General features: G+C 71.5%; 52 protein-coding genes (2 of these 52 cut by a window edge). 16 read left to right on the forward strand and 36 right to left on the reverse strand.

The genetic code is table 11. The features are described 5' to 3' along the window. From AB0K12_RS18260 to AB0K12_RS18290, 7 genes are all read right to left on the reverse strand, one after another. Nucleotides 1-254, reverse strand: partial view of a carbohydrate ABC transporter permease gene (locus AB0K12_RS18260; RefSeq protein ID WP_364369820.1) — the start only. 607 nt of this gene lie to the left of the window's left edge; 254 of the gene's 861 nt are visible here — the first part of the coding sequence; its start codon is at nt 252-254; its stop codon lies off the left edge, out of view. Further along, nucleotides 251-1132: a sugar ABC transporter permease gene (locus AB0K12_RS18265; protein ID WP_364561985.1), complete on the reverse strand. Its 882-nt coding sequence runs from the start codon at nt 1130-1132 to the stop codon at nt 251-253. The genes AB0K12_RS18260 and AB0K12_RS18265 overlap by 4 nt, the downstream gene beginning before the upstream one ends. Nucleotides 1133-1204: 72 nt before the next feature. Further along, on the reverse strand, nt 1205-2500 hold the full coding sequence (locus tag AB0K12_RS18270) for an ABC transporter substrate-binding protein (protein WP_364369814.1): 1296 nt from the start codon (nt 2498-2500) through the stop codon (nt 1205-1207). A gap of 129 nt (nt 2501-2629) precedes the next feature. Beyond that, the gene (locus AB0K12_RS18275) at nt 2630-3406 is read right to left on the reverse strand and encodes an AMP-binding protein (protein ID WP_364561989.1); all 777 of its coding nucleotides are present in this window, start codon (nt 3404-3406) and stop codon (nt 2630-2632) included. 349 nt (nt 3407-3755) lie between these two features. Continuing rightward, the gene (locus AB0K12_RS18280) at nt 3756-6131 is read right to left on the reverse strand and encodes a LuxR C-terminal-related transcriptional regulator (RefSeq protein WP_364561991.1); all 2376 of its coding nucleotides are present in this window, start codon (nt 6129-6131) and stop codon (nt 3756-3758) included. A 68-nt stretch (nt 6132-6199) separates the two neighbouring features. Further along, nucleotides 6200-7627, reverse strand: a complete 1428-nt coding sequence (locus AB0K12_RS18285) for a penicillin-binding transpeptidase domain-containing protein (protein WP_364561994.1) — start codon at nt 7625-7627, stop codon at nt 6200-6202. Nucleotides 7628-7663: 36 nt separating this feature from the next. Then, nucleotides 7664-8023, reverse strand: a complete 360-nt coding sequence (locus AB0K12_RS18290; RefSeq protein ID WP_364369802.1) for a MerR family transcriptional regulator — start codon at nt 8021-8023, stop codon at nt 7664-7666. A 93-nt stretch (nt 8024-8116) separates the two neighbouring features. On the opposite strand from AB0K12_RS18290, the gene AB0K12_RS18295 reads away from it, so the two are divergent. Beyond that, on the forward strand, nt 8117-9040 hold the full coding sequence (locus AB0K12_RS18295; RefSeq protein WP_364561997.1) for an aldo/keto reductase: 924 nt from the start codon (nt 8117-8119) through the stop codon (nt 9038-9040). A 1-nt stretch (nt 9041) separates the two neighbouring features. Here AB0K12_RS18295 and AB0K12_RS18300 read toward each other — a convergent pair whose 3' ends face one another. Next, nucleotides 9042-9683 (reverse strand): TetR/AcrR family transcriptional regulator, encoded by a 642-nt coding sequence (locus tag AB0K12_RS18300; RefSeq protein ID WP_364562000.1) that lies wholly within the window; start codon nt 9681-9683, stop codon nt 9042-9044. 92 nt (nt 9684-9775) lie between these two features. Here AB0K12_RS18300 and AB0K12_RS18305 point away from each other — a divergent pair, with 92 nt between their 5' ends. Then, nucleotides 9776-11089, forward strand: a complete 1314-nt coding sequence (locus tag AB0K12_RS18305) for a GH1 family beta-glucosidase (protein WP_364562002.1) — start codon at nt 9776-9778, stop codon at nt 11087-11089. On the opposite strand, the gene AB0K12_RS18310 is transcribed toward AB0K12_RS18305, so the two are convergent. Then, nucleotides 11071-11967 (reverse strand): hypothetical protein, encoded by an 897-nt coding sequence (locus tag AB0K12_RS18310; RefSeq protein WP_364562005.1) that lies wholly within the window; start codon nt 11965-11967, stop codon nt 11071-11073. The two genes, AB0K12_RS18305 and AB0K12_RS18310, sit on opposite strands and share 19 nt — an antisense overlap. 203 nt (nt 11968-12170) lie before the next feature. On the opposite strand from AB0K12_RS18310, the gene AB0K12_RS18315 reads away from it, so the two are divergent. Both AB0K12_RS18315 and AB0K12_RS18320 read left to right on the forward strand, forming a co-directional pair. Next, nucleotides 12171-15200, forward strand: coding sequence for a M14 family zinc carboxypeptidase (locus AB0K12_RS18315; RefSeq protein ID WP_364562008.1), 3030 nt, complete (start codon nt 12171-12173; stop codon nt 15198-15200). A 122-nt stretch (nt 15201-15322) separates the two neighbouring features. After that, nucleotides 15323-16756 carry an aldehyde dehydrogenase gene (locus AB0K12_RS18320; RefSeq protein WP_364562010.1) on the forward strand — a complete coding sequence of 478 codons (1434 nt, stop codon included), beginning with the start codon at nt 15323-15325 and terminating at the stop codon, nt 16754-16756. 292 nt (nt 16757-17048) lie between these two features. Here AB0K12_RS18320 and AB0K12_RS18325 read toward each other — a convergent pair whose 3' ends face one another. The 4 genes from AB0K12_RS18325 to AB0K12_RS18340 all read right to left on the reverse strand — a co-directional run bounded on the left by AB0K12_RS18325 (nt 17049) and on the right by AB0K12_RS18340 (nt 21517). After that, nucleotides 17049-17813, reverse strand: coding sequence for an alpha/beta fold hydrolase (locus AB0K12_RS18325; protein WP_364562012.1), 765 nt, complete (start codon nt 17811-17813; stop codon nt 17049-17051). Between the two features lie 49 nt (nt 17814-17862). After that, entirely contained in the window at nt 17863-18228 is a 366-nt protein-coding gene (locus tag AB0K12_RS18330; RefSeq protein ID WP_345389116.1) for an AMP-binding protein, read from the reverse strand. 78 nt (nt 18229-18306) lie between these two features. Next, nucleotides 18307-20721, reverse strand: a complete 2415-nt coding sequence (locus tag AB0K12_RS18335; RefSeq protein WP_364562016.1) for a LuxR C-terminal-related transcriptional regulator — start codon at nt 20719-20721, stop codon at nt 18307-18309. Nucleotides 20722-20773: 52 nt separating this feature from the next. Continuing rightward, complete coding sequence (locus AB0K12_RS18340; RefSeq protein ID WP_364562018.1) at nt 20774-21517, reverse strand: AMP-binding protein; 744 nt, start codon at nt 21515-21517, stop codon at nt 20774-20776. A 177-nt stretch (nt 21518-21694) separates the two neighbouring features. On the opposite strand from AB0K12_RS18340, the gene typA reads away from it, so the two are divergent. Together typA and AB0K12_RS18350 are read left to right on the forward strand one after the other, a co-directional pair. Next, nucleotides 21695-23545 carry a translational GTPase TypA gene (gene typA, locus AB0K12_RS18345; protein ID WP_345389122.1) on the forward strand — a complete coding sequence of 617 codons (1851 nt, stop codon included), beginning with the start codon at nt 21695-21697 and terminating at the stop codon, nt 23543-23545. A gap of 193 nt (nt 23546-23738) precedes the next feature. After that, entirely contained in the window at nt 23739-23876 is a 138-nt protein-coding gene (locus AB0K12_RS18350; RefSeq protein ID WP_364562023.1) for a hypothetical protein, read from the forward strand. A 63-nt stretch (nt 23877-23939) separates the two neighbouring features. Here AB0K12_RS18350 and AB0K12_RS18355 read toward each other — a convergent pair whose 3' ends face one another. The 4 genes from AB0K12_RS18355 to AB0K12_RS18370 form a co-directional block, all read right to left on the reverse strand. Next, complete coding sequence (locus AB0K12_RS18355; protein ID WP_364562026.1) at nt 23940-24590, reverse strand: DUF2461 domain-containing protein; 651 nt, start codon at nt 24588-24590, stop codon at nt 23940-23942. Nucleotides 24591-24621: 31 nt separating this feature from the next. Continuing rightward, nucleotides 24622-25413, reverse strand: coding sequence for a polysaccharide deacetylase family protein (locus tag AB0K12_RS18360; RefSeq protein WP_364369770.1), 792 nt, complete (start codon nt 25411-25413; stop codon nt 24622-24624). Between the two features lie 30 nt (nt 25414-25443). Further along, nucleotides 25444-25749, reverse strand: coding sequence for a hypothetical protein (locus AB0K12_RS18365; protein WP_355426970.1), 306 nt, complete (start codon nt 25747-25749; stop codon nt 25444-25446). A 160-nt stretch (nt 25750-25909) separates the two neighbouring features. Next, complete coding sequence (locus AB0K12_RS18370) at nt 25910-26485, reverse strand: XRE family transcriptional regulator (RefSeq protein ID WP_364562031.1); 576 nt, start codon at nt 26483-26485, stop codon at nt 25910-25912. Between the two features lie 84 nt (nt 26486-26569). Between AB0K12_RS18370 and AB0K12_RS18375 the strand changes: the two genes are divergently transcribed. Together AB0K12_RS18375 and AB0K12_RS18380 are read left to right on the forward strand one after the other, a co-directional pair. Next, nucleotides 26570-27409, forward strand: a complete 840-nt coding sequence (locus AB0K12_RS18375; protein ID WP_364562034.1) for a DMT family transporter — start codon at nt 26570-26572, stop codon at nt 27407-27409. 69 nt (nt 27410-27478) lie between these two features. Then, complete coding sequence (locus AB0K12_RS18380; protein ID WP_364562696.1) at nt 27479-28372, forward strand: anti-sigma factor RsbA family regulatory protein; 894 nt, start codon at nt 27479-27481, stop codon at nt 28370-28372. Nucleotide 28373: 1 nt separating this feature from the next. Here the strand turns inward: AB0K12_RS18380 and AB0K12_RS18385 are convergent, their stop codons facing one another. After that, a complete protein-coding gene (locus tag AB0K12_RS18385) occupies nt 28374-28958 on the reverse strand; it encodes a sigma-70 family RNA polymerase sigma factor (protein WP_345389138.1) in 585 nt (194 codons plus the stop codon). A 247-nt stretch (nt 28959-29205) separates the two neighbouring features. Between AB0K12_RS18385 and AB0K12_RS18390 the strand changes: the two genes are divergently transcribed. Next, nucleotides 29206-30279, forward strand: coding sequence for a PLP-dependent cysteine synthase family protein (locus tag AB0K12_RS18390; protein WP_364562038.1), 1074 nt, complete (start codon nt 29206-29208; stop codon nt 30277-30279). Here AB0K12_RS18390 and AB0K12_RS18395 read toward each other — a convergent pair. Next, nucleotides 30269-31234, reverse strand: a complete 966-nt coding sequence (locus AB0K12_RS18395) for an iron-siderophore ABC transporter substrate-binding protein (protein WP_364562040.1) — start codon at nt 31232-31234, stop codon at nt 30269-30271. The genes AB0K12_RS18390 and AB0K12_RS18395 overlap by 11 nt on opposite strands. A 99-nt stretch (nt 31235-31333) precedes the next feature. Between AB0K12_RS18395 and AB0K12_RS18400 the strand changes: the two genes are divergently transcribed. The 3 genes from AB0K12_RS18400 to AB0K12_RS18410 are packed head-to-tail and all read left to right on the forward strand — an operon-like array spanning nt 31334 to nt 34187. Continuing rightward, nucleotides 31334-32368, forward strand: coding sequence for an iron ABC transporter permease (locus AB0K12_RS18400; RefSeq protein WP_364562042.1), 1035 nt, complete (start codon nt 31334-31336; stop codon nt 32366-32368). Then, on the forward strand, nt 32368-33411 hold the full coding sequence (locus tag AB0K12_RS18405; protein WP_364562045.1) for an iron chelate uptake ABC transporter family permease subunit: 1044 nt from the start codon (nt 32368-32370) through the stop codon (nt 33409-33411). Before AB0K12_RS18400 ends, AB0K12_RS18405 begins: the two co-directional genes overlap by 1 nt. Continuing rightward, nucleotides 33408-34187 (forward strand): ABC transporter ATP-binding protein, encoded by a 780-nt coding sequence (locus AB0K12_RS18410; RefSeq protein WP_364562048.1) that lies wholly within the window; start codon nt 33408-33410, stop codon nt 34185-34187. Before AB0K12_RS18405 ends, AB0K12_RS18410 begins: the two co-directional genes overlap by 4 nt. 34 nt (nt 34188-34221) lie before the next feature. Here the strand turns inward: AB0K12_RS18410 and AB0K12_RS18415 are convergent, their stop codons facing one another. From AB0K12_RS18415 to AB0K12_RS18440, 6 genes are all read right to left on the reverse strand, one after another. Beyond that, entirely contained in the window at nt 34222-35907 is a 1686-nt protein-coding gene (locus tag AB0K12_RS18415; protein ID WP_364562050.1) for a tetratricopeptide repeat protein, read from the reverse strand. Between the two features lie 259 nt (nt 35908-36166). Then, on the reverse strand, nt 36167-37348 hold the full coding sequence (gene ftsY, locus AB0K12_RS18420) for a signal recognition particle-docking protein FtsY (protein WP_364562053.1): 1182 nt from the start codon (nt 37346-37348) through the stop codon (nt 36167-36169). Between the two features lie 53 nt (nt 37349-37401). After that, a complete protein-coding gene (gene smc, locus AB0K12_RS18425) occupies nt 37402-41082 on the reverse strand; it encodes a chromosome segregation protein SMC (protein WP_364562056.1) in 3681 nt (1226 codons plus the stop codon). 170 nt (nt 41083-41252) lie between these two features. Next, on the reverse strand, nt 41253-41447 hold the full coding sequence (locus AB0K12_RS18430; RefSeq protein WP_090938435.1) for a hypothetical protein: 195 nt from the start codon (nt 41445-41447) through the stop codon (nt 41253-41255). 190 nt (nt 41448-41637) lie between these two features. Beyond that, nucleotides 41638-41925 (reverse strand): acylphosphatase, encoded by a 288-nt coding sequence (locus tag AB0K12_RS18435; RefSeq protein ID WP_355428421.1) that lies wholly within the window; start codon nt 41923-41925, stop codon nt 41638-41640. Between the two features lie 27 nt (nt 41926-41952). After that, on the reverse strand, nt 41953-42855 hold the full coding sequence (locus AB0K12_RS18440) for a LysR family transcriptional regulator (protein ID WP_364562060.1): 903 nt from the start codon (nt 42853-42855) through the stop codon (nt 41953-41955). A gap of 94 nt (nt 42856-42949) precedes the next feature. On the opposite strand from AB0K12_RS18440, the gene AB0K12_RS18445 reads away from it, so the two are divergent. Next, nucleotides 42950-44125 carry an MFS transporter gene (locus AB0K12_RS18445; RefSeq protein WP_364562063.1) on the forward strand — a complete coding sequence of 392 codons (1176 nt, stop codon included), beginning with the start codon at nt 42950-42952 and terminating at the stop codon, nt 44123-44125. Here the strand turns inward: AB0K12_RS18445 and mutM are convergent. From mutM to AB0K12_RS18485, 8 genes are all read right to left on the reverse strand, one after another. Continuing rightward, complete coding sequence (mutM, locus tag AB0K12_RS18450; RefSeq protein WP_364562066.1) at nt 44073-44918, reverse strand: bifunctional DNA-formamidopyrimidine glycosylase/DNA-(apurinic or apyrimidinic site) lyase; 846 nt, start codon at nt 44916-44918, stop codon at nt 44073-44075. The genes AB0K12_RS18445 and mutM overlap by 53 nt on opposite strands. Before the next feature lie 255 nt (nt 44919-45173). After that, the gene (rnc, locus tag AB0K12_RS18455; RefSeq protein WP_364562699.1) at nt 45174-45887 is read right to left on the reverse strand and encodes a ribonuclease III; all 714 of its coding nucleotides are present in this window, start codon (nt 45885-45887) and stop codon (nt 45174-45176) included. A gap of 222 nt (nt 45888-46109) precedes the next feature. Next, nucleotides 46110-46289 (reverse strand): 50S ribosomal protein L32, encoded by a 180-nt coding sequence (rpmF, locus tag AB0K12_RS18460; protein WP_082535183.1) that lies wholly within the window; start codon nt 46287-46289, stop codon nt 46110-46112. A 1-nt stretch (nt 46290) separates the two neighbouring features. Next, on the reverse strand, nt 46291-46842 hold the full coding sequence (locus tag AB0K12_RS18465; protein WP_345389161.1) for a YceD family protein: 552 nt from the start codon (nt 46840-46842) through the stop codon (nt 46291-46293). Between the two features lie 72 nt (nt 46843-46914). Then, the gene (gene coaD / locus AB0K12_RS18470) at nt 46915-47391 is read right to left on the reverse strand and encodes a pantetheine-phosphate adenylyltransferase (RefSeq protein ID WP_345389163.1); all 477 of its coding nucleotides are present in this window, start codon (nt 47389-47391) and stop codon (nt 46915-46917) included. 14 nt (nt 47392-47405) lie between these two features. Then, nucleotides 47406-47972 (reverse strand): 16S rRNA (guanine(966)-N(2))-methyltransferase RsmD, encoded by a 567-nt coding sequence (gene rsmD, locus AB0K12_RS18475; RefSeq protein WP_364562070.1) that lies wholly within the window; start codon nt 47970-47972, stop codon nt 47406-47408. Nucleotides 47973-48482: 510 nt separating this feature from the next. After that, nucleotides 48483-50654: an ATP-dependent DNA helicase RecG gene (recG, locus tag AB0K12_RS18480; RefSeq protein ID WP_364562072.1), complete on the reverse strand. Its 2172-nt coding sequence runs from the start codon at nt 50652-50654 to the stop codon at nt 48483-48485. 53 nt (nt 50655-50707) lie between these two features. Next, nucleotides 50708-52249 carry a DAK2 domain-containing protein gene (locus AB0K12_RS18485; RefSeq protein ID WP_364562074.1) on the reverse strand — a complete coding sequence of 514 codons (1542 nt, stop codon included), beginning with the start codon at nt 52247-52249 and terminating at the stop codon, nt 50708-50710. Nucleotides 52250-52524: 275 nt separating this feature from the next. Here AB0K12_RS18485 and rpmB point away from each other — a divergent pair, with 275 nt between their 5' ends. Further along, nucleotides 52525-52710, forward strand: a complete 186-nt coding sequence (rpmB, locus tag AB0K12_RS18490) for a 50S ribosomal protein L28 (protein ID WP_043618345.1) — start codon at nt 52525-52527, stop codon at nt 52708-52710. A 307-nt stretch (nt 52711-53017) separates the two neighbouring features. Here the strand turns inward: rpmB and AB0K12_RS18495 are convergent, their stop codons facing one another. Next, entirely contained in the window at nt 53018-54709 is a 1692-nt protein-coding gene (locus AB0K12_RS18495; RefSeq protein WP_364562076.1) for a hypothetical protein, read from the reverse strand. 267 nt (nt 54710-54976) lie between these two features. Further along, nucleotides 54977-55954 (reverse strand): thiamine-phosphate kinase, encoded by a 978-nt coding sequence (locus tag AB0K12_RS18500; protein WP_364562078.1) that lies wholly within the window; start codon nt 55952-55954, stop codon nt 54977-54979. 47 nt (nt 55955-56001) lie between these two features. On the opposite strand from AB0K12_RS18500, the gene AB0K12_RS18505 reads away from it, so the two are divergent. Together AB0K12_RS18505 and AB0K12_RS18510 are read left to right on the forward strand one after the other, a co-directional pair. After that, the gene (locus tag AB0K12_RS18505; RefSeq protein ID WP_345389169.1) at nt 56002-56235 is read left to right on the forward strand and encodes an Lrp/AsnC ligand binding domain-containing protein; all 234 of its coding nucleotides are present in this window, start codon (nt 56002-56004) and stop codon (nt 56233-56235) included. Nucleotides 56236-56244: 9 nt separating this feature from the next. Then, the gene (locus AB0K12_RS18510; RefSeq protein WP_364562081.1) at nt 56245-56676 is read left to right on the forward strand and encodes a DUF3515 family protein; all 432 of its coding nucleotides are present in this window, start codon (nt 56245-56247) and stop codon (nt 56674-56676) included. Between the two features lie 5 nt (nt 56677-56681). Here AB0K12_RS18510 and AB0K12_RS18515 read toward each other — a convergent pair whose 3' ends face one another. After that, nucleotides 56682-57046, reverse strand: the end of a protein-coding gene (locus AB0K12_RS18515) for a D-alanine--D-alanine ligase family protein (RefSeq protein ID WP_364562084.1). The gene runs 730 nt beyond the window's last position; only the last 365 of its 1095 coding nucleotides appear in the window; the start codon falls outside the window, past its right edge — the gene reads right to left on this strand; the stop codon is at nt 56682-56684.

Consider the following 57046-nt stretch of genomic DNA (forward strand, 5'->3'; position numbering starts at 1 on the left):
AGCGACCCGGGCACCGCGAGCAGCACGCTGTTCCACAGGCCGGGGGCCAGCTTCTCCCAGGCCACCCGCCATGCCTCGGTCGTCCACGTCTGCGGCAGGTTCCACGCCTGCCCGGGGTCGGCCTCGGTGAGCGGCTTGAAGCTGGTGACCAGCAGCACGTAGATCGGGATGAGGAAGATCAGGACGAACAGGATCAGCACGACGAGCCGCGCGTACTGGAAGCCCGTCGCCCTGCGCCCGGCCACCGCCGTCATGAACGCCTCTCCTTACGCACCGACCAGATCAGGTACGGGATCACGAAGATCGCCACGCTGAGCACGATGTAGGACGCGATCGTGGCCCCCTTGGCCGGGTCGTGCGAGTCGAACACCGCGACCCACATGAACACCGCGGGCACGTCCGTGATGATCTGCTTGCCGGACACCGCCACGATCAGGTCGAAGACCTTGAGCGAGATGTGCCCGAGGATGATCAGCGCCGAGAGCGTGACCGGCCTGAGCATGGGGAGCACCACATGCCGGTAGACGCCCCACTCGTTGCAGCCGTCCACGCGGGCGGCCTCGCGCAGCTCCTCGGGGACGCCGCGGAACCCGGCCAGGAAAAGCGCCATGATATATCCGGACATCTGCCAGATTGCTGGCAGCGCCATCGCGGCCATCCCCCAGTCGGGGTCACGGAACCACTGCCACTGCGGCAGCCCGATCCAGTCGAACAGCCGGTTCAGACCGACCGCCCGCTCCCCCGTCCCGGAGTTCATCAGCCACCGCCACACGATGCCGGTCGCGACGAACGAGATCGCCATCGGGAACAGGTAGATCGCGCGGAACGTGCCCTCGCCCCTGATCCCCTTCTCTATCAGGAACGCCAGGAGCCAGCCGAGCAGCAGCGCCCCCAGCACGAAGACGATCGTGAAGACGATCGCGTGGTTCACGGAAAGGTGCCAGCGGGGCTGGTCCCAGATGTCCACGAAGTTCTGCAGCCCCACGAACTTCCCCTCGGACACCTCATCGTGCTTGTCGGTCATCGCCAGGCGGAAGTTCCAGCCCAGCATGCCGTACACGAAGACGCCGATCAGGATGATCGACGGTGTCACGAGGAGGAGCCCGGGCAGCCACGAGCGTGCCCGCCTCACAAGAATGACCTCCCACGGGTGCGGCGGGCCCGCGATCCGGGCCCGCCGCGCCGCGCCGTTGTCGAGCGGTTGTTACTGCGCGTTGGCCGTGGCCGCGTCGGCCAGCGCCTGCTGCAGCGCCTTGACGTCCTTGGTGCCGATGAACAGGCCGACCGCCTCGTTGATCGCGGCCAGCCAGGGCTGGTTCACCGCCACGCCGTGCTGGATGGAGCCGGCGAGCTTGTTGCTCGACCAGTCCTTCAGCGCGTCCGCCAGGTAGTCGGTGTAGAGCGACTGGTCGGCGTCCTTGCGGGCGGGGATGGAGCCCTTCTTCGGGTTGAAGGCGTCCTGGCCCTCCTTGCTGGCGGCCACCTTCAGCCACGCCGTGGCGCCCTCGCGGTTCTTCGCGCCCTTGGGGAGGGTGAAGCTGTCGGACAGCCACAGGTACGTGCCCTCGGTGCCGGGCGACGGCGCCCAGTCGAAGTCCGTCTTCGACGTCTTGCCGAGGCCGCCCTCCGGCGGGTTGTGGAAGTAGCCGTAGGCCCAGTCGCCCATGATGTTGAACGCCGCCTCGCCGTCGGCCACCTGCTTGGCGGCCGGCTGCCAGTCGTCCTGCGGGTCGCCCGCGTACTCCATGATCTTGGCGAAGCTCTGCAGGGCGGTCGTCACCTGCGGGCTGTTCCAGTCGGCGCCCGGCTTGAACAGCGCGTTGTAGGCGTCGGCGCCGAGCGTGCCGAGCAGCACGCTCTCCAGCAGGTGGGTGACCGTCCACTCCGACCCGATGGACAGCGGGATCTTGCCCTTGGCCTTGACCTTCTCCAGCGCCGCGACGAACTCCTCGATCGTCTTGGGCGCGCCCGCGACGCCGGCCTCCTTCAGCACGGCCGGGTTGAACCACAGGACGTTCGAGCGGTGGATGTTCACCGGCACGGAGTAGATCTTGCCGTCGACGCTGATCTGCTCCACGAGCTGCTCGGGGAAGACGTCCTTCAGCTTCAGCTCGTCGTAGAGCGGCGTCAGGTCCTCCAGGTTGCCGGCCTTGATGTAGCCCTGCAGCTCGGCGCCCGCGTGACCCTGGAACGTGTCGGGCGGGGTGCTGGCCTGGAGTTTCGACTGCAGCAGCGCCTTGGCCTTGTCGCCGGAGCCGCCCGCCACCGCGGCGTCGAAGAAGGTGTAGTTCGGGTTCTTCTCCTCGAAGATCTTCTTCATCGCCTGCAGGCCGTCGGCCTCACCCGGCCCTGTCCACCAGGAGAAGACCTCAACCTGCTGTTTCCCGCCGCCTTCCGCCGCGGGTGTCTGCGCCGTCTGTCCGCCGCCGTCGCCTCCGCAGGCCGCCAGACCCAGCACGCTGACCATCGTGATCGATACGGCTGCTAACCACCGTCGCATGCCCACACCATCCCTTCGATCCCCCCGAAGGTTTGACACTTGACAACGTTGTCAACGTGTGGCTATCAACCCACTTCGTACCGCGTCGCGTCAAGGGATGGGCGGTAACAGCTCCGCATATTCGGGCCGTCAGGCGACGCGCTCCAGCGTGCCGCCGGGGCCCGCGAGCACGGTGACGCCGAAGTCGTGCCGGGTGCCCGCCAGGTCACCGCCGCCCGCCGCCACCACCACCAGAGCGCCCTTCGACACGCCCAGCGACACCAGGGCGAGCAGGTCGCAGCCGCCGTCGGGCCGCCACGTGGTCAGCACCACGTCCGACTCGTCCAGGCGGATGCGGGCATCGAGCTCCGCCATCCGGGCCAGCAGCTCCGCGTGGGACAGGCGGCGGCCGTCGGCCAGCAGCAGCGCGGGCTGGCTCGCCGCGTCGAGCGCGGGCAGCGCGGTCGGCTCCAGCGTGAGCAGGCAGCGGAAGTCGATCGTGTCGAGCGCGCGGCCCAGTGAGTAGATTTGGCGCACCCGCGACTGCTCGGCCGCCTGGATCGCCGACTCGGCCAGGTCGGGCGTGGTGATCAGGGCGCGGGCGTCACACTCGCGCAACCGCTCGGCCAGCTCGTACGCCCCCGCCTCCGCCTCGACGGGCGCCGCCACCCCGCCCGCGGCCACCACGGTGTGCACCGCCAGCGTCTGCGCCCCCGCCGTGGAGACATGTACGCCCACCACCTGATCACGCCGGGCGCCCCTGCGCACGAGCCCCGAGGCGGCCCTGGTCACCTCGGTCACCAGCCGCCGGTAGCCGTAGACGTGACCGCCCCGCAGATCGACCAGCGCGGGCCGGTCGCCACGCTCGTAGGCCCGGCGGAACACTTCGTGGATCACGCTGCCGGTGACCGGGGCGGTGGGTCTCATGCCCGCCAACGTACGGCGGCCTCAGGCGGGCGAGCATCCACCGATCTATGTAGGCGGATGTGCATTCGGCGATGGGGAGAAACGTGGGGGCGGGCCCGAGCCCTGCGCGACCCGGGCCCGCTGTCACGCGCCCGGGGCCCGGCCCCCACCCCTCCGAGAAGGCCGCTCCCCGTGCGGGCGCGTGACGTCATCGACCGAACGGCTGCGCGGCTCCCCGCTGGGATGAGACGGGGATCGCGCGGCACGGCCGATCACACGAAGAACGGTAGGCGTGCACAATGCCCCCGCACATGCGCTGACATGGCCATTCGACGATGTAAGCCGACGGGCGCCGGGATGTGTAGAGACGTCACCGGCTGCCGATCACCCATGCGGCGATCTGTGTACGTGTGGAGAAGCCCAGCTTCGCGAGCATGTTGGCGACGTGCCTGGCGACGGTCGCCGGGCTGATCACCAGCTCCTCCGCGATCGCCCTGTTGCTCAGCCCGCGCGCGACCAGCTCGGCGATCTCCCGCTCCCTGGCCGTGAGCCTGCTGTCGCGGCTCACCGGCATGACGGGACGGGCCGTCGGCTCGGGCAGCTCGCCGTCGAGCGCGCAGGCCACCGCCTGCTCGGCCGTCATGGCGGCGCCCTCGGCCCACAGCACGCCGACCACGGCCTCGCCCAGCCGGTCTCGGGCCGGTCGCAGCACGTCCTCGGTACGCGCGTCCGGCTGCCGCCCGCCCAGCGTCACCGCGGCCGCCGCCAGCAGCACCGCCCGCCGGTGGTCGCCCTCCGCCGCCACCAGCACCGCCCACGCCTCCAGCCGCCGCGCGACGCCCGCGCGCAGGCCGGCGTCGCGGCTGAGCGTCAGCGCCTCCGTCAGCCTGGCCCGCGCCTCGGTCAGGTCGCCCTCGTCCAGCGCCACCCTGCCGAGGCCGGCCAGGCAGCTCACGATGTGCTGGCGGGCGTCGATGTGGCGCAGCAGGCGCAGCCCCGCGTCGTAGTGCCGCCTGGCCGCCGCGAGGTCGCCGGAGCGCCGCGCCACCTGGGCCAGGCCGATGTGCGCCAGGCTCTGCCCGTAGTGGTTGTCCAGCTCCTCGTGGACGCTCAGCACGTCGTGGAAGTCCCGCCTGGCCTCCTTCAGGCGCCCGTGGTGCAGCCCTGACCGCGCTCTGACGGCCTTGGCCAGCGACTCCAGCACCAGGTCGCCCGAGCGCCCGGTCAGCTCCAGGGCGCGATCCAGCAGGGCCTGGTCGCCGGTGAGCTGGGACAGCACGATCGCCCCTATCGTCTCGCCGTACTCGTCGCCGGCCGCCATGCACTGCTCGTGACCCGCCTGTACGTACCGCAGCGCCGGCCCGACGTCGCCCGCCGCCAGCGCCAGCTCGCCGCGCAGGATCGTGGCCTGGCCGCGCAGCGCCTCCGGCACCTGTACGTCGCCGAGGGCGAGCAGCCGGTCGAGCCGCTCGGCCATGTCGAGCTTCCTGCCGCTGCCGATGAGCAGGTAGCGGGTGTCGGCCAGCAGGGAGAGCGCCGTCCGCGCCGCGCCGGTGGCGATCGACCAGTCGCAGGCCGCGCCCACCTCCGCCTTGAGACCGTCGAACAGGTTGATGAAGCGCTCGACCACCGGCCACGACGTGCGTACGCCCGGGGCCAGCGCGCGCTTGAACCGCTCCCCCAGCCTCGCCAGCGCCGCCAGGTGCCGCCCGCGCAGCTCGGCCTCCTCGCCCGACTCGGCCAGCTGCTCCAGCGCGTACTCGCGGACGGTCTCCAGCAGGCGGTAGCGGGCCTGCCCGGCGATCTCACCGTCGAGGACGACCAGCGACTTGTCCACCAGGTCGCACAGCCGGGGCAGCACCTCCTCCTCTGTCAGCCCCGGGCCCGCGCAGACCCACTCGGCCAGGTCGAGGGTCCAGGACGAGCGGAAGACGGCGGTCCTGCGCAGCAGCAGGCGCTCCTGGGGGCTGAGCAGCCGGTAGCTCCAGTCGACCGCCGCCCTGAGCGTGCGGTGGCGGGCAGGGGCCGTACGCGCGCCGCCCGCCAGCAGTTTGAACCGGTCGTCGAGGCGCTCGACGAGCTGGCGTACGGACAGGACCCTGACCATGGCGGCGGCCAGCTCGATCGCCAGCGGCAGCCCGTCGAGCGCCCGGCACAGCTCCTCGGCCAGCGGCCTGGTCTCGCCGGTCAGCTCGAACTCCGGCCGCGCCGCCGTCGCCCTCGTCACGAACAGCCGCACCGCCTCGCTCTCACCGTCGTCCGGCCTGCCGACGGACAGCGGCGGCACCCGCCACACGGTCTCGCCAGGGACGCGCAGCGGCTCACGGCTGGTGGCCAGCACGGTCAGCCCCTTGCAGGCGCTCAGCAGGTCCCTGCACAGCTCCGCGCACTCCCCGATCACCGGCTCGCAGTTGTCGAGCAGCAGGAGGAGCCGGCGGTCGCCGATCGTCTCCGCGAGGTCACCGGCGATCCCGAGCGCCGCCGCCACCTGCCCGCGCAGCTCCCCCTTGTCGAGATCGGCCAGCTCGACCAGGCAGACGCCCCCGGATCGCGTCGCCGGATGAGCGGTGCCCAGGCGGGAGGCCAGCCGCAACGCCAGCCGCGTCTTCCCGATCCCTCCCGCCCCGCACAGGGTCACGCACCGGGAGACACCGAGCAGATGGACGAGCTCGTCGAGATCGGACTCCCGGCCCACGAAAGGATTGGGCTCGGCCGGCAGGTTGCTGGGGTCGGCGGTTCGCAGCATCACTGTGAGTGTGACACCAACTACGTTTCGCGCCCAGAGCCCCGCCCACCCCAGAGCGGACGCCGCGGTCAGGAGAGGGCGGCCTGGATGATCGAGCGCGCGATCGTGGTGACGGCGGCGGCCCGGGCACCGGGGCGTTCCAGGACGACGCCCACTGCGACCTCCGGGGCGCCGGCCGGGGCGAAGGCTGTGACCAGCGCGTGGTCCTCCGTCAGGGGGACGCTCGTCATCGCCACGCGGACGCCGGGGGCCGCCGAGCGGGTGCCGCCGCGGCGGGGGGTGGTCGCCATCATGGCCGCGAGGTAGCGGGCCAGCGCCGGGGACATCACCGTCCGGTACGGCGCGGGCGCCGCCCGGCTCACCACCGACCGGTCGGGGAGCCGGACGTCCTCCACCAGGTACGGCCGCATCAGCACCCCGTCGTTGGCCACCGCCGCCGACAGCATGGCCACCATGAGCGGCGTGACCAGGTTCTCGTGCCGCCCGATGGCCGCGAGCGCGGTCTGCGACCGGTCGGTGGTGACCGGGTAGCGGCTGCCGGTCGCGGCGAGCGGGATCCGCAGCACGCCCGCGTTGAAGCCGAACGCCTCCGCCTGGTCCCGCAGCAGGTCGTGCCCCAGCCGCAGCCCGATGCCCGCGAAGGCGGTGTCGCAGGGTGCCTGGAAGGCGTACACGAGCGTCGGGTGGGCGGAGCCGCAGCCGGTGTCGCGGACGTACGCGGACGAGCCGGGCAGCCGCAGCCGCGGCGGCGCGTCCACCAGGGCCGTCGGCGTGTACTCGCCGGAGGCCAGCGCCGCCGCCGCGGTCACCAGCTTGAACGTGGCCCCGGGCGGATAGAGCCGGTTGAGCGCCCGGTTGAGCAGCGGCCGATCGGGCGACTCGCGCAGCCGCCGCGAGGTCAGCGCGAGCCTGAGCCGGTCGAAGGTGGCCAGCGCGTTGGGGTCGTACGTCGGGTGGCTGGCCAGCGCCAGCACCGCGCCGGTCGCCGGATGGATGGCGACCGCCGCGCCGGGCACCCCTGCGGCGGCGAGTCCGTCGTGGGCGGCTCGCTGCACGCGGTCCCTGATCGTCAGCCGGACGTGGGCGCCCGCCTCGCTGCCCGCGCTGACCAGCGAGCGCACCTTGACCCTGGGGTCGTCGCCGGTCAGCACGGCCTCCTGGGCCTGCTCGATGCCGGTCGCCCGGCGCAGCGACACGTGCCCCGTGACGGCCGCGTACCGCTCGCCGAAGGGGTAGACCCGCTGGTAGCGGTAGGGGCCGCCGGTGGTGGGGCGGCTGGTGGCGATGGCGGTGCCGTCGTAGGTGCGGATGTCGCCGCGCGGGTGGGCGTACCTGAGGATCAGCGTGCGCTCGTTCCTGGGGTCGGCGTCGAGCGCGCGCGAGCCGAACGCCTGCACCAGCGTGATGTGCGCGAGCAGCACGAACAGCATCACCGCGCACAGCATGGCCACGCGGGCCAGGGGCACGTTGATCCACCTCGCCCTCGAACCGGCCATGGTTCGAGGTGTACCAACCGCCCCGCAAAGCGGGAGCTAGAGGACGCTGCGGTAGTAGGAAATCTTGTGGTGGATGTAGCGCTGGCGCTCGACGAGGTTGCCGATCTGCGCCTGCACCGTGCGGTCGTGCTCCTCCAGCAGCTCGATGCGCTCGGGGATGGTGTGGTCGCCGGCGCGGACGAGCTCGGCGAAGCGCAGCATCGTGGCGATGGGCATGCCGGTGTCGCGCAGGCACCGGAGCATGCCGAGCCAGCCGATGTCCTCTTCGCTGAACCTGCGCTGGCCCGCCGCGTTGCGATCGACGCGTTCGAGCAGGCCGATCTTCTCGTAGTAGCGGAGGGTGTCGATGCTGAAGCCGGTCTCTTCGACGACCTCCGCGGGGGTGTACACGCTCACGGGTATCAGGATCCCACCTGGAGTGCACTCCAGGTCAACCGGATAAGGGCGTTGTTGACATGGAGTGCGCTCCAGCTTCCACAGTCATGGGCCATGGACATCGCATTGGGCACCATTCCGTTCGGCACGTCCGTCGGCATGGACGAGACCTTCGCCATCCTCGACCGTTACCACGAGGCCGGCGGCACCAGGATCGACACGGCCAACAACTACCCGTTCTGGGTGGAGGGCTGCTCGGGCGACGAGAGCGAGCTGGCCGTCGGCGCGTGGCTGGCCGCGCGCGGCACCCGCGACGAGATGGTGATCAGCACGAAGGTGGGGGCGCGGCCGACCGTGCCGGGCGACGTGACGCTCGACTCGGCCGAGGGCCTGACGGCCGAGGTGATCGCCAAGGGGGTGGAGGGCAGCCTGCAGCGCCTCGGGACGGACCGGATCGACGTGTACTGGGCGCACGTGGACGACAGGGACACGCCGCTGGAGGAGACGCTGGGGGCGTTCGACGCGGTCGTACGGGCCGGGAAGGCGCGGGCGATCGGGGCCAGCAACATGGCCGCCTGGCGGCTAGAGCGGGCCAGGAACGTCTCGGCGGGGCACGGCTGGACGCCGTACTCGTATCTGCAGCTCCGCCACACCTACCTGCGGCCGCGGCCGGGCTCCAGGCCGGCCGAGTCCGGTCACCGGCTGGTGAACGACGACACGCTCGACTACCTGGCCGCCGAGCCCGGGATCACGTTGTGGGCGTACAACACGCTGATGTTCGGGGCGTACACGCGGGAGGACCGGCCGATCCCCGACATTTACCACCACCCCGGCACGACGCGGCGGCTGGCCGCGCTGCGCGAGGTGGCGGGTGAGCTGGGCGCCACCCCGAACCAGGTGGTGCTGGCCTGGCTGATCGGCGGCGGCGTGGTGCCCATCGTCGGGGTCTCCACGATGGAGCAGCTGGAGGAGGCGATCGGCGGGGCGCGCCTGACGCTGGACGCGGAGCTGCGCGCCCGCCTGGACGCCATCTGCTAGCTCATGAGGGCAGGTGGTCGGTGAGGTAGCGGCGGACGAGCTGCTTGCACTCGGCGATCAGGCCGGGGTCGCCGGCCGGGTCGGCTCTGAAGGCCAGCTTGAGCACCGCGTCGGTGGCCTCGACGGCGACGAGCAGGGCCCGGTCGAGCCCCGGGCCCGCGGGGGCGTGGAGGAGGCCGAGCATCAGGTCGCGCAGGCGCTCGGCCACCACGACGCCGTTCTCCTGAGTCTCGTCGAGCGCCCGCTTGCTGCCCCCGACGGCAGGCCCGCCCGGGGTGAGCAGCACCTCGCCGAAGTCGACGACCCCGAACCCGGGCGTGGTGCGTTTCATGTCCACGAACACGTCGATGGCGAGGTCGACGAGGTCGGTCCAGTGGCCTGGGCCGGTCTCCTGGATGCGCTGGACGACGCGCTGGAGGAACGCCTCCAGGTTGCGCCGCGCCAGCGCGCGCACCAGGCCCTGCTTGTCGTGGAAGAACTGGTAGAAGGTGCCGATCGGCACCTCGGCGCGGCGGGCGACCTCCTTGGTGGTCAGCGCGTCGTAGCCGACCTCGTCGAGCAGCAACGCGCACTCGTCGAGCATGCGTTCCACGCGCTCGACGCTCCGGCGCTGGGCGGGGCGGCGGCGCAAGGTACTGGTCATGTCCCCATCCTGACGTATTCCGGTGAGGCCGAGTCAGGATCTCCGGCCTCAGATAACATGAGCCCCACTCGGGTAGCAGTGGAGGCCCAGGGATGTTTCTGTGGGGTACGGCCACGGCGGCCTACCAGATCGAGGGCGCGACCGGCGAGGACGGCAGGGGCCCCTCCATCTGGGACACCTTCGCCCGCGAGCCGGGCCGCACCCGCGACGGGCACACCGGCGACGTGGCCTGCGACCACTACCACCGCTGGCGCGAGGACGTCGCGCTCATGGCGGACCTCGGCGTCAACGCCTACCGCTTCTCGATCGCCTGGCCGCGCGTGCTGCCCGACGGCGGGGGCGCGGTCAACGGGCGCGGCCTCGACTTCTACGACCGCCTGGTGGACGCGCTGCTGGCGGCGGGCGTGCAGCCGGTGCCGACGCTGTTCCACTGGGACCTGCCGCAGGCGCTGGAGGACCGCGGCGGCTGGCTGAACCGCGACGTCGCGGAGCTGTTCGCCGACTACGCCGGCGTCGCCGCCGCCCGCCTCGCCGACCGGGTGCCGCTGTGGATCACGCTCAACGAGCCGTTCGTGCACATGGCCTTCGGGTACGCCATGGGCCTGCACGCCCCCGGCCGCGCCCTGATGACCGGTGCCCTGCCGGCCGCGCACCACCAGCTGCTCGCCCACGGCCGCGCGGTGGCGGCGCTCAGGGCGGCCGGCGCGCGCCAGGTGGCGCTGACCAACAACTGCACCCCTGTCTGGCCCGCCTCCGAACGGGAGCAGGACGTACGGGCCGCCGAGGCGTACGACATCCTGCACAACCGCCTGTTCACCGATCCGGTGCTGACCGGCGCCTACCCCGACCTTTCGGCCTACACCGGCGACCTCGGCTTCGTCAGGGACGGCGACCTGGAGACCGTCTCGGCCCCCATCGACGCACTGGGCGTCAACTACTACAACCCCACCCGCATCGCCGCCCCCACGGACGAGGGCCTGCCGTTCACCGACGCCGGCATCACCGGCCACCCCACGACCGCCTTCGGCTGGCCGGTCGTCCCCGACGGCCTGCGCGAGCTGCTCACCGGCCTGAAGTCACGCTACGGCGCCGCGCTCCCGCCGATCCTCGTGACCGAGAACGGCTGCTCGCAGCCCGACGTCCCCGGCGCGGACGGCACGATCGACGACGCCGGCCGGATCGCCTTCCTCGACGGTCACATCGCCGCGCTGCGCCGGGCCATGGACGAGGGCGTGGACGTGCGCGGCTACTTCGTCTGGTCGCTGCTCGACAACTTCGAGTGGGCCGAGGGCTACCACCAGCGCTTCGGCCTCGTGCATGTGGACTACGCGACGCAGCGGCGCACGCCGAAGCGCTCGTACCACTGGTACCGGGACTTCCTGAAGGCTCAGAACACCGACACGTGAACGTGGTCGTAGTGGTTGGCCGTCACGCCACCGCGGTTGGACATCGGGTCCCAGCCGCCGCCTGAGCGGATGTCGTAGTAGCGCTGCTTCCAGATGATGTACATGACGCCGATGCGGGCGCCGTTCTTGATCAGCCAGGCGGCCAGCGCGTCGCCGTTGGCCGCGTCGGAGCCGACGGCCATGGTGCCGCCTCTGGACATCATGAAGTCGCAGGCCCGGCCCTTGCCGTGCTCGCCGGGGTCACCGGGGCGCAGGCAGCCGACGCCGTACTTCATGGGGAAGTTGGCCATGATCTCCGCGCGGACCTGGATCATGCGCTGGGTCAGGCCCTCGGCGCCGCCGGGCTGCTGGAAGCCGTACTTGGCGAGCAGCTTCTCGATGTCGGTGCGCTTGGCCTGGAGCCGCTTGATCTCCTTGGCCAGTTTCTCGACCTTCTTGTTGGCGTTGAGCTTGGCCTGCTTGGACTTCTCGATGAGCTTCTTGATGCTCTCGACGCGCCTGGCCCGCTCGTTGGCCATGTACGCCATGTTCGCCGCCTGCCCGAGCACCTTGTACGGGTCGCCGGACGGCGTGAGGAGCTGCATGCCGTCGAGCGGCCCGACCATGTAGGAGGTCTGGGCGATCCTGCTGACCTCCTCCTGGGCGGCCTTGAGCTGGGCCTGCAGGGTGCCGGACGTGGCGCTGGCGCGCTTCACCTGGAGCTTGATGTCCTCCAGGCTCTGGAGCTGGCCGCGGTAGAGCTTTTCGAGCTGGCCCGCCTGCTTGGTGAGCCTGCGCAGCTCGGCGGGTGAGGGATCGGCTGCGGCGGAAGGCGGGGTGGGGAGTCCGAGCAGCCCGGCGAGCACGGCGACGAGAACGGCGAGCCGCCAGATTCTCACACCCGTCCCCTCCCCTCATAGACGGACCGAAACTATAGAAGATGATCTTGATTCCTGTCATCCGAACGACCGAACTGCTGCACCTTTGATGGGGTTTTCTGGCTTTTGTCCGACTTAAGCCCGACCTAAAAGTTGGGCCTTCCCGGGACCGCTCCAAAGGTCTGAGATGGCGATCGATTCCCGTCTCTGCGAAGGGGCAGACCGTGTCTCGATTACTGAAGCTCACCGCGGCCGTCACCCTCGGCCTGGGCACGTCCGTCGTGGTGGTCACACCGCCCGCGCACGCGGCCGTGGCCCCCCTGCCGCCCCGCGACCGCATCGAGCTGTACGAGCTCGACAGCCCGCCGGGCACCGCGCAGCAGCTCAGAGAGAAGGGCTTCGACGTCGTCCAGCAGGAGAACGCGGACGGCAAGGAGCACATCGAGCTGACCGCCGACCGTACGGACCTGGACGCCCTGGCCAAGCTCGGCCACCGCCCCGAGCCCGTGCGCAACGCTCAGGGCCAGACCCAGCTGGAGGCCGCGCGGGCGCAGGCCGCCGGCGGCCACGCCGTGTTCCGTTCCTACTCCGAGCGCGGCGGCATCGCCGACCAGCTCAGGGCCATCGCCCATGCCCACAAGGACGTCGTCAAGGTCCAGTCGATCGGCAAGACCCTGCGCGGCCAGGACATCCTCGCCGCCAAGGTCACCACGGGAGCCCGATTGCTGCCCGACGGCCTCAAGCCCTCGACGCTCTACTCGGCCACCCAGCACGCCCGCGAGTGGATCGCGACCGAGGTCGACATGCGGCTGCTCAAGTACGTGGTCGCGAACAAGTCGAAGCTGCGCGACCTGCTCAACAAGGTCGAGCTGTGGTTCGTCCCCGTCGCCAACCCCGACGGCTACGACTTCACCTTCACCGAGGGCAACCGCCTGTGGCGCAAGAACCTGCGCGACGTGAACGGCGACGGCCGGATCACGACGGGCGACGGCGTCGACCCCAACCGCAACTTCCCGACGAACTTCCACTACGACGAGGAGGGCTCGTCGAGCATCCCGAGCAGCGAGACCTACCGCGGCGCCGGCCCGGCCAGCGAGCCCGAGACCAGAGCCATGGACGGCCTGCTGCGCCGGGTCGGGTTCGAGACGCAGCTCAACTACCACTCCTACGGGCCGCTGCTGCTCTACCCGAGCGGCTTCCAGATCGCCACGGAGACCGCGGACAACCCCATCTACGAGGCGCTGACCGGCGACGACACCCGGCCGGCCGTCCCCGGCTTCGACCCCGACCTGGGCGCCGAGCTCTACACCACCAACGGCGACACCAACGACCACGCCCACGCCACGTACGGGACGCTGTCGTGGACGCCCGAGCTGAACGAGGGCTGCGACGGCTGCGGCTTCGTCTTCCCCGACGACGAGGCGCTGGTGCAGGCCGAGTTCGAGAAGAACCTGCCGTTCGCGCTCGACGTGGCGAAGTCGGCGGTCGACCCGGTCGAGCCGGTCAGCCACCTGGGCAACAGGACGCCCGACTTCGTGCTCGACCCGTTCGAGGTCAGCCACGGCAGGAACCAGGTCGTCCAGGTCAACGCCAAGCGCAAGCTCGGCCCCGTCTTCCTCAACTACCAGGTCAACGGCGGCCGGACGAAGACCACCGGGACCAAGGAGTGGAAGGGCGGCGAGCGGTACGGCAAGGGCTACGACCGCTACTACCACCGCCTGCGCGGCACGATCACCGGCACCGAGCCGGGCGACAAGGTGAAGGTCTGGTTCACCTCGATCGGCAGGAAGAGCGGCGGCTTCACCTACACGGTCGCCTCCGACATCGGCGGCAAGGTGCTGGTGCTCGCCGCCGAGGACGTCACCGGCCCCAGCCCCGCCCAGGAGGGCACCGAGGCCAAGTACGCCGGCGTCTACACCGCCGCGCTCAAGGCCGCCGGCTACAGCACCGACGTGTACGACATGGACAAGACGGGCCGCAAGGCCCCGCACCCGCTCGGCGTGCTCAGCCACTACAAGGCGGTGGTCTGGGAGACCGGCGACGACATCATCCCGAGGTCGGAGGGCCAGGTGCCGGGCACCACGTCGAAGGCCGGCGTGGACACCGAGCTGGCCGTGCGCGACTACCTCAACGAGGGCGGCAAGCTGCTGCACGCCGGGAAGTACCCGTCGTACGCGGCCAACTTCAACGGCTCCTACTACTACGAGCCGGACCAGCCGGGCAACCCCGAGTGCACGGTGCCCGACGACCCGCCCTGCATCCCGGTGTTCAACGACTTCCAGCAGTACTGGCTGGGCGCGTACGTGTTCTTCGACGACGCGGGCACCGACCAGGCGACCGGGCAGCCGTACCCGCTGACCGGGGTGGGCGGCGCGTTCGACGGCTTCAACGCCACGCTGGAGCAGACCCACACCAACTCGTTCGTGGCCACCTCGGCGGTGCTGCCCGCCGCGCGGTTCCCCAGGTTCGCCAGTTCGGCCCCGGTGAAGTGGGGCAGGCCAGGTGGTCCGTTCGACCCGCACACCGGCTCCTGGGACGTCTACAGCGGCATCGCGGACGTCTCCTGGAAGCGGCTGACCAAGACGATCGACCTCACCGGCAGGACCAGTGGTGAGCTGTCGTTCTGGACGTCGTACGACACCGAGTTCCACTGGGACTTCCTGACCGTCGAGGCCAGGACGGCGGGCGGCGACGACTGGACCACGCTGCCGGACGCCAACGGCCACACCACCCAGGAGGCCGGCGACAGCTGCCTGGTCGAGAACAGCGGCGGCTGGCGCACGATCCACCCGTTCACGCAGCGCTACCAGGGCGTGGACTGCGAGCCGACCGGCAGCTCGGGCGCCTGGCACGCGGCGTCGGGCAACTCGGCGGGCTGGCAGCAGTGGCGCGTGGACCTGACCCCGTACGCGGGCAGGCAGGTCGAGGTGTCGATCTCGTACATCAGCGACTGGGCCACCCAGGGGGCGGGCGTCTTCCTCGACGACGTCACGGTCTCCCTGGACGGCGCGGCGGACGGGACGACCTCGTTCGAGAGCGACCTCGGCGGCTGGGCCGTGGGCGCGCCGCCCGAGGGCACCTCGCCGTCGATCAACAACTGGTTCCGTACGGACCAGGTCTTCGAGGAGGGCGGCGGCATCACCACCGAGGACACCGTCTACCTCGGCTTCGGCGTGGAGAGCGTGACCGATCAGGCGGCGCGTACGGACCTGCTCAAGAGGTCCATGCGGCACCTGCTCGGCCCCTCGCGCTAGAACCCTTCGAGGGGTGCGGCCCTGCGCCGCACCCCTCTTGCGTGCACGGACAGAACATGGTTCGGTCACCTTGAGGCACACCTGGAGCAAGCAAGCATTCGGTCAAGCAGGAGGTCCACGTCATGCGCCAGCACGACACGCTGTTCATCGGGGGCGAATGGGTGGCCCCAGCGGGCACCGGGACGATCGACGTCATCTCCCCCCACACCGAGGAGGTCGTCGGCCGGGTGCCCGACGGCACCCCCCAGGACATGGACCGCGCCGTCGCCGCCGCCCGCGAGGCGTTCGACCACGGGCCGTGGCCGCGCATGACGTTCGCCGAGCGGGCCGAGGTGATCGGCCGGCTGGCCGCGATCTACAACGAGCGGCAGGGCGAGATGGCCCAGCTCATCACCGAGGAGATGGGCTCGCCGATCACCTTCTCCAACCTCGCCCAGGCGCCGCAGCCGCTCGGCATGCTGCAGTTCTACGCCGAGTTGGGCAAGACGTTCGAGCAGGAGGAGCAGCGGCCCGGCATCTTCGGGCCGATCACCGTGCGCAGGGAGCCCGTCGGCGTCGTGGCGGCCGTGGTGCCGTGGAACGTGCCCCAGTTCGTCACCATGACCAAGGTCGCGCCCGCGCTGCTCGCCGGATGCACGATCGTGCTCAAGCCCGCGCCCGAGACGCCGCTCGACGCGTACCTGCTGGCCGAGTGGGCGGCCGAGGCGGGCGTGCCGGCCGGCGTGCTCAACATCGTGGCGGCCGGCCGCGAGGCCGGCGAGCACCTCGTCTCGCACCCCGGCGTGGACAAGGTCGCCTTCACCGGCTCCACCGCCGCGGGCCGGCGCATCGCCGCCATCTGCGGCGAGCAGCTCAAGCGGGTCAGCCTGGAGCTGGGCGGCAAGTCCGCCGCGATCATCCTCGACGACGCCGACCTGAACGCCAGCATGGGCTTCCTGTCGATGGCCTCGCTGATGAACAACGGGCAGGCGTGCGTGGCCCAGACCCGCATCCTCGCCTCCCGGCAGCGCTACGACGAGGTCGTGGACGCCATCGCCGGCATGGTCACCTCGCAGCCCGTCGGCGACCCCGCCGACCCCGCCACCGGCATCGGCCCGCTCGTCGCCAAGCGGCAGCAGGACCGCGTCGAGGGCTACATCAGGGTCGGCATGGAGGAGGGCGCCAAGGTCGTCGTCGGCGGGCTCGACCGGCCGCGCGACAAGGGCTGGTACGTCTCCCCCACCGTCTTCGCCGGCGTCTCCAACGACATGCGGATCGCCAGGGAGGAGATCTTCGGGCCGGTGCTCGCGGTCATCCCGTACGAGGACGAGGCGGACGCCGTACGCATCGCCAACGACAGCGACTACGGCCTGGCCGGCACGGTGTGGACGGCCGACTCCGAGCACGGCATGGAGGTGGCCCGCCAGGTGCGTACGGGGACGTACGGGGTGAACTGCTTCATGCTGGAGACCAACGCCCCCTTCGGCGGCTACAAGGCCAGCGGCATCGGCCGCGAGCTGGGCCCCGAGGGGCTCAACGGCTACCTGGAGTACAAGACGATCGCCCGCCTGGGCTGAGGCCGTGCCCGAGAGTGGCCTCCCCCTGCGCATCACCAGGCGGCCGGCGGAGGCGTGCGGCTGAGGCCGTGCCTGAGCCTGAGAGGGGCCTCCCCCCCGGAGACCCCTCTCAGGCGGACCTAGCGCGCCCCCGCGACGCTAGGTCCCGCCGGCGGCGGAGCACCATGCGTGACGCGACCGCTACGGACCGACCACAGCAGTATGTCCCACGGCAAGCGCAACGACGCTTTGCTCCCCCGGAGACTTTCTCCCGGCGGTTTCCATCCGTACGCCGCAGGATGACGGGTATTACTCAGGAAGGGTGAGTTGTCAGCCACTTGCCGATCCGGCGGATGAGATCGGGGGTCGCCGCCGACTCCGCGTGCCCGAAGCCGGGCTCCACCCACAGCTCCTTCGGCTCCTTGGCGCCCGCGTACAGCTGATGGGCGTGATCCAGCGGGAAGAAGTGGTCGGCGTCGCCGTGCACGATCAGCAGCGGCACCGGCGAGATGAGCCCGGCCGCCTCGTGCGGCGGCATCGGGATCGGGTCCCACTGCCCGCGCGCGATGCGGGTGCGCTTGGCCACCCTGGCCGCCCACCGGCCGACCGGCTGCTCGATCGCCCAGTGCACCTGCCGCATCGGCCGGGTGCCCCGGTAGTACCAGCGGGCCGGGCCGCTCACCGCGACCACCGCGTCCACGCCGCCGCGCAGCCCCGCGTGCCGCACGGCCACTGCCGCGCCCATGGAGAAGCCCACCACCGCGACCCGCCGGTAGCCGATCACCCTGGCGTGCCTGACCGCCGCCTCCACGTCGAGGACCTCCAGGTCGCCGACCGTGGTCTCGCCGCCCGAGCGGCCGTGGCCCCTGAAGTCGAAGGCCACCACGCCGCCGTAGCGGCTCAGCACGTGGACGATGCGGCGGGCGCTGCGCTCCCGCCACGAGCCGGTGAAGCCGTGCGCCACGACGATGCCGAGATCGGTGCCGGCGCTCGAACCGGTCGAGGGGGTGTGCGCGGCGTCGATGCGGACGCCGTCCTCGGTTCTGAGCATGACGGGGAAGCTGGGCGCGAACGGCATGACACGAGCTTAGATTCGCCGTCCCCCGGTCCTCGCGCGACCCTCCAGCTCAGGGGTGCCGCGGCACCAGATCGGCCATGCTCACCACGATCCGCACCCGCGACTCCTCGGCCGCGTCGAGCGCCTCGCGGACGTTGGAGATCATCACCCGGGCACCGCTGTCCAGGATGCGCCGGCGCAGCTCGGCCGCGTCGAGATGGGCGGGCAGCGGCCACACCACGCCGCCCGCGGCGATCACCGCATCGGTCGCCACCAGCAGGTCGGGCCCGACCGGCAGGCAGATGAGCACGGTGTCACCCGCGCGCACCCCGCTGCGCCGCAGCTGGACGGCCGCGACCGCGGACCGCTCGTCCAGCTGCTCCTCGGTGAGCTTCAGGCCGGTGCCGGAATCCACCATCACGATGCGCTCATCCATGGGGAACACCGTAAGGAGGGTGACCTGTGCACACATGGGGCGGAATATGCAGATCCTTATGCAGAAGCGGCCGCTCACTCACTGGGCGGACCTGGGCTGTTCCGCCGCCCACACCGCGATCTGCGCGCGCGAGGTGTAGCCCAGTTTCTCCATGATGTTGGCGATGTGGCGGGCCACCGTGGCCGGGCTGATCACCAGCTCCTCGGCGATCGCCCGGTTGGACAGGCCCCGGGTGAGCAGGCCGGCGATCTCCCGCTCGCGGGCGGTCAGCAGCGAGCGCCTGACCGGCTCGGCCGGCGCGAGCGCCGCCGCCGGTGGCCGCGCGCCCTCCAGCACGTGGCGCGCCGCGTCATACGGGCGCGTCGCCCTCCCCCGTGACCACAACGCGGTGGTGCGGCCCTCGCCCAGCTTCGTCCTCGCCCGGCCGAGCAGCTCCTCGATCCTCCTCGTGGCCGCGTGCTGGCCGATCGACTCGCGCAGGACGGCCGCCGCCGCTGCCGCCAGCACCGCGCCCTCGAGGTCGCCCTCGCACTCGGCCAGCACCGACAGCCCCACCAGGCAGCGCGCCACCCCCTGGCGCTGCCCGGTCGCCCGGCCCAGGGCGAGACTGGCGGCCAGCCGCTCGCGGGCCACGCCGAACTCGTGCAGCAGCGCCGCCACCCGGCCGATCCTGGCCAGGCAGCGCGCCAGCTCCAGGTCGCCGCCCAGCTCGCGCAGCCACGGCACGGCCCGCTCGTACTGCTTCTTGGCGGTCACCAGGTCGCCCCTGGCCTCGGCCACGGAGCCGAGCTGGGCGGCGGTGCGCGCCATGATCCAGCGGTGGCCGTGCTCGCGCGCCCGCGCCAGCGCGTCCTCGCCGAGCCGCTGCGCCTCGCGCAGCCGGCCGCGGACCAGCGCCACCGCCGACAGCCCCGCGAGGCCCGCCGCCTGGTTCCAGGTGTCGCCCGAGCCGACGGCCAGCGCCAGGCCCTCCTCCGCGTGGTGCAGCGCCTCCTCGGCCCGGCCCATGCGCAGCAGCACCACGACCATGAGGCTGTGCATGACACAGCGCGGGAACACCTGGTCGGGAGGCAGCCCGGCCAGGCTGCGCCCGGCCATCTCCAGTGACCTGCTCAGCTCGTCGCGCGCTTCGAGACCATAGGCGAGGTACGCCTGCGAGTGGGCGACCTCCTCGGCCGGCACGTCACCGGGGTCGAGCGAGAGCAGCCGCTCGACCCAGCCGACGATCTCCGTCACGTTGCCGCCCAGCGGCAGCAGGCCCGTGCTCGTGCGGCACAGCCGCAGCCCCATGACCACGTTGCCGGACTCGGCGGCCCAGTCGAGCGCCAGCCGCTGGTCGTCCATCAGGCCGCGGCTCGCCCTGGCCGCCGCCAGCCGGCGCGACCACGGCTGCCTGGGCTCCACCATCTCGACGGCGAAGTGGCGCTCCATCAGGTCGCAGAGCACGTGCAGGTGCCGCTCGCGCAGCGCGCCGCGCTCGCCCGCCCGGTCGAGGCGTTCGAGCGCGTACCGCTTGATGGTCTCCAGCATCCAGTAGCGGCCGCGGGCGCCGTCGCAGAGCACCAGCGACTTGTCCACCAGGCCGCCGAGCAGGTCGAGGATCTCGTCGGCCGCGATGGGCGGCGCCGCGCACACCCGCTCGGCCAGCTCCAGGTCGAAGTCGCCGGCGAACACCGACAGCCGCCGCAGCAGCACCTGCTCCCCGGGCGAGAGCAGGTCGTAGCTCCACTCGACGGTCGCGAGCAGCGTGCGCTGCCGGGCGGGGGCCGTGCGCCCGCCGGTGGTCAGCAGCGAGAAGCGGTCGTCGAGGCGGCCCGCGATGCGGGCGGGGCTCAGCACGGTCGTACGGGCCGCGGCCAGCTCGATCGCCAGCGGCAGCCCGTCGAGCGCCCGGCACAGGCGCACCACGTCGGGCAGGCTCTCGGGCCCCAGCCGGGTGCCGGCCGCCGCCGCCCGGTCGAGGAACAGCCGCACGGACTCGGCGTCGGCCGTGGTCTCCTCCGGCACGTCGAGCGGCGGCACCCGCCAGATCAGCTCGCTGGCGATGCGCAGCGGCTCTCTGCTGGTGGCCAGCACGCGCAGCGACGGGCAGGCCGACACCAGCGCCGCCGCGACCTGCGCCGACCTGTCGACGAGGTGCTCGCAGTTGTCGAGCAGCAGCAGGCAGCGCTGGTCGCGCAGCCGGGCGGTGACGGTGTCGAGCAGCGGGGCGCCCTGCTCCTCCGCCACGCCGAGCACCTGGGCGACCTCCCGCTCGACCAGCTCGGGCCGGGCGATCCTGGCCAGCTCGACCAGCCAGACACCACCGGGAAAGGACGGCACGAGCCCGGCCGCGACCCGCAGGGCCAGCCGGGTCTTGCCGATGCCGCCCACCCCGCACAGCGTCACCACGCGCGTCTCGCCGATCAGCTCGCGCAGGTCGTCGAGGTCACGCTCGCGTCCGACGAACCGGTTGGGCTCGACCGGCAGGTTGTGCCGGGGGGAATCTGGCATGTGCTCACCCTGCGTCGCGGAAGGATCACACTCTCGCACAGTGTCGCACTTTTCACAGGCCAAGCGAACTGACGACCGCCCTTTCGTCGACGACCCGCAGGGTGGGGTCGCCCAGCAGCCTCCTGGCCAGGTCGTAAGGGGCGACGACCACCGTGGCCCGCCGCTCCTGCGCCAGCACCCGGCAGCCCACCAGGCTCGGCTCGTGGGCCACCACGACGTGGGCGCCCGCCGTCATCGCTAAATCGATCGTGCGCAGGCCGCGGAACGGCTCGCTGACCGCGCTGATCAGCAGGTCGTCCTTGCCGACGACCAGGCGGGTGGCGAGCCTGCGCAGGTCGGTCGCCAACTCGGCGTTGTCGAGCAGCCGGGTGCCGTCGAGCGTGAGCGCGGGCCCGGCCAGCGGGCCGAACTCGACCGCCGCCGGCCCCACCAGCTCGCTGAAGGGCCGGGCGCCCGCGACGGGACGGAAGGAGAAGACGAGGTCGGCCTTGACCGCGGCCGGGTCGTAGCGGTCGTAGGTGATCGAGATGCGCGACTCGCCGTGGCTGCCGAGCACGGCGATGCCGCCCGCCCAGGCCACCGCGTGCACCGCCACCGGCAGGGCCGCGCCCAGCGGGACGTCGACGAGCACCCGCTCGCCGTAACGCAGCCCCTGCGCCTGCAGCCCGGCCGCCGCTCTGGTCACCCGTCTGGCGAAGGCCGCGTAGGACAGCACCTCGCCGGTCCTGACGTCGCTCACCGCCGGCTGATCGCCCTGCATCGGTGCCGCCGCCATCACGAGCTCTGTCCAGGTCATGCCGCCAATCTAGGGATCCGGGCCGCACTTGCCATGCGCAGGATTGTGCAGGCCGCTATGTAGTCGCGAGCCGTCGCGGAGGTTCCCGGCTCGCGCCTGCCAGCCGAGGGGATCAACTAGACTTATGAGGTCGCGACTTCGCGCGGCCGCCCCCACGACACAGAGCGAGACGTCATCATGCCTTTGAACAGCCGCGACGACCTGCGGAACATCGCGATCATCGCGCACGTCGACCATGGCAAGACCACGCTGGTCGACGCCATGCTCTGGCAGTCCGGGGCCTTCCGCGCCAACCAGGACGTCGACGACCGCGTCATGGACTCCAACGACCTCGAGCGCGAGAAGGGCATCACCATTCTCGCGAAGAACACCGCCGTCCAGCACGGCGGCATGACCATCAACATCATCGACACGCCGGGCCACGCCGACTTCGGCGGCGAGGTCGAGCGCGGGCTGTCGATGGTCGACGGGGTGGTGCTGCTGGTCGACGCGTCCGAGGGGCCGCTGCCGCAGACGCGGTTCGTGCTGCGCAAGGCGCTCGCCGCGAAGATGCCGGTCATCCTGTGCATCAACAAGGTCGACCGGCCCGACGCCCGCATCAAAGAGGTCGTCGACGAGGTCTACGAGCTGTTCATGGACCTCGACGCCACCGAGGAGCAGATCGACTTCCCGATCGTCTACGCCTCGGCCAAGGCCGGGCGGGCCTCGATGGAGCGTCCCGACGACGGCGGCATGCCCGACTCCGAGGACCTCGAGCCGCTGTTCGACATCATCAAGTCGACGATCCCGGCGCCCACCTACGACCCGAGCGCGCCGCTGCAGGCCCACGTCACCAACCTCGACGCCTCCTCCTACCTCGGCCGCATCGCGCTGTGCCGCATCCACCAGGGCGTCATGCGCAAGGGCCAGCAGGTGGCGTGGTGCCGCACCGACGGGTCGATCCAGCGGGTGAAGATCACCGAGCTGCTGATGACGCAGGCGCTTGAGCGCAAGCCGGCCGAGGAGGCGGGCCCCGGCGACATCATCGCGATCGCCGGCATCCCCGAGATCATGATCGGCGAGACGCTGGCCGACCCCGACGACCCGCGCCCGCTGCCGCTGATCACCGTCGACGAGCCGGCCATCTCGATGACCATCGGCACCAACACCTCGCCACTGGTCGGCAAGGTCAAGGGCTCGAAGGTGACCGCCCGCATGGTGAAGGACCGGCTGGAGAAGGAGCTGGTCGGCAACGTCTCGCTGCGCGTGCTGCCCACCGACCGCCCCGACGCCTGGGAGGTGCAGGGCCGCGGCGAGCTGGCGCTGGCCATCCTGGTCGAGCAGATGCGCCGTGAGGGCTACGAGCTGACGGTCGGCAAGCCGCAGGTGGTCACCAAGGTCATCGACGGCAAGGTGCACGAGCCGGTCGAGCGGCTGACGGTCGACTGCCCCGAGGAATACCTGGGCGCGGTCACCCAGCTGCTGGCCGTGCGCAAGGGCCGCATGGAGCACATGACCAACCACGGCACCGGCTGGATCCGCATGGAGTTCGTGGTGCCGGCGCGCGGGCTGATCGGCTTCCGCACCGAGTTCCTCACCGAGACCCGCGGCACCGGCCTGGTGCACCACGTGTTCGACTCCTACGAGCCGTGGTTCGGCGAGCTGCGCACCCGCAACAACGGCTCGCTGGTCGCCGACAGGTCGGGCCCCGTCACCGCGTTCGCGATGCTCAACCTCCAGGAGCGCGGCACGCTGTTCGTCTCGCCCGGCACCGAGGTCTACGAGGGCATGATCATCGGCGAGAACTCCCGCTCCGACGACATGGACGTCAACATCACCAAGGAGAAGAAGCTCACCAACATGCGCTCCTCCACGAGCGAGGAGACGGAGAAGGTGATCCCGCCCCGGGTGTTGTCGCTGGAGCAGGCGCTGGAGTTCATCCGCGAGGACGAGTGCGTGGAGATCACGCCCGACCACGTACGCATCCGCAAGGTCGTGCTCGACGCCGCCACGCGCGGCCGGGCGGCGGCCCGCGCCAAGCGCGCCTGACGCACGATTCCCTGCAAGCCGCGTTTCGTTTGCTTTTCGCCGACGAAGCGCGGCTGGTCAGTGACGGCAGTCAACGTGGCGGCTCGGCCACCTGCGATGAAATGCTCTTCCGGGCGCCGCCCTCGCGCCCACCACCCGCCTCGCGCCGCTGCTCGGCTCGGACCAGCGGGGCACCACTGCCACGTTCACCGTGGTGATCCCGTCCAGCCCGCCGTGGCCCACCGCGCCGGCCCTGGTGCTGGTCGCCGGCACCGCCGCGTCGTCGGCCGCCGGTCAGACCGTGGACCGGACACTGAAAGGCGACCAGGTGACGATCACCGCTCCCCGCTGATCATGCAAGGGCGGGGCAGCGCACTCCCGCGCACGTGCGCGCACAGCTGCTCCCCGCGGTCCCTCAGCGGCGGGACAGCTCGCTCCCGCGTACGTGCGTGCACAGCCACTCCACCAGCGGCCCGAACGCGCGCCATGAGCGCTCGACCCGCGCGCGCACCTCGGGCGTGTGCACCCACGGCTCCGGCTCCCACCGCACCCCGGCGTAGATCGAGCGGTGGCGCAGCAGGCCGATGCGCGGATGGTCGTCGTCGAAGCCCCTGGGCCTGGTCTTGAGGCGGTCGCCCATCAGCTCGTAGCCCGCGGTCACCAGCCGCTCGGTGAGCGCCGCCAGCGGCTTGCCCGAGACGTCTTCGTCGACCGCGGCGCGATAGCGGGCCACCTGGTCGGACGCGCCGGTGTAGACACCGCCCGCGGCGAAGACGCCGGCCGCGCTCAGCTCGACGTAGTAGCCGATGCCGGGCATCAGGCCGACGAAGGCGCCCTGGTGGGTCTTGTAGGGCGACTTGTCCTTGGCGAAGCGCACGTCGCGGTAGGGCCGGAACAGGTGGACCTCGCCGAACTCCGGGCCCAGCTCGTCGGCCAGCGCCAGCATGGGCGCCCGCACGGCCTCCTCGTAGAGCTGCTTGTGCTGAGCGAAGTAGGTCTTGGAGTTGTCAGCCTCGAGTCCCTCGTAGAACAGGAACGCCTCGTCGGGGAAGCCGGTGAATCCCATGACGTCAAGGGTGCCACGAGGCACCGGCACCTCAGCGTTCGGTGTACATCTTCCCCGGTGACGGTGTCCTGCCGTACAGCTCCGAGACGGTGACGAAGGTGAAGCCCCTCCTCGCGAGGGTGTCGAGCACCTTCGGCATGGCGTCCACGGTGGTGCGGTGGATGTCGTGCAGCAGCACGATCGAGCCGGGCTTGGCGTGTGACGCCCTTTTGGCGACGGTCTCGGTGACGCGGTCACGCCAGTCGAGGGTGTCGAGGTTCCACAGGATCTGGGCCAGGCCCTCGCGCCTGGTCTCGGCCGCGACCTGCTCGTCGGTCGACCCGTACGGCGGCCGCATCACCCGCATCCGCACCCCGGTGAGCTGCCGCACGATGTGCTCGGTGTGCCGCAGCTCCTGCTTGACCCGGTGCGGCGGCAGCTCGGCGAGCGGCGGATGGCTCCAGGAGTGGTTGCCGATCTCGTGACCGTCGTCCACGATGCGGCGTACGGTGTGGCCGCCCTTGTCGGCCGCCACCATCTGGCCGATGACGAAGAAGGTGGCTCTGACGTCACGGCTGCGCAGCAGGTCGAGCAGCCGCCAGGTGTGCTCGCCCGGCCCGTCGTCGAAGGTGAGTGCCACGCACTTGAGCTTGGAGCAGTCGAAGTTCCGGCTGCGCGGCCAGCCCGCCTGCATCGACACCAGCCGTTTGGCGAACGTCACGGGATCGATGGTGGCGGGCTTGATGGGTGTGACCTTCATGTGCTGGTGCTGACGACGCGGCACCGCGTGGGTGACGCAGACGGCCAGCGCGAGCAGGGCCAGCGGCAAGGCCCATACGCGCATGCTTCCCCCCGGAACGCCGCATGCGGGGGCCTATGGATAGTCCTGGACCGGCACCCCCCGCAGTTCCCTGGCCAGGTCGTCCCACCAGAGTGGGATATCGGCCTGCAATTCCTGGAAGCGGCGCGCCACGCGCATGGCACATCCAAGCGGATCCGTACCCAGATGCCGACGTTTCACCGGTCCTTCCTGCCAACGGTAAAAACCATCTCTATAACGTACGACCAGCCCTATCCACACCGAGATGGTCTCGCCGTCTCCCACCTCGTAAGCGCTGGTGACGCCCAGGCCATGAAGCTCCGCCTGGAGCTTCTCCGTCGCCGCTCGAGCCTCACTCACACGTCACCCCCTGCCGACGTCGCGCCCACCGGGCCGCGGAGCACGGTCGGCGCACACTGGGGATGTACCCAGCCACGGGCCTCAGCCGTCCAAAGCATGGAGTAATCATGAAACTCCACCGGGTCATCCGGAGGGCTTTCGCGCTTATTGATCAGGGATCTCAGGCGTCGTTCGCGGCGCGCGGCTCGGCCACGGCCATGACGAACCTGAGGTCCGCATCGCCCTGGTTGGCGTAGCGGTGGGGCCGGTCGGCGGTGAAGAGCACGGCGGCGTCCTCGCCGACCACGTGGCTCTTGCCGGCCACGGTCAGCGTCAGCTCGCCCTGCAGGACGGTGAGCATCTCGCGGGTGCCGGGCGGGTGGGCGTCGCCGTCGTGGTGCTCGCCGGGGGCGAGGCGCCAGTCCCACAGCTCCAGGATCAGCGGCATGTCGGCGCCGACCAGCAACCGCGCCTGCACGTCGCCCTGGTCGAAGGTGACCACGTCGCTCTTCTGGACGACCCGCACCATGGGGACGTCGGCGACCTCCACCAGCCGGGCCACGGTGACGCCGAGCGCGGAGGCGATGCGGGTGAGGGTGGACACGCTGGGGTTGGTGCGGCCCTGCTCGACCTGGACGAGCATGCCCCGGCTCACGCCCGACCTGGCGGCCAGCGCGTCGAGGGTGAGCCCGCGGTGGGCGCGCTGGGCGCGCACGTTGTTGGCGATGGCCTGGGTGATCAGCTCGGGGTCTTCCATGTCAGTGCAGTGTAGTGAATGTCTCGTGCAGCGCACTGTACTCTGTATGTTGCACTATTAGTGCAACAGAGAGGACTCCCCCTGGTGACCGTCATCCTGGCAACCGCCTGCGCCATCGTCTACGGCACCGCCGACTTCTTCGGTGGCCTGGCCACCCGGCGCTCGCAGGTGCTCTCCGTCGTCGTGCTCTCCCAGACGGCGGGTCTGGCGCTGGTCCTCGTCCTGCTGCCGCTGCTGCCCGGCACGTACAGCGCCCAGGCGCTCTCCTGGGGCCTCGCCTCCGGCCTCGCGGGAGCGGCCGGGCTGGTGCTGTTCTACCGGGCGCTGGCCACCGGCGTGATGTCCGTGGTGGCCCCCACGACCGCGGTCACCTCGGCCGCGCTGCCGGTCGTGTTCGGCCTGGCCACCGGCGACCGTCCCGGCCCGTGGGCGCTGGTCGGCGTGGTGCTCGCGCTCGGCGCGGTGCTGCTGGTCAGCCAGGACGGCTCGGGCGGCGGGAAGGTCACGCCGCGCTCGGTGCTGATCTCGCTGGCCGCCGGCGCGGGCTTCGGCGGCTTCTTCATCCTGCTCGCCATGGCGCCCGACGACGCCGGCATGTGGCCGCTGGTCGGCGCCCGCCTGTCGTCGGTGTCGGTCGTCGCCCTGCTGGCCCTGCTGACCAGGCGCGGGCTCAGGCCGGTGCCGGGCTCGCTGGGCATCATCGCGGCGGCCGGCGTGCTCGACATGGCGGCCAACGTGCTCTATCTCCTCGCCCAGCGCGACGGCCTGCTCAGCCTGGTCGCGGTACTCGTCTCGCTCTACCCCGCCAGCACGCTGCTGCTCGCCAACCGGGTGCTCGGCGAGCGGTTGCGCACCGTCCAGATCACCGGCGTCGTCTGCGCACTGGCCGCAGTGGCGCTCATAGCCGTTGCACAGCACCCCTAGCCTTGCTACGTTTCGCCCGTGCGCCCTGACCGGGCACGTTCCGACGGTGGGTCGTTGAAGCACGTCGCGGTGCCGTACTCCTCGGAGGAGTCCTTCGTGACTCTGATCGCGCCGCGCGTGCGTTCCGCGCTGGACGAAGGCAGGCGGGTGCTGGTCGTCACCGGCGCCGCCAAGCTCGGCCTGCTGGCCGCGGCGCTCGGGCCCAACGCCGGCCGCATCGACAGCCGCACCCCCGCCGCCTGGTACGCCCATCCGTACCGGATGCTGGCCGCCTACCACGACTACACCCGCGGCCGGCCCACGCTGGTGATCGGCGAGCCGGCCTGGACGGACAGGAGCGAGCGCGACGTCAGAGAGCTGATCCGGTGCGACTCGGTGCTCAACGCCGCCCTGCACCGCGCGGCCGCGATCGTGATGTGCCCGTACGACGTGCGCCGGGTCCCCGAGCCCGTCGTGGAGTACGGCCCGGTCATCCACCCGGTGCTGCTCGGGTCCGACGGCGAGGTGACGAGCACCCGCTTCGTCCACCCCCACGACCTGGCGTTCGACGACGACCACGCGCCCCTGCCCGCCCCCGCCCCCGACGCCCGGATCGTCCGCTTCACGGGACGCGAGCTGAAACGCCTGCGCCAGAGCGTCGGCGACTACGCCAGGGCGGCGGGCATGAACCACGACCTCATCACCTCGCTGGTGATCAGCGTCTCCGAGATCGCCGCCAACAGCGTCGAGCACGGCGCCGGCCACGGCACGGTCGCGATGTGGATGCGTGAGGGCGAGCTGATCTGCGAGATCGCCGACCCGGGAGGCGCGCTGGACGACCCGTTGCCCGGCTACATACCACCAGAGCCCGAATCCCCTCGGGGATACGGGCTCTGGATCAGCAGGCAGTTGTGCGACTGGGTGGATCTGCGCGCGGAGGACGGCCTGTTACGGGTCCGCCTCCATCTGAGGACGGAGACGTGAGTCAGGCGGCCCGCTGCGCGGGCAGGCGTACGGCGCCCTCTTCGCGGGCGTACTCCTCCAGCATCCCCCGAAGCTGGCGGCGGCCGCGGTGCAGCCGCGACATCACGGTGCCGATGGGCGTGCCCATGCGCTCGGCGATCTCCTTGTACGCGAACCCCTCGACGTCGGCGAGGTAGACGGCCACGCGGAAGTCCTCGGGGAGGGAGCGCAGGGCGTTCATGACGACGTTGTCGGGCAGCCGGTCGAGCGCCTCGGTCTCGGCCGACCGCAGACCGGTGGAGCTGTGCGACTCGGCGGCGTGCAGCTGCCAGTCCTCGATGTCCTCGGCGGCGGACAGCTTGGGCGAGCGCTGCTTCTTGCGGTAGTCGTTGATGAAGTTGTTGGTGAGGATGCGGTGCAGCCATGCCTTGAGGTTGGTGCCCTCGCGGAACTGGTGGTACGACGTGTACGCCTTCGCCACCGTCTCCTGCACCAGGTCCTCCGCGTCCGCGGTGTTGCGGGTCAGGCGCATGGCGGAGGCGAACAGCTGCGACGTCACGGGCACGACGTCCCGCTCGAACCAATCCTGTCGCTGCTCATCGGTCATGGTGATCAATTCATTCCCCCTTGCGCTATCCCCCGTTTCGGCACAAGCCGCCTGACGGCGGTTCCATCATCGCAAGCCCTTGGTAAGGGGCGCGTTAGCGAGGTCCGCCTGTGGTCAGTAGGGGTTACGTCCATCTGCTCGCGGCGTGCATGGTCACGTCCACGGCCGGACAAGACTCATTATCATAACACTATCCACCCAATTCCACAGGAATAGTGGCGAGTGTCACATGGGATAGCGTATGGCCATGAGATTCGTGGACCGGCATGAGACGGGTACACGCCACTGGGTGGCTGAGGCCATACGCAAGGTCGAGGCCGACGCCAACCGTAGTTGCGACACACATCTGCACGTCTTTCCGCTGCCCCCGCAGTGGGGCGTAAACCTTTATCTTAAAGACGAGTCGGTGCACCCTACCGGTTCACTGAAGCACCGGCTGGCCCGCTCCCTCTTCCTGTACGGCCTGGCCAACGGCTGGATCGGCCCCACCACCACGATCGTCGAGGCGTCGAGCGGGTCCACCGCCGTCAGCGAGGCGTACTTCGCCCGGTTGCTCGGTCTTCCGTTCATCGCGGTCATGCCCGCCTCCACGTCGCCGGAGAAGTGTCACCTCATAGAGTTCTACGGCGGGAAATGTCATTTGGTTGACGATCCGGGCGCGATCTATGACGAATCTCACCGTCTGGCCGCCGAGACCGGCGGCCACTTCATGGATCAGTTCACCTACGCCGAACGGGCCACCGACTGGCGGGGCAACAACAACATCGCTGAATCGATCTATTCACAGATGTCCTTGGAGCCCCACCCCGAGCCGTCCTGGATCGTGGTGGGCGCCGGCACCGGCGGCACCTCCTCGACCATCGGCCGCTACATCCGCTACCGCCGCCACTCCACCCGCCTGGCCGTCGTCGATCCCGAGGGCTCGGCGTTCTACCCGAGCTGGGTCTCCGGCGACACCACGGTCACGGCCCCCGGCTCGCGCATCGAGGGCATCGGCCGGCCCCGGGTGGAGCCGTCGTTCCTGCCCACGGTCATCGACCGGATGATCGCGGTGCCGGACGCCCGCTCGATCGCCGCCATGCACTGGACCCGCGAGGTGACCGGGCTCGACGTCGGCGGCTCCACCGGCACCAACATGGCGGCCTGCGTGCAGCTCATCGAGGAGATGCGGGCGGCCGGTCAGCAGGGCAGCATCGTGACGCTGGTGTGCGACAGCGGCGACCGCTACAAGGGCACCTACGGCAACCCCGGCTGGCTGGCCGCCCAGGGGCTGGACATCGAGCCGCACCTTGAGGAGCTGCGCCGGTTCATCAACGGCTAGCGTCGACGCCGAACAGCTCGGCCACGTCGTCCAGCATCGCCTGCGCCCCCTGGATGCCCACCGCGGTCATCCAGGTGAGGTCGCTGACCTCGTGCTTCTTCCCCTTGAGCTTGGCCCACAGCGGGTTGCCGGTGAACTTCTCCTTCGGCCCGTCGGAGGCCGGGTCGGGGTAGGTCGCCACGAAGATGTGGTCGGCGTCGAGGTCGCTGATGCGTTCCTGGCTGACGTTCACCGCGATGGCGTCCTGGACGGTGGGCTGGCCTTCGGGGCGCGGGAAGCCGACGTCCTTCATGACCAGGCCCGAGTAGGAGTTCTCGACGTACAGGCGGGTCGTGGGCTCGCCGGCGAAGCGCACGATCGAGATGGTGGGCAGCTCGCCCTCCTTCTCCTTGATCTCCTCGCCGATCGTGGCGGCGCGCTCCTCGTACGCCTTGATCCGCGTCTCGGCGAGGTCCTCCTTGCCCAGGGCCTGGCCCATGAGCCGGAGGTTGTCCTTCCAGATGGCCCCGGTCGTCTCGCTGAACACGGTGGGGGCGATCTTCGAGAGCCGGTCGTACAGCGCCTCGTGCCTGACCTTCGCCGAGACGATCAGGTCGGGCTTGAGCGCGATGATCTTCTCCAGGCTCGGCTGCTCCAGCGTCCCGACCGCGGTCGCCTCCTGCCCATGGCTCTGGACGACCGGGCCGAGGTAATCGGGCAGCTTCGTGTCGATCGACCGGTATGTCGTGTACCCCACGACCGGCGTCTCCAGCGTCAGCACCGCGTCCACGAAGCTCTGGTCGAGCGCGACCACCCGCTTGGGCTGCGCGGGGATGACCGTCTCCCCCATCGCGTGCCGCACGGTCCTGAACGGCGCCGCGCTCTGCGAAGGGGCGGGACCAGGGTCCGCCGAACCACCGCAGGCGGCCAGTCCCACCAGCAAGACAGCGCCGACCAGCACGCGCAACGGTCTCATCAGATCCCTTTCCCCGAAGTAAGGCAAGCCTAAATTAGGTTAGCCCTGCCTAAGCTGGCATACTTCAGCGGGATCGGGCAAACGTCAGGAGGACATCGGGTGAGCGCAACCGCCGTCGCCCCGCGCCTCCACGGCATCCAGCGGCGCCGGTTCGGCCTGCTCGCCGTCCTGCTCGCGGCCGTCGCGATCGGCGTGCTGCTGAGCGTCACGATCGGGTCCAAGTCGGTGCCGCTCGCCGACGCCTGGCACGCGATCACCGCCCCGACCGGCACCGAGAACGACATCGTCATCCGCTCCCTGCGGCTGCCCAGGACCGCGCTCGGTGTCATGGCCGGCGTCGCGCTCGGCGTGGCGGGCGCCCTCATGCAGGGCCACACCCGCAACCCGCTCGCCGACCCCGGCCTGCTCGGCGTCACCCAGGGCGCCGCGTTCGCCATGGTGTCCTCGATCATCCTGCTCGGCACGTCGAGCCTGCTCGCCTACATCTGGTTCGGCCTCGCGGGCGCGCTCGTGGCCAGCGTCGCGGTCTTCGCGCTCGGCATGGTGGGCGGCAGAGGCGGGCCCACGCCGGTCACGCTGGCCCTCGCCGGCACCGCCGTGAGCGCCCTGCTCTACGCGCTGACCTCGGCCATCGTGCTCCTCGACGAGCAGGCGATGGACGTCTTCCGCTTCTGGCAGGCCGGCTCCATCGCCGCCAGGGGCGCCGACGTGGCGTGGCAGGTGCTGCCGTTCATCCTGGCCGGATTAGCGCTCGCGATGATCAACGCGCCCGGCCTCAACGCGCTCTCCCTCGGCGAGGACGTCGCCCGCAGCCTCGGCCAGAACATCGCCATGACCCGCACGGTCGGCGTCGCCGCCGTCACCCTGCTGTCGGGCGCGGCGGTGGCCGCCTGCGGCTCGCTCGCCTTCGTCGGGCTCATCGTGCCCCACCTGGCCAGGCCGCTGTCCGGCACCGACCACCGGTGGCTGCTGCCCTACTCGGGGCTGATCGGCGCCGCCCTGCTGCTGGTCGCCGACGTCATCGGCCGCGTCGTCGCGCCGCCCGGCGAGCTGGAGGTGGGCGTCGTGCTCGCGCTGCTCGGCGCGCCCTTCTTCGTCGCCCTGGTACGCCGCAGAAAGCCCGTACGCCTGTGATGACCACCCTCCCCCTGCGACTCGGCGGCCTGTCCTGGCGGCTGCGGCTGCGCGGCGTCGCCGTCACCGTCACGGGCGCCGTGCTGCTCGCCCTGCTCATGGCCCTGAACATGCGCATCGGCGACATCGACATGACGCTGCCCGAGGTGCTCGCCGGCACGTTCGACGCGGGCAGCCCCGCCCACTTCGTCATCATGGAGCTGCGCCTGCCGCGCGCGCTCACCGGCGCCCTCGTCGGCGCCGCGCTCGCGCTGTCCGGCGCCATCATCCAGTCGATCGCCCGCAACCCGCTCGCCAGCCCCGAGATCCTCGGCGTCACCACCGGCGCCTCGGTCACGGTGGTGGCCGGCGTGGTCTTCAGCGGCAGCGTGTACGGCGGCGTCAGCGGCCTCCTGGCCGGCCTCGGCATCCCGGCGCTCGCCCTGCTGGGCGGCCTGATCGGCGCGGCCATCGTGTACGGCCTGGCCTGGCGCCGCGGCCTCGACGGTTACCGCCTGGTGCTGGTCGGCATCGGCGTGGCCGCGGTCTTCACCAACGTCAAGTTCTGGCTGCTGACCGTCGGTGACGTCAACGACACCGGCCGCGCCATGGTGTGGATCAGCGGCTCGCTCAACGGCCGCGGCTGGGAGCACGTCGTCCCGACCGCGCTGGCCCTGGTCGTGCTGGTGCCGCTCACCCTGCTCGGCACCCGCTCGCTCGACGCCCTGCGCTTCGGCGACGACACGATCACCGCGCTCGGCATCCGTACGAACCTGGCCAGGGCCCTGATGATCCTGGCCGCCGTGCTGCTGGCCGCCGTGGCGACCGCGTCGGCCGGGCCGATCGCGTTCGTGGCGCTGGCCTCGCCGCAGATCGCGCTGCGCCTGGTCCGCTCCGGGCAGCCGCCGCTGCTGTGCTCGGCGGTCGTCGGCGGGGTGCTCACCACGGCCGCCGACCTGCTCGCCAGATCCCTGTTCTCCCCCATCGAGCTGCCCGTCGGCATCGTCACCGCCGTACTGGGCGCCCCCTACCTGATCCACCTGATCTGGAGGTCGCGAAAGTGAGACTGCAGGCCGCCGACGTCAAACTCGGGTATGGCGACCGCCTCATCGTGGACGGGCTCGATCTCGGCATCGAGGCGGGCACGGTGACCACCATCATCGGCCCGAACGGCTGCGGCAAGTCGACGCTGCTGCGCGCGCTCGGCCGGCTGCTCAAGCCGCAGGGCGGCGAGGTGCTGCTGGACGGCAAGCGCATCGACAAGATCCCCACCCGCGAGGTGGCCAAGATCCTCGGCGTGCTCCCCCAGTCGCCCACCGCCCCCGAAGGGCTGACCGTCGCCGACCTGGTCGCCAGGGGACGCCACCCGCACCAGACGTGGTACCGCCAGTGGTCGTCCGACGACGAGGGCGCGGTCGCGGCGGCCCTCGACATGACGGGCCTCGCCGACCTCGCGGAACGTCCGCTCGACGAGCTGTCCGGCGGGCAGCGGCAGCGGGCGTGGATCTCCATGGCCCTCGCCCAGGGCACCGACCTGCTGCTGCTCGACGAGCCGACCACGTTCCTCGACCTGGCGCACCAGGTCGAGGTGCTGGAGCTGGTCCGGCACCTGCACGAGGAGGGCGGGCGTACGGTCGTCATGGTCCTGCACGACCTCAATCTCGCCGCCCGCTACGCCGACCGCCTGGTCGCCATGCGGTCCGGCCAGGTCATCGCCTCGGGCAACCCGCACGAGGTGCTCACCGAGGAGCTGCTGCGCGAGGTGTTCGAGCTGGACGCCAAGGTCATCCCCGATCCGGTGGCCGGCACCCCGCTGGTCGTCCCGATCCGCCCGCTCTGACTCGGCGCCTGTTCCGGCTCGCGCCCGTTCTGAGTCAGCCGTCGGCAGGCTCGGCCAGCGCGGCCCGGACGTCCGCGTCGTCAGGGGCCAGCTCCGCGGCCCTGAGCAGGTCCTGGCGGGCCTGCCCGGTCAGTCCCGCCGCGCGGTACGCCAGCGACCTGTTGAAGAGCAGCTCCGCCGTCTCCCCCAGCTTCAGCGCCCGCGTCAGGTCGGCCACCGCCAGCTCGTTGTCGCCCCGCTCGTACGCCAGCTCCGCCCGCCCCGCCCAGGCCGCCACCAGCTCGGGATCGAGCTCAAGCGCCCGGTCGAAGGCCAGCCGCGACTCCGGGTAGCGCTCCTCGGCCAGCTCGACCTGCCCCAGCACGCACAGCAGATAGGGGTCGTGCGGGGCCAGCGACAGCCCGCGCTCGACGTCCTGCCTCGCCCGTGCGTAGTCGCCCGCCGCGACGTGCAGGCCGCAGCGGTTGACGTACGCGGGGCCGAAATCGGGGTCGAGCTCCAGCGTGTGGTCGAGGTCGGCGAGCGCGCCCGCCAGGTCGCCGGCCGCGTAGCGGACCTCCGAGCGGTTGTAGTACGCCTCGGGGAAGGGCGGGCTGAGCCGCATCACGCTCTCGTAGTCGGCCAGCGCCTCGGCCGAGCGGCCCATGGCGTGCAGCAGGTTGCCCCGGTCGAGGTAATAGTCGGGGTAGCCGGGGTCGGCGGCGATCGCCCGGTCGTAGTCGGCCAGCGCCTCCTCCCTGCGCCCGCCGAGTGCCAGCAGCTGGGCCCTGTTGGCGTACAGGATGAGCTGGTGGATCGGGTGCTCGTCGCGCAGGTGCGTCTCGGCCAGCTCGATCGCCTGCGCCACCAGGTCCATGGCCGACTCGCGGCGGCCCCTGCGCAGCTCGACCAGGGCCTTGCCGTTGAGGTCGAAGCCGAGGTGGAAGGCGCGCTCGCGGGGGTCGGGCAGCAGCGAGGTGATGGTGACGGCCTCGTTGATCCAGGCGAGCGCCTGTTCGGGGTCGCGGGCCGCCGGGTCGTGGTGGCGGACGAGGATCATGGCCGTGGCGTACGCGATCGTCGCGCGGTGCTTGGGGTCGGTGCTCAGCCGCCTGGCCCGGTCGTACAGGTCGCGGGCCTCGTCCTCGCGCTCGATCGCCTCCAGCGCGGCGGCGACCCGCTGCACCAGCACCTGCCACCGTTCCGGATCGTCCTCGTACGCCAGCCCGCGCAGCACCTCGAGGCCCGACTCGGCCATGGCGTGGTGATAGCCCTCGTCGCGGTAGCGGTCGAAGTCGGCCCGCAGCGGCCCCGAGCCCGGCGCCGACGGTCCCTCCTCGACGCGCAGCAGGGCGGGGTCGAGCCGGCGCCGCAGCACGGCCACCAGCTCGGTGTCGGTGTGGTCGGCCTCGCCCAGGTTCGTCACGCGCAGGGTGAGCGGCCCCGTTCGGGTCAGGTGATCACGGACGAACTCCGCCAGCCCGTTGGCCGTCCGCAGGCTCCGCCGCGCGCCCGGCACCAATACGCGCTGCGCTCTCGGCAGGTCGTCGGCCAGCGAGCGCCGGCGTGCCGGCACGACGTCACGCAATGAGGGCGCGGCGGCCCTGATCTCGATGTCGTGCGCGGCGACCAGCTCAGGCGCGCTCTCCAGCGCGGCGGGAACGAGCCGCGTGAGCAGGGCCGAGGCCAGCGTGTACGGGCCGCCGATCCGGCGGTCCGCGTCGATGAGGATCGTCTCCACAGGGGTGGTTCCGCATTGGCCGGCGCCCCCACGGAGACGCCGGCCCGCGCAGCTCAGGCGCTGTGCCTCGGAGCCGCCGCGGCGGTCGGCTTCACAGTTCCTGGCCGGTGGACGACGATCTTCTTCATGAGCGGCCTTTCACGTTCCAATCGGGACCGAACGATCTTTGATGACGATATATGTCAACACATGAAAAAGCGGTCGATCAAGGCTTATCTGGTAAGGGCTCCTTCACCTTGAATTACGGCGTAACCGTAACTCAATCCCCCAAAATCGCGTCCACGAATACTTCGGGGTCGAAAGGCGCCAGATCGTCGGGCCCCTCGCCCAGCCCCACGAGCTTCACCGGCACGCCCAGCTCCCGCTGCACGGAGATCACGATGCCGCCCTTGGCGGTGCCGTCGAGCTTGGTCAGCGCGATGCCGGTGATGTTGACCACCTCGGCGAACACCTGCGCCTGGCGCATGCCGTTCTGGCCGGTGGTGGCGTCGAGGACGAGCAGCACCTCGTCGACCGTGGCCTTCTTCTCGATGACCCGCTTGACCTTGCCCAGCTCGTCCATGAGGCCGGTCTTGGTGTGCAGGCGGCCCGCGGTGTCGACGATGACCGTGTCGACCTTCTCCTCGATGCCCTTGGCCACCGCGTCGAACGCCACCGACGCCGGGTCGCCGCCCTCGGGCCCGCGCACGGTGTCGGCGCCCACCCGCTCGCCCCACGTCTGGAGCTGGTCGGCGGCGGCGGCGCGGAACGTGTCGGCCGCGCCCAGCACGACCTTCTTCCCGTCGCCGACGAGCGAGCGGGCCAGCTTGCCGGTGGTGGTGGTCTTGCCGGTGCCGTTGACGCCCACGACCAGCACGACCGCCGGCCGCTCGCCGTGCCTCCGCACCCGCAGCGTACGGTCGAGGTCCGGGTTGACCTGGGCGAGCAGCTGCTCGCGCAGCAGGCCGCGCACCTCCTCCTGGCTGCGGCTGCCGAGCACCTTCACCCGGGTGCGCAGCTCCTCCACCATGACCTGGGTCGGCGCGACGCCCACGTCGGCGCTGATCAGGCTCTCCTCGATCTCGTCCCACACCTCGTCGTCGAGGCGGTCGCGCGAAAGCAGCTCCAGCAGGCCGCGGCCGAGCGCGTTCTGTGAGCGGGCCAGCCGCGAGCGCAGCCGCACCATGCGGCCCGCCGACGGCGGCGGCGTCTCGACCTCGGGCTCCTTGACGAGCGGCTCGGCCGGCTTGACCTCAGGCGGCGGCAGCGTGGTGGTCGCGCCCTCGGCCTCCTCACCGGCGCCGGCGGGCCGCTTCGCCTCCTCCTCCGGCAGCACCGGGGTCTCCGGCGGCTTGACCGGCGGGGCCGCCTTACGGCCCGGCCTGAACAGCAGGAACAGACCGCCGACCGCCAGCACGGCGACGACGGCCACGATCACGATCACACCGAGGTAACCATCCACAAGATGTCAGTTTTCCAGATCGTCCGGCATGCTCACGCACAAGGCCACACCGATCAGGCGGACTCTCGCTCCCTGAGCCGCTGGCTGACCACCTGTGTCACGCCGTCACCGCGCATCGACACGCCGTAGAGGGCGTCGGCGATCTCCATCGTGCGCTTGTTGTGGGTGATGACGATGAGCTGTGAGCTCTGCCGCAATTCCTCGAACAGGGTCAGCAGCCGCTGCGTGTTGGTGTCGTCGAGGGCGGCCTCGACCTCGTCCATGACGTAGAACGGCGACGGCCGCGCCTTGAAGATCGAGATGAGGAACGCCACCGCCGTCAGCGAGCGCTCGCCGCCCGACAGCAGCGACAGCCGCTTGACCTTCTTGCCCGGCGGCCGCGCCTCGACCTCGATGCCCGTGGTCAGCATGTCGGACGGCTCGGTCAGCACCAGCCGGCCCTCGCCACCGGGGAAGACCCTGGTGAAGATCTGCTCGAACTCGCGGGCGACGTCCTCGTAGGCCGAGGCGAACATCTGCTCCACCCGGTCGTCGACCTCCTTGACCACGGTCAGCAGGTCGCGCCTGGTCTTCTTGAGGTCTTCGAGCTGGGAGTTGAGGAACGCGTGGCGCTCCTCCAGGGCCGCGAACTCCTCCAGCGCGAGCGGGTTGACCTTGCCGAGCTGGTTCATCTGCCGCTCGGCCGCCCTGGCCCGCTTTTCCTGCTCCTCGCGTACGTAGGGGACCGGCGGCTCGCCCGGCACCGGCGCGTCGGGCCCGTATTCGGCGACCAGTGCCTCGGCCTCGACGCCGAACTCCTCCAGCGCCCGCTGTTCCATCTGCTCCAGGCGCAGCCGCTGCTCGGTGCGGGCCATCTCGTTGCCGTGGACCCGGTTGACCAGCTTGTCGAGCTCCTGGCCCAGCTCTCGGACGCGGACCCTGACCTGCTTGAGCTCGGCGTCGACCGCGACCCTGGCCAGCTCGGCCTCGTCGCGCTCACGCTCGGCCAGCGCGATCGACTGGGCCAGCGCCGCGAGCACCTTCCTCGCGCCCTTGCTGACGGCCTCGGCCAGCGCCGCCTGACGCCTGCGCTTGGCCCGCTGAGCGGCCGCCTGGGCGCGTTCCTCGCGCTCGCGCCGGGCGGCCCGCAGCAGGCCGTCGGCGCGGCCCTCGATGCCCTTGACGCGCTCTTCCGCGGTGCGCACCTGGAGGCGGGTGTCCATCTCCCGCTGCCTGGCCGCCTCGCAGGCGCTCGCCAGCTCGTCGCGCAGGTCGGTGGTGGGCTCGGACTCCAGCTCCTGGGCGTATTCGGCCTCGGCCAGCCGGACCTCCAGCTCGGCCAGCTCCTCAAGCCGCTCGGTGCGGGCCTCCTCGGCCCTGGCCACGCTCGCGGTCAGCCGCTCGGCCTCGTCGCGGGCGGCGCCCGCGGCGGCCTCGATCTGGGCCAGCCGCCTGGCCGCCGCCGCATTGGCCTGGTCGGCCTCGCGCTGGCGGCCCCTGATCTGGTCGAGCGCGCCCTGCGCGGCGCTCACCCCGGCCTGGGCGGTGGTGACGGCCGTCTGCGCCTCGTTGACGCGGGCCTGGGCGGCCTCCAGCGCGGACTGGGCGGCCTGCTCCGCGGCCATCGCCTCGTCCAGCGTCACGGCGCTCTGCCCGGCCCTGGACTCGGCTGCCTCAAGGTCGGCGACGGCCTCGTCGAGCGCGGCCCGCACCTGCAGCACGGAGGTGCCGCCGGTGGACCCGCCGGTCGCCAGATGGGCGCCGACGAGATCGCCGTCCTTGGTGACCCCCCGCAGCTCGGGATGCCGCTCGACCAGCGCCCGCGCGCCGTCGAGGTCGTCGGTGAGCACGACGCCCGCCAGCACGTGGTCGAGCGCGGGCCGCAGGTGCTCGGGCACCGTCACCAGGTCGGCCACCCACCGGCCACCGCCCGGCGCCGCGCCACGCGGGTCTCCTCCGTGGCCGTTCGCGAGCGCCACCAGGAGCGTCGCCTGGCCAGTGCCCTGAGTGCGCAGCAGCTCAAGGGCCTCCACGGCCGTGTCGAGCGACTTGACCGCGACGGCCTCGGCGACCGGCCCGAGCACGGCGGCGACCGCCTGCTCGGCTCCCGGCGTCACCTGCATCGAGGCGGCCAGCGGCCCCAGCACCCCGCCGAGGTCGGCGTCGAGCAGCGCGGCCCCGCCGTCGCCCTTGGCCAGGCTCATCTCCAGCGCGTCGCGGCGGGCGGCCAGCGCGGCCACCGCGCGCTGCGCCTCCTGGTCGGCGGCGCGGGCGGTGCTCACGCCCGCCTTGGCGGCCTGTACGGCGGCACGCGGCGCGTCGAGACCGGAGCGCGCCTCGTCAGCCGCCACGCGGGCCTCGTCGACCACCGCCTTGGCCTCCTCGACGGCGGCCTGCGCCGCGGCCAGCTCGTCGGCCAGCCCGGGATCGACGGCAGGCTCCTCCAGCCGCTGCGCCTCAAGGTCCTCCCTGGCGCGGCGCTCGCGCTCGGCGGCGTCGGCCACGGCCTGGCGCAGGCGGCCGATCTCCTCCTCGGCGGCCCGCGCGCGGCTGCGTACGGAGTCGACCTGGCCGCGCAGCTTGGCCAGGCCCTCGCGGCGGTCGGCGGCGGCCCTGGCGGCCAGTGCGAGCCGCTGCTCCTCGGCGCCCAGCTCCGCCTCGGCCGCGGCCCGCCGCTGGACGGCGTCGTCGAGCAGCTCCTGGGCCTGCTCCAGCTCGGCCCGCAGCAGCTGCTCGCGCTCGCGCACCTCGGCGGCCTCGCGCTCCAGGTCTTCAGGGTCGCGTCCGCGCCGCTCGATGGCGGCGGCGTCGAGCGCGTGGCGGTGGCGCTCGGCGGCCAGCTGCTCAAGGCCGGTGGTGCGCTCGCGCAGCGAGGAGAGCCTGAAGTAGGTCTCCTGGGCGGCGGCCAGCCGCGGCTGGGTCTCGGCCTCGGCCGCCTCCAGCGCCGCCTCGCGCTGCTGCGCCTCGGCCAGCTCGGTCTCGACCTGCCGCCGCCTGGCCATGATCGCGGCCTCGTCGGCGGCCTCGCGCTCAAGAGTGGCACGCAGGATGCACACGTCGTCGGCCAGCAGCCGGAGCCGGGCGTCGCGCAGGTCGGCCTGGATGACGGCGGCCTTGCGGGCGATCTCGGCCTGCCGGCCCAGCGGCTTGAGCTGGCGGCGCAGCTCGGTGGCGAGGTCTTGGACGCGCGTCAGGTTGGCCTGCATCGCGTCGAGCTTGCGCAGCGCCTTCTCTTTGCGCTTGCGGTGCTTGAGCACCCCCGCGGCCTCTTCGATGAACGCCCGGCGGTCCTCGGGGCCCGCGTGCAGCACGGCGTCGAGCTGGCCCTGGCCGACGATGACGTGCATCTCGCGGCCGATGCCGGAGTCGGACAGCAGCTCCTGGATGTCGAGCAGGCGGCAGGTGTCGCCGTTGATCGCGTATTCGCTCTGCCCCGACCTGAACATCAGCCGGCTGATCGTGACCTCGGTGTAGTCGATCGGCAGGGCGCCGTCGCTGTTGTCGATGGTCAGCGTGACCTCGGCGCGGCCGAGCGGCGGCCGGTTGGCCGTGCCGGCGAAGATGACGTCCTCCATCTTGCCGCCGCGCAGCGACTTGGCGCTGTGTTCGCCCATGACCCAGGCCAGGGCGTCGACGACGTTGGACTTGCCCGAGCCGTTGGGGCCGACCACGCAGGTGATGCCGGGCTCGAAGCGCAGGGCCGTCGCCGAGGCGAAGGACTTGAAGCCGCGCAGGGTGAGGGTCTTCAGGTACACGAGCGCGACCCCCTCTCCCCGGAACGGACTCGGAAAAGCCTACTGGTCCCGGCCGCCGCGAGTGGGCATCTGCCGGCAGGGACCGCACTTGACCTCGCAGCCGTGGGTTCAGGGCAAATAACAAGGGACGCCTCTTCGAGACGTCCCTGGGTCTTGCGCTCCGATCACTCTCAGGTGAGTGCCGGCTCGCGCTCCTGCATGCGGCTGAGTGCCTCGTCGCGGGTTTGCGCCGCAAGAGCGTCATTCGTGGCCTGAAGTCGGATGAGTTCTGCCTCCAGATCCCGGATACGCTGCTGCAGGCGGCGCATCTCCGAGACCATTCGAGGGTCAGGACCGCCGACGTGGCCGAGTAGAGCCTTCGCCATGGTAAAGGGTCCTCCACGCTGAGTGACCAGACTGGTTCGCGCACTTCTATTCCGCGGGAGGGGTGCGCGTGGTACCTAACAAGAGTCGCACCGGCAGTGTGGGCGGTCAAGTCGATCGAACCGCTGAGCCCTACTGATGGGCACTCCCGACATACAACTATACCCTATTTGGGCGGTTTAGCGAAACGAGCTACCTTTCCACAAACCCCCCCAAACTACCTCGGGGTTCGCTCCAGCGTTCCACTACTCCATCCACTCTGCCCGGCGTGTCGCAACCTCTGAGCAGCTCCAGGAGCTTGACGCACGCCTCGCGCGGCCCCTCCGCGACCACCTCCACGCGGCCGTCGTCGGTGTTGCGCGCCCAGCCGGTCAGACCGAGCTCCAGCGCCCGCGAACGGGTCCACCAGCGAAAGCCCACACCCTGCACCCGGCCGCGCACCCAGGCGGTCAGCCGGGCATCGGCACCGCTGTCAGGCATCCGCACTCCTCCATGCCGTGTGTCGCCTCAGGCCACCAGGGCGGGCACCGCGTTCGCATGCGCGACCGCGGCCTCGTTGAACGCCCTGACGGCCGCCGTCTCGCCCGACTTCGGCCAGGCCAGGCCGAGTACCGAGGCGGGCAGCCCGGTGACCGGCACGAAAGCGATGTCGGGCCTGGCGTGCTGGGCAGCCGTGGGCGTGCAGAAGAGCATGCCGCCCCGGTCGAGGGCCACCTGGGTCAGGCCCTCCTGCGTGGTCGCCACCTTACCGGCCTGCGAAATCGTCCGGCCTGAAGGGGTGCTCGAAGGCGCGATGCGCTCCTGCCAAGCGCGCGGTGCCGGGCCGTCGAGCCCGATCAGCGGCACCGAGGCCAGCTCCTCCGCCTCGATGACCGTCCTGCCCGCCATCGGGTGGCGTACGGACAGGCCGAGCCGGTAGGAGACCCGGTTGAGCGGCTCGCCGGTGACCAGGTCGGGCTCGTCCACGGGCAGCAGCGTGAACGCGACGTCCACCTCGCCGGCCCGCAGCCTGCCGAAGGGGTCGGACAGCGGGATCTCGATCAGCTCGACCTCGCTGCCCGGGTTGCGCCGCTCGAACGCGCGCACGCTGCCCGTCACGACGTCGGTCGGCGTGGCCAGGAACCCCACCCTGAGCACCCCCGTCACGCCCCTGGCCGCCGCCCTGGCCCGCTGCACGGCCTGGGAGAGACCGTCGTAGGAGGGCCGCAGGTCGGCCAGGAACCGCTCGCCGAGCGGCGTCAGGCGGACGCGCCTGCTGGTCCGCTCGAACAGCCGGCCGCCGATCCTGCTCTCCAGCGAGCGCACGAGCTGGCTCACCCGGCCCGGCGACAGGTAGAGCCGCTCGGCCGTACGCGCGAAGTGCATCTCCTCGCTGAGGACGACGAAGCACTCCAGCTCCCTGAACTCCATCGGCGCCTCCGCTCCCGGATCGCTTAGCCTGCCTAAACCAAGCCTTCGGGCTTCGACATTGTTCCCGCTCCCGGGCCGCACGAGGCTGAGCGGCATGACGATGACCGATGTTCCGGGCGCCGTACGCGCGCGCTGGCTCGCCGTGACCTCGGTCGCGGTGGGCACCTTCACCGTGGTGACCAGCGAGATGCTGCCCGTCGGGCTGCTGACCTCGATCGCCGCCGACCTCGGGGTCTCGGCGGGCACGGCCGGCCTGGCGATGACGGCTCCCGGGCTGGTGGCCGCCGTCGCCGCGCCCGCGCTGGCGTTCACCGCGCGCCGCATGGACCGGCGGCTGCTCCTCATCGGGCTGATGGCGCTGCTCGGGGCGGCGAACCTGATGGCCGCCGCCGCGCCCGACAACGCCGTCATGCTGGCCGCCAGGGTGCTGACGGGGGTGAGCATCGGCGGGTTCTGGGCGTTCGCCGCCGCCCTGGGGTCGCGGCTGGTGCCGGAACGCTCCGTGGGGCGGGCCACCTCGATCATCCTGGGCGGGGTGTCGGTGGCGTCGGTGCTGGGGGTGCCCGCGGCGACGTTCGTGTCGTCGTTCGCGGGATGGCGCAGCGCCTTCGTCGCCGCCGGCGTGCTGGCGCTCGGGTTGCTCGCGGTCCTGGCCGCGACGCTGCCGCCGTTGCGTCCCCCGGCCGAGGAATCGGGGCCCGCGACGCGGGAGAAGCGCTTCTCGTGGCTCTCAGGACCGCTCATCCTCGTCCTGGTGCTCACCGCCCTGACCATCTCGGGGCACTTCGCGGCCTACACCTACGTACGCCCTTTCCTGGAGCAGGTCTCAGGCGCCGGCCCCGCCCTCGTCGGCACCGCGCTCCTCCTCTACGGCGCCGCCGGCGTGGCGGGCAACTTCGCCGCGGGCGCCCGCGCGGCCAGGAACCCCAGGTCCACCTTCATCGTGCTGGTCGTCCTGATGGCCGTGGCCATGCCGGCGCTCCTGCTGACCGGCGTGCCGCCGCTGGCCGCGCTGGTCGTCTGGGGGCTCGGCTACGGCGGCGTCGGCGTCGCCCTGCAGCTCTGGCTCATGCGCGAGGGCGGCGGCGAGCTCGGCACGGCACTCTACGTCAGCTCGTTCAACGTCTCCATCGCCCTCGGCGCCCTGGCCGGCGGCCGGATCACGGACGCGGCGTCAGTGCCCGCCGTGATGGGGGCGGGCGCCGCGCTCACCCTGGTCAGCGTGGTCGTCGCTGGCATCTGGGGCAGGAATAGGACGACCGGTTCATGAACGCCTCGCGCCTGATGGCCGTGCCGCAGCGGGAGCAGGGCAGGTCGCGGCGGCCGTACACCTCGAGCGAGCGCTCGAAGTAGCCGCTCTCGCCGTTGACGTTGACGTACAGGCTGTCGAACGAGGTGCCGCCCTGCTCCAGCGCCGCGCCCATCACGGTGCGTACGGCGGACACCAGCTCGGCGATCTTGGGCCGGGTGAGCGTCTGGGTGGGCCTGGCCCAGTGCAGCCTCGCGATCCACAGGGCCTCGTCGGCGTAGATGTTGCCGACGCCGCTGATCAGCGACTGATCGAGCAGGGCCCGCTTGATCTCGGTGCGCCTGGCCCGCAGCCTGCGCGCGAACTCGGCCTCGTCGAACGCCGGCTCGAACGGGTCGGGGGCGATGTGCGCGATCGGCGCGGGCACCCCGTCCACCAGCGGCGTCAGCATCACGTGGCCGAACGTGCGCTGGTCGACGAAGCGCAGGTCGGGCCCGCCGTCCTCGAAGCGCAGGCGGACCCGCAGGTGCTTCTCCGGCGGCGACTCGGGATCGACGACGAGGAGCTGGCCGCTCATCCCCAGGTGGGCGAGCAGCGCCTCCTCGGCTCCCGACAGCGGCAGCCACAGGTATTTGCCGCGGCGCTCGGCCGACAGCAGCGTGCGGCCCTTGAGCCGGGCGGCGAACTCGTCGGCGCCCGGCACGTGCCGCCTGATCGCGCGCGGATGCAGCACCTCTGCGGCGGCGATCTCGCGCCCGATCACCCATTGCGCGAGGCCGCGCCTGACGACCTCTACCTCTGGCAGCTCAGGCACCTCGAACCTCGTCCTTCGGCATCGGGGGGAACGTAAGTCTCACCCTCCGGACAACATCGGACGCCTCCCCGGCCCTTCCCGGCGCCCTGCTCCCGGCCACCCGCACCGGACCCACCATCGTCCGCCACACCGGCTCCCCGCCGAAAGCCCTCCAGTCTCAGAGCCCCCAACCGAAATGCCGCCGATGACCCTAATCCGGGGTTCAAGCCACGCGGAAACCACCGCCCACGGCGGCCGAAACCTCGCAGGCGGGGGTCAGCCGGTGGGCTGGCTCTCGCGTTGTTCGCGGCGGGCGCGGATGCGGGTCCAGGCCGCCTCGGCGGCCTGCTGCTCGGCCTCCTTCTTGCTGCGGCCGGTGCCCGAGCCGTAGGACTCGCCGCCGACCCGCACCATCGCCGTGAATGACTTGGCGTGATCGGGCCCGCTCTCCTCGACGTGGTATTCGGGCACGCCGAGCGCCTCGGAGGCGGTCAGCTCCTGCAGGGAGGTCTTCCAGTCGAGCCCGGCGCCGAGCGAGGCGGAACGCACGATCAGCGGGTCGAACAGCAGGTGCACCACCCGGAACGCCTCGTCAAGGCCCTTGTCGACGTAGATGGCGCCGATCAGCGCCTCAAGGGTGTCGGCCAGGATCGACGACTTGTCGCGCCCGCCGGTGCCCTCCTCGCCCCTGCCGAGCCGCAGGAACCGGCCGAGGCCGAGCCCTCTCGCGACGTCGGCCAGCGCGCGCATGTTGACCACCGCGGCCCGCAGCTTGGCCAGCTGGCCCTCGGGCAGATCGGGGTGGTTGCGGTAGAGGGTGTCGGTGACGACCAGGCCCAGCACGGAGTCGCCCAGGAACTCCAGGCGCTCGTTGGTGGGCAGACCACCGTTCTCGTACGCGTAGGAGCGGTGCGTCAGCGCCCGCTCGAGAATGCCGGCGTCCAGCGCAACGGAAAGGACCCGCTCCAGCTCGTCTCTGGCGACCTCCACGGCCACCGGCTTAGGACCTGCGCCCACGTGCTTCCTCCTCGGACATCTTCACATGGCGCGCCGACTGCGGAAGATGCCCGAAAACGTGGTGGGCGTCGGGGTAACGCGTTAGCCCCGGCGTCCACCACGGCCGCGGGCGAACCGCCGCCGCACGCATCTGAGACGGTAACGCCGACCGAGGCACAATGGCACTCGGTCGGCATCACGTCAACTGCTGGCGGATCAGGCGGACGGCTCGACGACCTGACGGCGGTTGTAGGTGCCGCAGGTGGGGCACGCGATGTGCGGCTGCTTCGGCGAACGGCACTGCGGGCAGCTCACCAGGGCGACAGCAGTCGTCTTCCACTGGGAGCGACGGGCGCGGGTGTTGCTCCGCGACATCTTTCGCTTCGGGACGGCCACGTCACTTCTCCTGATCGTTATCTTTGTCGGTAATCAGACCCTGCAACGACGCCCAGCGGGCGTCGATCTTCTCGTGCCCGTGGTCATCGCCGGCCTCGGCCAGCTTGACCCCGCACTCCGCACAGAGCCCCGCGCAGTCCTCGCGGCACACCGGACTCAGCGGCAGTGCGAGCACCACCGCGTCGCGGAACGTCGGCTCGAGGTCGAGCAGCTCACCGTCGAGCAGTGAGTCCTCCTCCGAGGCGTCCTCGTCGGAGTAGAAGAACAGCTCCTGCAGATCGACCTGGATCTCCGAGGAGACCGGGTCGAGACACCGCGCGCACTCCCCGGCGAGCGGGGCCTGCGCCGTGCCTGACACGAGCACGCCTTCCATCACTGCCTCGAGCCGGAGATCCAGCTCGACTTCGGCGTCCTTGGGAACGCCGATCATGTCGACGCCGAGATCCACCGGTGCCGGGAGAGTGAGGGTCATCTGCCGCATCGTGCCCGGCCGCTTCCCCAGGTCATGTGTGGAGATCACCCACGGGGAGCGGGGGTCGAGGTGCTGAGTCATCCTGCTCTCGCTAGGCATGGCGAAAAGCATCGCCGTCGTACAAGGCCGAAAAGTAAGGATAGCAGCTTGCGACTAGCCTCTGAGCCGCTCAATGAGCAGCTGGTGGACCAGGTCGGGCACGAGACCCGAGACGTCACCACCATACCGGGCGATCTCCTTCACCCGGGACGATGACAGGAACGAGTACTCGGGGTTGGTGGGCATGAACAGCGTCTCGACCCCGGACAGCCGGTAGTTGAGCTGAGCCATCTGCAGCTCGTAGTCGAAGTCGCTGACCACCCTGATGCCCTTGACGATGGCGGGGATGTCGTTCTGCTTGCAGAAGTCGACGAGCAGGCCGTGGAACTTGCGCACCTTGACGTTCGGATATTCCTTGGTCACGGTCTGCAGGATCTCGATGCGTTCGTCCACCGTGAACAGGCTGGATTTCTCGACGTTGATGAGGACTGCCACGGTCACCTCGTCGTACAACCGCGCGGAGCGGCCGATGATGTCGAGGTGGCCATTGGTGATGGGGTCGAACGACCCCGGGCAGACTACGCGGCGCAAGACGCCTCCCAGGTCTACGGGTTCCCGGCGGCGCGACCGTACCAAACGGACGCTTCGCCATATCTACGGACCCTCTCCTCAACGTACCCTTTTGGCCATATCAGCGGCCCTCCCCGGCTTTCCCTCTCGAAAGCCACCAATCCCTCTTCGACCAGCCAGCCGTTGTCCCGCAGCAGCTCAAGCACCGTCCGCACCTCGTCGTCGGGCACCGCGTAGGGGGGATCGGCGAAGACGATGTCGTACGGCGTGTCGGCTTGCCCGCCGAGCACCCGCTGCACCTTGTCGGCCACCACCCGCGCCCCGGCGAGGCCCAGCGAGGCGACGTTGGCCTTGATCGTACGCACCGCCTTGGGGTCGGACTCCACCAGCACCGCCTCGGCCGCGCCCCGCGACAGCGCCTCCAGCCCGACCGCGCCAGAGCCGGCGTAGAGATCGAGTACGCGGGCGTCGCGCAGGCCGTAGAGGGAGTCGAGCGTCAAGAGGATGCCTTCTCTGGCCCTGTCGCTGGTCGGCCGCGTGCCCCGCCCCGGCGGGACCGCCAGCCGCCGCCCACCCGCCGTGCCTGCGATGATCCGCGTCATGTCACCCATTGTCCCGCATGTTCACGCAGGTCAAGAGTGGACAAGTGTCGGCCTCGACTGCGCAAGGGTGATTCACATCGGGCCGGGCGGCCCGCATGATGATTCTGCGGCCTTCAAGGTGACCCACATGAAGGCCGACCGGCGTGATCGTGAGCCCTTCCGCACGCCGGTTCCCTCGGCACCTGACCCGAGGGTGGGCCCAGCCGGGGACGGCATTCGGGGGGAGGCCGTCCCCGGCGGCTGGGCCTGAACTCGCCTCACGAGCACCCGGCCATCGGCCCCTCTGCACCCCCGGAGCGCCGGCCGTTCCCACGACTCGGCCGCCCGCCCTCCGCGAACCGCCGGCTGCCAAGCTCTCGTCACGCGCCCTCCGACCGGCCGGCCTTCACCGACCGCCGCCCACCGGCAGACCCACGACGCGCGCCTCCGACAACCGCCTGGCCTCCGCACCCGCCCACTACCAGGCTCTTGGTGGCGCGCCCTCCGCAACCGGACGGGCTCATCGGGCCGTCAGGTCTTCTCCAGGTATTCGGCCTTCTCGTCGGCCAGCAGCCGGTCTATCTCCGCGCGCAGGCCGGCGTGCCTGGTCAGGTCGGGGTCGTCGGCCAGCAGGGCGGCGGCCTCGTCGCGGGCGGTGGTGATGACGTCCTCGTCGCGGAGCAGCTGCAGCAGCTTCAGCGACGTCCGCTTGCCCGACTGCGCCGCGCCCAGCACGTCGCCCTCGCGCCGCTGCTCCAGGTCGACCCGCGACAGCTCGAACCCGTCGAGCGTGGCCGCCACCGCGTCGAGGCGGGCGCGGGCCGGGGTGCCCTCGGGGAAGTCGGTGACCAGCAGGCAGAGCCCGGGCAGCCCGCCCCGGCCGACCCGGCCCCTGAGCTGGTGGAGCTGGGAGACGCCGAAGCGGTCGGCGTCCATGATGATCATGACGGACGAGTTGGGCACGTCGACGCCGACCTCGATGACCGTCGTCGCCACCAGCACGTCGAGCTCGCCCCGCGTGAAGGCGCGCATGATCGCGTCCTTCTCCTCGGGCGGGAGCTTGCCGTGCAGCGTGCCCACCCGCAGGTCGTGGAAGGGCCCCTCGGTGAGCATCTCGGCCACGTCGAGGACCGCGAGCGGCGGCCGCCGCTCGTCGTCGGACGCCGCCATGTCGCCCTCGTCGCCCTCGAGGTCGCCGATGCGCGGGCACACGATGTACGCCTGCCGCCCCAGCGCCACCTCCTCCTTGACCCGCTGCCAGGTGCGCTCGAGGTAGTGGGGCTTCTCGGCGGCCGGCACGACGTGGGTGGTGATCGGCGCGCGGCCGGACGGGAGCTGCGAGAGCGTCGAGACCTCGAGGTCGCCGAAGACGGTCATGGCGACCGTACGCGGGATCGGGGTGGCGGTCATGACCAGCACGTGCGGCCGGGCGTCACCCGCCTTCTCGCGCAGCGCGTCACGCTGCTCCACCCCGAACCGGTGCTGCTCGTCCACCACGACCAGCCCCAGGTCGGCGAACTGCACGTGCTCCTGCAGCAGCGCGTGGGTGCCGACGACGATGCCGGCCGTGCCCGAGGCCGCGTCGAGCAACGCCGAACGCCGCGCGGCGGCCCCCATCGACCCGGTCAGCAGCGTGACCGCGGTGCCGCCGAACATGCCGCCCTGCGCCAGATCGCCCAGCATCGTGGTGATCGAGCGATGGTGCTGCTGGGCCAGCACCTCGGTGGGCGCCAGCAGCGCCGCCTGCCCGCCGGCGTCGACCACCTGCAGCATCGCCCGCAGCGCCACCACCGTCTTGCCCGCGCCGACCTCGCCCTGCAGCAGCCGGTGCATCGGGTGCGCGGTCGCCAGGTCGGCGGCGATCTCCTCGCCCACCTGGGCCTGCCCCTCGGTCAGCGCGAACGGCAGCCGCCCGTCGAAGTCGGCGAGCATGCCGTCGGAGCGCCGGGGCCGCGGCTTGGCCGGCCACGCGGTCGCCGCCTGGCGCCGCTGGAGCAGCACGGCCTGCAGCACGAACGCCTCGTCGAACTTCAGCCTGTTACGCGCCCGCCCGACCTCCGCGAAGTCCTTCGGCCGGTGGATCGCCACCAGCGCGTCGCCGAGGTCCTGCAGGCCGTGGCGGGCCCGCAGCGCGGCGGGCAGCGGGTCGTCGAGCGGGCCCAGCGTGTCGAGCACGACGCCGACGGCCCGCCTGATCGCCCACGGCGTGAGGTCCTTGCCCGCCGGATAGATCGGCACCGGCGCCGCCGCGAACTCCTCGGCGCTCGCCTCGCCCTCCTCGAACAGCTCGAACTCCGGGTGCGCGAGCTGCCAGCGCGGCTTCGACCGCGCGCCGAACAGCCCCACCTTGCCGGCGAACATGCCGCGCCCGCCCGGCTTGAGCCGCGACTCGGCGACGTGGGAGCCCTTGCCGAAGAACGACAGATAGATCCTGTTGCCGTTGCCGTCGACGACCTCGACCTCCAGCCAGGTGCCGCCGCGGTTGCGCATCGGCTTGCGCATGAGCCTCGTCACCTCGCCCACCACGGTGACGTGCTCGTCGACCTCGAGCGCGTCGAGCGAGGTCAGCTCGCCGCGCTCGGCATAGCGTCGCGGATAGTGGCGCAGCAGGTCGCCGACCGTCTCCAGGCCGAGCACGCTGTGCAGCAGCTTGGCGGTCTTCGGGTCGAGCGCCTTCGTCAGAGGCTCGTCGAAACGGCTCACGGCAATAAGTTCTACCGCTTGCGGCCGACAGGAATCCCCAGCGACGCCGGGTATCACTCCACGCCGATGAGGAGCGGGTAGCCGCCCTGCTCGCCGTCGTACACGACGAGGTCCACGTCGGGCCGCGTACCCGCGACGTGCCGTTCCACCTCGGACGCCGCCTCCCCCGCGCCCTCGCCGGTGACCAGCGTGACCAGCTCGCCACCGCCCGCCAGCATGCGGTCCACCACCGTGACGGCCACGCCGGCGACCGACTCGCCGATCACGGCCACGTCCCCGCCGATCAGGCCCAGGACGTCGCCGGGCCGGCACACCCCGGCGCTCGTGAACGCCTCCTTGTCCGCCACCGTCACGTGCCCGCAGCGGGTGTGCCCTGCGGCGTCGGTCATCGCCACCACGTCGTCGTCGAAGCGCCGCAGCGGATCGTGCACGGCCAGCGCGGCCAGGCCCTGCACGGTCGCCTCCGTGGGCAGCACGCTGACCGTCACGCCCTCCTCGCGGGCGATCTCGGCGGCAGCGGCGGCGACCGCGCGTACGCCGTCGTCGTTCGGCAGCACGGCGACCTCGTCACCGGCCTGCCTGATCGCGGCCAGCAGCGCGGGCAGGGTGGGACGGGTGCCGGGCGCACGGCGTACGACGATCGCGCCGCACTCCTCGAACAGCGCCGCGATGCCGTCGCCCGCCGCGACCGCCACCACGCCGCTGCCATTGCCGCCTTTATGGGTGGGTTCGGCCAGGTACGTGATCCTGATTCGGTACGGACGCCCCGCCCTGATCCCCGCCTCCACCGCGGGACCGGCCTCGGGGACGTGGACGTGCACGTTCCACAGCCCGTCGCCGCCCACCACGACCAGCGAGTCGCCCATGGCGTCGAGTTCCTCGCGCAGCGCGGCCACCGCCCGGTCGCCGGCGTCCAGCAGGTACATGACCTCGTAGCCCGCGCCCGCCTCCGTCATCGGCGTCACCCGGGAGGTCGGCGCGGGCACCTCGTAGTGCTCGGCGGCGCCGCCCGTGACCACCGTGGCCAGCGTCTCCAGCACGATCGCCGCCCCCGCGCCGCCCGCGTCCACCACGCCGCTGCGTGCCAGCACGTCGAGCTGCTCGGGCGTACGGCCGAGCGCCGCCCGCGCCTCACCCGCCGCCTGCCGCGCCACTTCGGGCAGGTCGCCCTCCACCTCCTGGACGGCCCGTGCCGCCGACTCCAGCACGCTCAGCACCGTGCCCTCGACCGGCCTGGCCACCGCCTCCCTGGCGAGCACGGCCGCTCTGAGCAGCCCCGCCCGCAGGTCGGAGCCGTCCTTCAGCACCTCGGCGAGGCCGCGCAGCGCCTGGCTGACGATCACCCCCGAGTTGCCGCGCGCCCCCATCAGCGCGCCGTAGGAGAGGGTCTGCCAGACCACGGCGGCGTCCACGTCCTCGGGCAGCGACTCGACGGCCTCGGCCGCCGACAGCATGGTGAGGTGCAGGTTGGTGCCGGTGTCGCCGTCGGCCACCGGGAACACGTTGAGCGCGTCGATCTCCGTCCTGGCCCGGCCCAGCGCGTCGGCGGCCAGGCGGGCCCAGCGGCGTACGGCGGGCGGGTCGAGGATCTTCATCTGGTGCCTCCGGCTGTGTCCCCCGACCTGCTGCCCTGACAGCCCGGCCCCGATGACCGGCGCCGATGGTCCGGCACCGGCCGAGCGAACCGCCTGGATGCGCTACGGTTGTGCGAGGAGAATATCGCCGCCCGGGATCCGGCCCAGATGCTCTGGTTCGCGCCCATCGGCGTGGATCGGATATTCTCTTCTGGCTGGCCGGTCGTCCCGGCATGCCCTCCGCCCGGAAAGCATCAGCGGACAGGGCTACATCGACTGTTTTAAGGAGCGATACCGTGGCTTCCGTCTGCGATGTCTGCCGCAAGGGCCCGACCTTCGGCAACAACGTTTCCCACTCCCACCGCCGCACCCGCCGTCGCTGGAACCCCAACATCCAGACGGTCCGCGCGGTCGTCGGCGGCACGCCGAAGAAGCTGAACGTGTGCACCTCGTGCATCAAGGCGGGCAAGGTCACCCGCTAGTTCATCTTTCGAAGGGCCCGCCTCCCGTTCAGGGAGCCGCGGGCCTTCGCCATGTCCGGCCCCTTTGCGCAACGCGCCGCCGGAAGAGCCCTCAGCGCCGCCTCCAAGAGCTGAGGCGGCGTCGTCGGTTCAGGAGCCGTCGTCGCCCGCACGCGCCGAGGAGAACGCCACTCAGGGACGCGCGGACGGGGTCCTGCCCCGCCGAGAGGCCATCGCCGCACACCGATGGAGCCACCGACCCACCAGGTGGTGAGATCGGTGGCTCCAGGAGGCCGGTGCCCGCCCGGGGCGGGCGATCAGGCAGGGGTCAGCTGATGGCGCACTGGCCGGCGACCACGCCGCAGTTCTTGGCCTTGGTGCCGCGGCCGGTGGCGGTGAAGGAGACCTCGATCGAGTCGCCGGAGGCGAGCGTCGTGGAGACGTCGAGGATCAGCAGGTCGCCGTCCTGCGTCCACGTGGCGCCCTCCACCTTCACGACCTTGCCGTCCACCGGGACGGAGACCGTCGGGCTCCTGAGGGGTTGCACGGAGTCGTTGGAGAGGGTCAGGTTCGCCTGGTACGTGGTCAGCCGCTGCTTGATCGTCTGCCGGACGTTGAGCGCGCCGGTGTTCGTCAGCGGCGAGTCGACCCCCGAGTCGTTCGCCGGCGGGGTGGACTCGTCGGGGACGACCCCGGTGCCGGTGTCGGCGTCGTCCAGCGTGGACGGCTGCTCGCTCGGCGCCTCGGAGACGGTCTCCTCGGCCTCGGCCGACGGGTCGGCGGCCGGCTCGTCCACCGGCTTCTCCTGCTTCTTCACCCTCGTCTTGGTGGGAGTCGGCGTGGGCGTGGCGGTGCGGCGCGGCGCTCCCGCGTTGTAGGTAGCCGTCGGCGTCGGCCTGCTCGACGGCTCCTCGTCGGCCGCCGTCTCCTCCTCCACCGGCTCGTCCTCGGTCTCGGGCTCGGTCTCGGGCTCGCTCTCCTCGTCCACGGGTCCCGACCCGGCGGGCGCGGGCTTCTGGCTCGGCGCCTGTACGGCGGCGCAGGACGTACCCTCGCACTTGGCCGAGTCGCCGCTGGAGCTCATGAACTTGACGCCCGCCACCGTGCCGCCGAGCACGACGGCCACGGCCGCGACCGACAGCAGCGCCACGCGGCCCTTGCCGGCGCCGGACGGAGCCGCGGCGAGCACGTCGTCGTCACCGCCGCCACCGCCACCGCGGCCCTTGCGGCGTCCACGGCGGGCGCGCGGCTCGTCGGCGTCGTCCGGCCAGCCTGAGCCGTTGTCGGGGCCGAGGAAGCCGGTTTCGGCGTTCGCCCACGCGGGGGCCAGCATGGCGGTCGGCTCGCCGGCCACCTTGACGTCGCCCGGCTCGGGCGGGACGCCGGGAGGCGGGTCGAACCGCGCGGTACGGCTGTCGGGCGCGTCGTCGAAGGGCGAGGAGCCGAAGGGGTCGTGGGGATCAGCCGGCCCGTCGAAGGGACCGCGCTGATCGTTGACCGGCCCGTGCTGGTCTCCGGGCCCGTCGAACGGGCCACGCTGCTCGGACCCGTGGAAAGGCCCCTGAGGGCCCGCGGGAGCGTCGAACCGATCCCGCTCATCCTCGAACTGCATCCGCCGGCCGTCGAAGGGCTCACGCTGATCGCCGAAGGCGCCCGGCTGGTCGTCGAAGGAGCCTCTCTGGCCCCCCGGCGGGTCGAAGAGCCCGCGCTGCTCAGCGGGCGGATCGAACAGCGCGTCACCCTGCCCGGGGAACTGCTGCGCGCCCCCGGGCCCGCCGAAGACGGCCGTCTGGTCGGGAGGCTGGTTCCACTCCTGCGGGCGGGCGAACGCCCCCGTCGTCTCGAACGGCCCTGCGTCATCCATGCCCGGGTCCAGGCCCGGGTCCATCCTGGGGTCATGCCCAGGCTGCTGCGGGTAGGCGCCCGCGGGGTCGTTGGCGGGCACGGCGAAGGCCCCGGTGGTCTCGAACGGCTCCGACTGCGGCGCGCGCGGAGGCGGCCCGTCGGCGCGCCTCGGCATCGGAGCCCACTGCCCCGTCACCTCGGGCTGGTCCGGGAGCGACGGCCAGCCCGGCGGCTCGGCCTGCTCGTCAGGACCCCAAAAAGCGCTGTGCCCCCGTTCGTCCCCGTCTTCGGATCCACCTGTGCCGTGGCGGCCCATGGCTGCCCTTTCTTCCCGGTTACAGTGGCCGCCAATCTTCATAACACCTTTGCTACACCGTTGTCACAGCAATCCCGCTAGTCATACCCCAAAACAGGAAAATTTCACGTAAATCGGGACATCTCATCACTGAAAGTGATCCCACCCGCGATGCCCGATCGCCCGCCCGCGCACCACCACGTCAGAACCCTCGGCGACCCGGCCCACGACCTGCCACGACGCCGGCAACGACACCTCGGCGGGGAACACCGCCGCCAGCGCGTGATCCTCGCCACCCGACAGCACCCACTCCAGCGGATCGGCCCCCAGCTCCTTGGCCGCCGCCGCCACCGGCTCGGCCGTGGTGAACACGGTGAAGGCCGCGGGATCGAGCTCGATCCGTACGCCACTGGCCCTGGCGACGTGCCCCAGATCCTGCAGCAGCCCGTCGCTGACGTCCAGCATGGCGCTCGCGCCCAGCTCGGCCGCCTCGACCCCGCTCGCGTACGGCGGGCACGGCCGCCGATGCCCCGCCACGGCCGCCCGCAGCCCGGGGGTGTCCACGGAGACGCCCGCCTCCAGCAGCGCCCACCCTGCGGCGGCGTGGCCGAGCCGCCCGGCCACCGCCACCACGTGCCCTGGCCTGGCTCCCGACCGCAGGACGGGAGCGCGCCCGCCGAGGTCGCCCAGCGCGGTCACGCCGAGGACGACCAGGTCGCAGCGGGTCACGTCGCCGCCCGCCACGCTCGCCCCCACGACCCCGCACTCGTCGGCGAACCCGGCGGTCAGCTCGTCGAGCCAGCTCACCGGCAGGTCGGCGGGCAGGCCGAGGCCGACCACGAGCGAGGTGGGACGTGCGCCCATGGCGGCCACGTCGGCGAGGTTCTGGGCGGCGGCCTTGCGGCCGACGTCGTATCCGCGCGACCAGTCGCGCCTGAAGTGGCGGCCCTCGATCAGCAGGTCCGTCGAGACCGCGACACGCCCGTCGGGGGCGCCGATGACGGCGGCGTCGTCACCCGGGCCGAGCATCACCGCGGCACCCTGGGGCAGTTGTGCGGTAATGCGATTTACCACACCGAATTCGCCGAGATCTCCGACTGTGATGACGCACCTCCTGACGCACACAGGGTACGGTGGCCCTTCGGCGTGATCCAATCGCCCGGGAGGACGTGATGGTGCAGGCCTACATCCTTATCCAGACCGAAGTCGGCAAGGCCGCCGCCGTGGCTCGCGAGATCTCCGGGATCCCGGGGGTCACCCGGGCCGAGGACGTGACGGGCCCCTACGACGTGATCGTGCGCGCGGAGGCCAACAACGTCGATGAGCTGGGCAAGCTCGTCGTCGCCCAGATTCAGGCGGTGGAGGGCATCACGCGTACGCTGACGTGTCCGATCGTCCATATCTGAGGTCCCTAGATGCGTGTCGCCGCCGTCCTGCTCGTTCTCCTGACACTCGCCGGCTGCGGCGGCGCCGTTCAGGTCGAGCCGCCGCGTCCTGAAGGCGAGGCGGCGACGGCCTGCGACCGGCTGGCCCCGCTGCTGCCCAAGACGCTCGACGGCGAGGAGCGCGGCACGTCCGAGCCCGCGTCCCCCTACGTCGCCGTATGGGGCTCGGGCGTCATCGCGCTGCGCTGCGGCGTGCCGCGGCCGGTCAGGATGGCGCCGACCGACCAGCTGCAGGAGATCGAGGGCGTGGGCTGGTTCGCCGACCCGGAGAAACCGGCGTTGTTCACCGCCGTGACCGACACCGCGTACGTCGAGGTCACGGTCGGCGGCGAGCACGTGGCGGCCGAGGTGCTCGCCGACCTGTCGGGGCCGATCGCCCAGGCCACCACGCCCAGGGCCTGATCTGATCAGCGCAGTCCCGGCCTGCGCTGCAGGGCGAGCTGGATGAGCCGCTCGACCAGCTCCGGATAGGACAGCCCCGAGGCGGCCCAGAGCTGCGGCGCCACCGACAGCGAGGTGAAACCGGGCATGGTGTTGATCTCGTTGAAGATCAGCTTGCCGTCGGGGGTGTAGAAGAAGTCGACCCTGGCGAGCCCCTCGCAGTCGAGCGCCTCGAACGCCCGCACCGCCATCTCGCGCAGCTCCTCGGCCGTCTCCTGCGGGATGTCGGCGGGCACCGTGAGCGACATCTGGTCGGGGTAGTACTTCGCCGCGAAGTCGAAGAACTCCTGCCCGCCCTCGACCTTCACCTCGCCCGGCATCGACGCGGCGG

Origin of the sequence: Nonomuraea sp. NPDC049419, assembly GCF_040676995.1 — a bacterium.
Lineage (GTDB): Bacteria > Actinomycetota > Actinomycetes > Streptosporangiales > Streptosporangiaceae > Nonomuraea > Nonomuraea salmonea.

Coding starts and splice junctions, on each gene's coding strand:
- AB0K12_RS18270 (WP_364369814.1), bottom strand. CDS start 2,500: ATGCGACGGTGGTTAGCAGCCGTATCGATCACGATGGTCAGCGTGCTG.
- AB0K12_RS18275 (WP_364561989.1), bottom strand. CDS start 3,406: ATGAGACCCACCGCCCCGGTCACCGGCAGCGTGATCCACGAAGTGTTC.
- AB0K12_RS18280 (WP_364561991.1), bottom strand. CDS start 6,131: ATGCTGCGAACCGCCGACCCCAGCAACCTGCCGGCCGAGCCCAATCCT.
- AB0K12_RS18285 (WP_364561994.1), bottom strand. CDS start 7,627: ATGGCCGGTTCGAGGGCGAGGTGGATCAACGTGCCCCTGGCCCGCGTG.
- AB0K12_RS18295 (WP_364561997.1), top strand. CDS start 8,117: ATGGACATCGCATTGGGCACCATTCCGTTCGGCACGTCCGTCGGCATG.
- AB0K12_RS18300 (WP_364562000.1), bottom strand. CDS start 9,683: ATGACCAGTACCTTGCGCCGCCGCCCCGCCCAGCGCCGGAGCGTCGAG.
- AB0K12_RS18305 (WP_364562002.1), top strand. CDS start 9,776: ATGTTTCTGTGGGGTACGGCCACGGCGGCCTACCAGATCGAGGGCGCG.
- AB0K12_RS18320 (WP_364562010.1), top strand. CDS start 15,323: ATGCGCCAGCACGACACGCTGTTCATCGGGGGCGAATGGGTGGCCCCA.
- AB0K12_RS18325 (WP_364562012.1), bottom strand. CDS start 17,813: ATGCCGTTCGCGCCCAGCTTCCCCGTCATGCTCAGAACCGAGGACGGC.
- AB0K12_RS18330 (WP_345389116.1), bottom strand. CDS start 18,228: ATGGATGAGCGCATCGTGATGGTGGATTCCGGCACCGGCCTGAAGCTC.
- AB0K12_RS18335 (WP_364562016.1), bottom strand. CDS start 20,721: ATGCCAGATTCCCCCCGGCACAACCTGCCGGTCGAGCCCAACCGGTTC.
- AB0K12_RS18340 (WP_364562018.1), bottom strand. CDS start 21,517: ATGACCTGGACAGAGCTCGTGATGGCGGCGGCACCGATGCAGGGCGAT.
- typA (WP_345389122.1), top strand. CDS start 21,695: ATGCCTTTGAACAGCCGCGACGACCTGCGGAACATCGCGATCATCGCG.
- AB0K12_RS18355 (WP_364562026.1), bottom strand. CDS start 24,590: ATGGGATTCACCGGCTTCCCCGACGAGGCGTTCCTGTTCTACGAGGGA.
- AB0K12_RS18360 (WP_364369770.1), bottom strand. CDS start 25,413: ATGCGCGTATGGGCCTTGCCGCTGGCCCTGCTCGCGCTGGCCGTCTGC.
- AB0K12_RS18370 (WP_364562031.1), bottom strand. CDS start 26,485: ATGGAAGACCCCGAGCTGATCACCCAGGCCATCGCCAACAACGTGCGC.
- AB0K12_RS18385 (WP_345389138.1), bottom strand. CDS start 28,958: ATGACCGATGAGCAGCGACAGGATTGGTTCGAGCGGGACGTCGTGCCC.
- AB0K12_RS18390 (WP_364562038.1), top strand. CDS start 29,206: ATGAGATTCGTGGACCGGCATGAGACGGGTACACGCCACTGGGTGGCT.
- AB0K12_RS18395 (WP_364562040.1), bottom strand. CDS start 31,234: ATGAGACCGTTGCGCGTGCTGGTCGGCGCTGTCTTGCTGGTGGGACTG.
- AB0K12_RS18405 (WP_364562045.1), top strand. CDS start 32,368: ATGACCACCCTCCCCCTGCGACTCGGCGGCCTGTCCTGGCGGCTGCGG.
- AB0K12_RS18430 (WP_090938435.1), bottom strand. CDS start 41,447: ATGGCGAAGGCTCTACTCGGCCACGTCGGCGGTCCTGACCCTCGAATG.
- AB0K12_RS18435 (WP_355428421.1), bottom strand. CDS start 41,925: ATGCCTGACAGCGGTGCCGATGCCCGGCTGACCGCCTGGGTGCGCGGC.
- AB0K12_RS18440 (WP_364562060.1), bottom strand. CDS start 42,855: ATGGAGTTCAGGGAGCTGGAGTGCTTCGTCGTCCTCAGCGAGGAGATG.
- AB0K12_RS18445 (WP_364562063.1), top strand. CDS start 42,950: ATGACGATGACCGATGTTCCGGGCGCCGTACGCGCGCGCTGGCTCGCC.
- AB0K12_RS18465 (WP_345389161.1), bottom strand. CDS start 46,842: ATGACTCAGCACCTCGACCCCCGCTCCCCGTGGGTGATCTCCACACAT.
- rsmD (WP_364562070.1), bottom strand. CDS start 47,972: ATGACGCGGATCATCGCAGGCACGGCGGGTGGGCGGCGGCTGGCGGTC.
- AB0K12_RS18485 (WP_364562074.1), bottom strand. CDS start 52,249: ATGAAGATCCTCGACCCGCCCGCCGTACGCCGCTGGGCCCGCCTGGCC.
- AB0K12_RS18495 (WP_364562076.1), bottom strand. CDS start 54,709: ATGCCGAGGCGCGCCGACGGGCCGCCTCCGCGCGCGCCGCAGTCGGAG.
- AB0K12_RS18505 (WP_345389169.1), top strand. CDS start 56,002: ATGGTGCAGGCCTACATCCTTATCCAGACCGAAGTCGGCAAGGCCGCC.
- AB0K12_RS18510 (WP_364562081.1), top strand. CDS start 56,245: ATGCGTGTCGCCGCCGTCCTGCTCGTTCTCCTGACACTCGCCGGCTGC.